Genomic DNA, 56,380 nt, shown 5'->3' with positions numbered 1-56,380 from the left:
CTCGGCGAGGCCGTCCTCGGCCGCGAGGAGGCCCACCGCCGCCTGGAGGGGACGCACCGGCTCCTCGCCCGCGACGACGTCGACTACGTCTCGATCAAGGTCTCCTCGAGCACCGCCCCGCACAACCCGTGGGCCTTCGACGCCGCGGTCGACGACATCGTCGAGGAGCTGGCGCCGCTGTTCGCCCGGGCCGCCGCCTCCTCGCCGCAGAAGTTCATCAACCTCGACATGGAGGAGTACAAGGACCTCGACCTCACCATCGCGGTCTTCACCCGCATCCTCGACCGGCCGGAGTTCCTCGGTCTCGAGGCCGGCATCGTGCTGCAGGCCTACCTGCCGGACGCGCTCTCGGCGATGATCCGCCTGCAGGAGTGGAGCGCCGCCCGCCGGGCCGGCGGCGGCGCCGGCATCAAGGTGCGCCTGGTCAAGGGCGCGAACCTGCCGATGGAGCAGGTCGAGGCCTCGGTCCACGGCTGGCCGCTGGCGACCTGGAGCAGCAAGCAGGACTCCGACACGAACTACAAGCGCGTCGTCGACTACGCGCTGCACCCGGAGCGGATCCGCAACGTGCGGGTCGGCGTCGCCGGGCACAACCTCTTCGACGTCGCGTACTCGTGGCTGCTCGCTGGCACCCGCGGCGTCCGCGAGGGGATCGAGTACGAGATGCTCCTCGGCATGGCCCAGGGCCAGGCGGAGGCGGTGCGCCGCACGGTCGGCTCGCTCCTGCTCTACACGCCGGTCGTCGCGCCGGCCGAGTTCGACGTGGCGATCGCCTACCTGATCCGCCGGCTGGAGGAGGGCGCGTCGAGCCAGAACTTCATGTCGGCCGTCTTCGAGCTCGAGGCCGACCCGGCGCTCTTCGCGCGGGAGGAGGAGCGGTTCCGCGCCTCCGTCGCCGCCCTCGACGGGGCCGTCCCCCCGGCGCACCGCGTGCCCGACCGGTTCGCCGCGAGCGGCCGTCCGGGACCGGGCGACTTCCGCAGCACCCCCGACACCGACCCGTCCGTCGCCGCGAACCGCGAGTGGGCGCAGGCGATCCTCGCGCGCGTCCCCTCCTCCCGGGCCGGCGCCGACGCGATCGAGGCCGCCACGATCGGCACCCTCGACGAGCTGGAGTCGGTGCTCTCCGGCGCCCGCGGCAGCGGCTGGAGCGACGTCCCGGCCGAGGAGCGCGCCCGCATCCTGCACCGCGCGGGCGACGAGCTGGAGGCGCGCCGCGCCGAGCTGCTCGAGGTCATGGCGGCCGAGGGCGGCAAGACCCTTGACCAGGGCGACCCCGAGGTCTCGGAGGCCGTGGACTTCGCCCACTACTACGCCGAGCGCGCCCTCGAGCTCGACGCGGTCGACGGCGCCCGCTTCCACCCGGCCGCGCTGACCCTGGTCGCTCCGCCGTGGAACTTCCCGGTCGCGATCCCGGCGGGCGGCGTCCTCGCGGCGCTCGCGGCCGGCTCCGCCGTGGTGCTCAAGCCCGCCGGACCGACCGCGCGCTGCGGCGCCGTGGTGGCCGAGGCGCTGTGGGCGGCGGGCGTGCCCCGCGAGGCCCTGCGCCTGCTCCGCCTGCCGGAGGAGGAGCTGGGGCGCGACCTGATCGCCTCCCCGCAGGTCGACCGCGTGATCCTCACCGGCGCCTACGAGACGGCGGAGCTGTTCCGCTCCTTCCGGAACGACCTCCCGCTGCTCGCCGAGACGAGCGGCAAGAACGCGATCGTGGTCACCCCCTCGGCCGACCTCGACCTGGCGGTGAAGGACGTGGTGGCGAGCGCCTTCGGGCACGCGGGCCAGAAGTGCTCCGCCGCCTCGCTCGTCGTGCTGGTCGGCTCCGTCGCTCGCTCGAAGCGGTTCCGCGCGCAGCTGCTCGACGCGGTCTCCTCCCTCACGGTCGGCTACCCGACCGACCCCGCGACGCGGATGGGGCCGGTGATCGAACCCGCCGAGGGCAAGCTGCTGCGCGGCCTGACCGCGCTCGGCGCCGGTGAGACCTGGCTGCTGCAGCCGCGGAGCCTCGACGACTCCGGACGCCTGTGGAGCCCCGGCGTCCGCGACGGCGTGCGCCGCGGGTCCGAGTTCCACCGCACCGAGTACTTCGGGCCGATCCTCGGGATCATGACGGCGGCGACCCTCGACGAGGCGATCGCGATCGTCAACGAGGTCGACTACGGGCTCACCTCGGGCCTGCACGCGCTCGACCCGGAGGAGATCGGCACCTGGCTCGACGGGATCGAGGCGGGCAACCTCTACGTGAACCGCGGGATCACCGGGGCGATCGTGCAGCGCCAGCCGTTCGGCGGCTGGAAGAAGTCGGCGGTCGGCCCGGGCACCAAGGCGGGCGGGCCGGACTACCTGCTCGGCCTGGGCTCCTGGACCGCGGCGCCGTCGGAGGCGACCGCTCCCGTCGTCGGACCGGCCGCCCGCCTGCTCGCCGCGTCGCGCGCGGAGCTCCCGGCGGAGGAGCACGCCGCGGTGGAGCGGACGGCGCGCAGCTGCGCGGCGGCGTGGACCGCGGGTGCTCCTCGCGACGTGACGGGGCTGGAGGCGGAGCGCAACGTCTTCCGCCGCCTGCCCTACGACTCCGCCGTGCTGGTGCGCCTGGCCGCCGGGGAGCCGCTGGGCTCGCTCGTGCGGGTGGCCGTCGCGGCGGCGACCGCGCAGGCACGGGTGGTCGTCTCGAGCGCCGTGGCGCTGCCTCCGCAGCTCGCCGCCGGTCTCGACGAGGCGGCAGGCGCCGTCGTGGTCGAGGACGACGCGGCGTGGGAGGCGCGGGTGCGCGCGCACGGCGCCGGACGGGTGCGTCTGCTGGGCGCGTCCGCCGCGACGGTGACGGCCGTGACGGGCGGGCGCCCCGACCTCGCGGTCTACGCGGGCGCGGCGACCGAGGCGGGCCGGCTGGAGCTGCTGCCGTTCCTCCGCGAGCAGGCCGTGTCGATCACGGCCCACCGCTTCGGCACGCCGGACCACCTCACGGACGGGCTGCTCTGACCGGCGCGGTCCGACCGGCGTGATCCGACCGCCCGCCGCGGGATCCCGCTCCGGTGCACCCGCTCCGGCGTGTCGACTACCGGAGCGGCGTCTCGCGGGAGAGGGCGACGGAGGGACGACGGGGCGGAGAGGGATCAGCCGCAGGCCGCACGTCAGTCCGCGTCAGCTCCGCGGCGGGTCCGCAGGGGTGGAGCGCGCGTCGTTGCTGGCGCGCGGGCCCTCCGGGAGGAGCGCGGCGCGTCCCACGCCCGATCGACGGCGGCGGCCGGGGTCAGCAGGATGTGCGCATGACCCGCCAGGAGAACGGCCGGCGCACCGCCGCGCCCGCCCGCGCGCCACGCACGCGCCCGCGCCCGACCGTCGGCTCCGCCTTCGACCCGCGGTCGAACAGCATCAACGCCCTGCGGCTCGGGCTGGCGGTCCTCGTCATCGTGTCGCACTCCTTCCCCCTCGGCGGCTACGGCGACGACCCCGGGTTCGGCGGCTCCACCCTCGGCGCCTGGGCGGTCGGCGGGTTCTTCGCCACCTCCGGCTTCCTGATCACCGCGAGCAGGCTGCGCTCGCGATCGCTGGTCGACTTCCTCTGGCGGCGCTTCCTCCGCATCTATCCCGCCTTCCTCGTCTCGCTCCTGGTCGTGGCCTTCGTCGCCGCACCGCTCGCGTCGCTCCTCCTCGGAGCCGGCGAGTACAGCGCGGCCGGGGCGGTGCGCTTCGTGGTCGCCAATGCGGCCCTCTACATCCGGGAGTACGGGATCGCGGGGATGCTCGGCTCCGTGCCCTACCCGGGCGCGTGGAACGGCTCGCTCTGGAGCCTGTTCTACGAGTTCGTCAGCTACGTCGTGATCGGCCTGCTCGTCTCCCTGGCGCCCGCGCGCTGGGTGCGGCCCCTCGTGGTCACGGGATTCGCGGGCCTCACCCTCGTCGCGGCGGTGCTCGCGACGGACCTCGTCCCGTTCCCGGCACCCCTCAACCAGACGGTGACGCTCGTCGGGTACTTCCTCGCCGGCGCGCTCGTGCACCTGTACCGCGACCGCCTCCCCCTGACGGGCGCACTCACCGCCGTCGCGGCCGTGCTGCTCGTCCTCGTGATCGCGACCGGCCTCTACCGCGTGCTCGCCGGCCTCCCCCTCGCCTATCTGATGGTCGCGCTCGGCGCCCGGCTCCCCCTGCGTCGAGTGGGCGCGACCCACGACGTCTCCTACGGGATGTACATCTACGCGTTCCCCGTGCAGCAGCTGCTCTCGCTGGCGATCGTCGGAGCCGGAGCCGCCGTGCCGCTCTGGGCGTACATCGCGCTCTCGGTCGCAGCGACGGTCCCCCTCGCGTGGGCGAGCTGGCTGCTGGTCGAGCGCCCCGCGATGCGGCTGAAGCGCCTCACCGCCCGGGCTCCCGTCGACGTCGAGGGCCACGTCCTGCGCTGAGGCCCGGAGCCGCGAGCCCGGAGCCGTCCTCGCACGTCCGCCTGCCCGCAGCCGTCCCTGCCCGGTCGCGCCCCCGGAGCCGCCCGCCCGCAGCCCCCGCCGGCGCCCGCGAGCCCCGCGCAGCCGCCCGCCTTGGACGCGCCGCGTCAGCCGTCCCAGCCGCCGGGGAGGTCGCGGACCACCCGCCAGCGCGGGTCGAGCTGCGTCGCCGCCCCTCCGTTCCACGCGCGGCTGTGGAACCACGGCGCGATCACGTCGGCGCCGCCGTGCACGTGGTCGCCGAGATGCGCGCCCCAGTACGAGAAGGTCGAGTTCGTCAGCACCAGGCGGCGGGACGCGGCCAGCAGGGCGAGCTGCTGCGGCACCGGCGTCCCCGCCCCCGGGAAGCGCACCTCGACGCCCTCGAGGACGCGGGCCAGCTTCACCCGGCACCAGTCGAGGTCGTCCGACACGATCAGGACGCTGCGCACGGGCTCCCGCTCGCGGGCCAGGGCGAGCGCCGCGTCGACGTACTCGACCACGTCGAAGGAGTAGCGGCCGCGGAAGGCCGGGACGCTGTAGTAGTCGCCGCGCCGGATGTTCACGGTGAGGTCCGCCTCCGATCGCGCCGCCGCCGCGAGAGCGGTGAACGGGCCGCCGGGCGGGAGCAGCATCGTCGCGACGAAGTCCGCCAGCTCATCCGTCGTGAACTCCACGCCGAGCTCCTGGTGGACGCTCCCGAGCTCGCGGGGGCTGAAGAACGACATCTCCGCCGGGGGCACCACGAGCTCCTCGAGGACCCGCGGGAAGACCTCCGCCCACTCCGCGGTCCTCCGCGTCGCGCGCACCGCGGTCGGCACCCCGCGGCTCCGACGGGCGTGGGCCTGCAGCCAGAAGTAGGCGAGGTTCCCGACCCCGAACGACTCGCCGGGCAGCAGCACCGTCGTGCCCCGTCGGCGGAGGGGCGCCAGCAGCGCGGAGCGGACGTCGCCGAGCGTCACCACCTCGGGCCTCCCCCGCTCACGAGAGCTCTCCGAGCGCCACGAGCTGGGCGAAGCCGGGGTGCGCGGCCCGCACCTCCTCGAAGGTGCCGGCCCCCTCGATCCGGCCGCCGTCGAGGAAGAGCAGCCGGTCGGCGCCGCGCACGGTCGAGAGCCGGTGGGCGACCACGAGGACGGTCATGCTGCCGTGCAGCTCGGCGACGGCCCGCGAGATCTCGTGCTCCGTGCGGTTGTCGAGCGCCGAGGTCGCCTCGTCGAGGACGAGGACCGAGGGGCGCCGGTACAGCGCCCGGGCGAGGCCGAGCCGCTGGCGCTGGCCGCCGGAGAGGCGGACGCCGCGCTCGCCCACGCGGGTGTCCAGACCCTGCGGCAGCCCGCCGACGAACTCCTCGAGCTGCGCCGTCCGCAGCACCTCGCGCACGCGCTCGTGGTCGACCTCGGCCGCCGGCACCCCGAAGGCGACGTTCGCGGCGACGGTCGCGTCCAGGAGGAACACGTCCTGCGGCACCACGCCGAGCCCCGCGTACCAGGCCGCCGGGTCCTCGTCGATCGGCCGCCCGCCGCAGAGGATCCGGCCGCTCGTGGGCGGGAGCAGGCCGAGGACCAGGTCGAGGAGGGTGCTCTTGCCGGCGCCGCTGGATCCGACGAAGGCGGTCGTGGCGTTCCGCTGGATCACCAGCGAGACGTCCCGCACCACGTCCACGTCGGAGTCGGCGTAGCGGTACGTGACGTGCTCGAGCGCGATGTCGCCGGAGTAGCGGCCGCCCGGCCCGGGCGTCTCGTCGTGCGCCCCCTCGGAGGCGAGCTCCTCGGCCGCCTCGGAGACGATCCGCAGCCCCGCCTGCCCGCTGCGCACGATCGCGAACGTGGCCGAGACGCGGTTGAGCGTCGGCAGGGCGCGGAGGGAGGCGGCCGCGAAGACGCCCAGGACGGAGAGCGCCTCGGCGCCGGAGCCGGTGGCGACGAGGATCCCCGAGACGCCCACGACGGCGACGACGAAGCCGATCTCGAGCAGGTACTTCGGCAGCTCCGAGACGAGCGAGAGGGAGCGCAGAGCCTGGGCGCTGCGGCGCTTGGCCCCGCTGAAGCCGGCGACCAGGCTCGCCGCGCTCGAGGTCAGGCGCGCCTCGCGGAACCCGTCGAGCGAGGGGAGCAGGAACTGCCACGACTCCAGCGCGGCCTCCGCCATCTCCTCGCCGATCCGGCCCTGCCGCCGCCGCAGGAGCGCCTGGACGCCGCCGAGCAGCACCGCGAAGAAGACGGCCGCGAACAGGGTCGCGACCGGCGAGGCGACCAGCAGGATCGCCACGATCGCGACGAGCACCAGCAGGTCGGAGGCGATGCCGATCACGCCGAGGAGCACGCCGGCCGCCTGCGCGCTGGCGTCGTTGATGGTCCGGTACACCTCGGCGAGGCGCCGGGAGCGGTGGACGGCGTAGGGCGCGAGGACGTACCGCCGGAGCAGCTCCGTCGCAGCGTCGGCCGATATCCGCGTGGTGCGGCCGAGCAGCCACCACCGGAAGACGATCGTCCCGGCGCTCTTGAGCACGAAGACGACCGCGACGAAGCCGGCGATGATCGGGAGGAGGGTCTGGACGTCCGTCGAGCCGAGGACGCCGGAGAGGACGCCGAGCGCGCCCGTGGTGGTGTCGGTCCCGGTGAGCAGCGCCATGAGCGGCACCATCGCGGCGACGCCCAGGGTGTCGAGGACCGCGAGCGCGAGGGAGCCCGCGACGGCGGCGGTGATCCAGCCCGGAGAGGCGGCACCGGCCAGCGAGAGGAGGGTGCGCAGTCCCGGTCGCAGGGACCCGCCGCTCACGCCGCCACCCCCTCGTACACGGCGGCGATCCCGCCGCACATGGCGGCGACGTCCCGCACGGCGCGAGGAGCCGCGGCCCTCGACGCCTGCCGCTCCAGCGCCGCGGCCACCGCCTCCGGGTCGTCGGCGTCGACCAGCGAGTCCCGCTCGACGATCTCGGGGTTCCCGCCCACCGCGGAGGCGACCACGCCGATCCCGCGGGCGGCCGCGTCGAGCAGCGTGTAGGAGCAGTTCTCCCAGACCGAGAGCTGGGCGACGACGTCCGCCGCGGCGAGCGCCGCCTCCGGATCGGTGAAGCCGGGGAAGGACACCGCGTCGCCGAGGCCGAGCCGCTCGGCCCGGGCGCGCAGGGCGCCGTCGAGCGGTCCCTCGCCGGCGACGGTCAGCGTGGCGCCGGGCACGCGCCGGTGCAGCACCGCGAAGGCCTCGAGCAGCGCGTCCAGGCGCTTCTCCGGCGCCAGGCGCGCGAGCGAGAGGACCCGGAGGGAGCCCGGCTCCCCCGGCTCGCGGTCGCGGGGCGCGGCGTCGACTCCGTTGAGCACGACCTGCACCGGCAGGCTCGGCCGCCACTTCTCGATCATGGTGCGGCGGGTGGCCTCCGAGACGGCGATCGCGCCGTCGAAGGACCGCAGCCGCGCGTGGTGCGCCGCCGCGGTCGTCCGCGCCCGCAGTGCGGTGCGGTGGTAGACGTCGGGCCCGGCGATGCCGTGCTCCGTCGTGACGCGGCGGACCCCGCGGGGCAGCGGGGTCGCCGCGGTCACGAGGTCGGCGTGGGCGAGGTGGGAGTGGACGACCGCCGGGCGGAGAGCCGCCGCGGTCGCGCGCAGGGTCGCCACGGAGGCGGCGGCACCGGCGGACACTCCGAAGCGCCCGGTCGTCACGGCCGAGCCCTGCTCCCGCAGCCGCTCGGCGAGCACTCCCTCCGGGCAGAGCACGACGAGCCGGTGGCCGGGGATCTCGTGCCGGGCAGCGTCGAGGACGTGGCGGGCCACCCCGCCGAACTCGCCGACCGGCACCGCCCAGAGCGCGAGCGGGGTCACAGCCACTCCTCCAGCCGCTCGAGCGCGGTCCAGAAGCCCTCGCCGCTGTTCACGTGCCCCTGCCAGATCTCGGGGATGAACGGCACCCCGGGCGCCAGCTCGTCGAGCGACGCCGCGAAGTCCGGCCAGTCGATCTCGCCCTCGCCGATCTGCACCCCCTCGCCGTCGACACCCGTCGCGTCGACGAGGTGCAGGTGCGCGCTGAGCGGAGCGAGCAGCGCCACCGCCTCCGAGAAGGCGAGCCCGAGGTGGTTCGCCGCGAGCTTGGTGTGCGAGGCGTCGAGGCAGAGCGGCGTGCCGGTCGCGGCCGCGAACTCCGCGGTGTCGCGCGGGTCCACGAAGAGGTTGTGGAACTGCTGCCCGCCCATGAGCCACGGGTAGGGCGGGAGGGTCTGCGCCAGCACGCGGACGCCGCTCGTGTCGATGCGCTCGAGGGCGTCGGCGACGCGCTCGTAGAGGGGAGCGCGCTGATCCGGAGCCACGTGCGCGTGGCGGGTGAAGCCGCCCATCGTGACGACCATCATCGGGTCCTCCTCCTGGCGGAACCAGCGCGCGAGGCTCCGGGTGGTCTCGACGGTGCGCTGCACCTCCGCGATCGAGCGCTCCCACACGTCGTCGTCGAAGGAGGCGAGGTCGACGAGGAAGTCGCCCGCGAACAGGTCCGGCAGGTGGGTGGTGAAGCCGGAGTCGAGGCGGCGGGTGAACACGTCGTCCGGCTCGATCTCCAGGTCGCGGTACGAGAAGTGGAACTCGAGGAAGTCGGCGTTCGACTCCGCGGCGAGCGCCGCGTGGTCGTGGTACCGCACCGGCAGGCCCCAGGGGCGGCGGAACCGGAACGGCCGGCCGGACGGCGTGCTCTCGCGCAGGTCGCCGGCGAAGAAGAACCCGCCCTCCTCGACGTCGCGGTGGAGCGCGCGGCCGAGCAGCTGCGGCAGCTCGTTGGGCTGGAGGCCCCGGCCGGGGCTGCGGACGACGACGTCGGCGGCGCGCACCACGTCCCCGATCGAGAGGTCGCGGGAGGCGACCAGCGACTTCGCGAGCGAGACGCGGTTCATCGACTCCCCCGTCGAGACCGATCGGGCGTCGCGCGTGCCGAGCGAGTCCTCGATGTCGCGGATCTCGCCGACCATGCGGCGGAACTCGTCCGGGAGCAGGGACACCGTGTGGTCGTTGCCCTCCATCCCCCGGTCGACCGTGAAGTGCTTCTCGACGATGCGGGCCCCGCGGGCGACGGCGGCGACGGGGACGTGCCAGCCCCGCTCGTGGCCGGAGTAGCCGACGACGCCGCCGCCGATCTCGGCGAGCCGGTCGAGGTAGGCGAGGTTCAGGTCGCGGTAGGGCGCCGGGTACGTCGACTGGGTGTGCAGCAGGGCGAAGGAGGTGCCGAGCGAGCGCAGCAGCGCGACCGACTCGAGGATCTCGGACTCGCGGGACATCCCGGTGCTGAGCAGCAGGGGCAGCCCCCGGGTGCCGGCGTCCTCGATCAGGCCGTGGTTGGTGAGGTCCGCCGAGGCGATCTTGAGACCCGGGATCCCGTAGTCGACGAGCGCCTGCACGCTCGGGGCGTCCCACGGGGTGCAGAGGACGTCGATCCCGGCCTCGGCCGCGTGGTCGAAGACCCGGAGGAGCGGCTCGGCGGGCAGCGAGAAGCGGCGCAGGAGGTCGATCGTGTACTGGGCGCCGAGGTCCTCCCCCGCGGTGGCCCCGCCGGCGCGCCGGTAGAGGGAGTCGAGGTCGCGCAGCTGGAACTTCACCGCGTCGGCTCCCGCCTCGACCGCGAGGTCGACCAGCCGCCGCGCCAGATCGACCGAGCCGTTGTGGTTGTTGCCGATCTCCGCGATCAGGAAGGCCGGGTGGCCGTCGCCCACCTCGTGGCGGCCGATCCGCAGCGCCCGATCGCCCTCGACCGCGATCGCGACGAGGTGCCCGCGGTCGTCGACGAGCGGGAGGTGGCTGATCCCGTCGCGGCCGAGCCGGGCGGCGATCGCGGTAGCCGGCTCGTCCGCTCCCGCCGTGCGGACGGCGGTGTTCGCGACGGCGAGGGCCGGGACGTCGAGGGAGGCCGTCGGGTTCGCGATGATCCAGCGGCGGAAGTCGCCGTCGGACACCGACCCGCGGAGGATCCCGTGCCCGTCGACGCAGAAGACGATCCGCTGCTTGTTCGCGTTGATCTTGGCCAGCGCGGTGAGCACCGGGTCCTCGGCGAAGACGATGAACGGGGCGAGGTGGCGGTCGATGATCATGCGCCGCCTCCCGCCGCGAGGCCGAGGAGGGTCTGCTCGACCGCCGCGAGGTCCGCCTCGGTGTCGATGTCCCCGCCCTCCGCCTCGTCCATGACGAACAGGCCGACCCGGCCGCCGATCCGGTTGCGCTCGCGCTCGTAGACCTCGGTGCGGGTGAGGTAGAGGGACCCGGTCTCGCGGTAGAAGAAGTCGGCCTCGGCGAGGTCCTGGCGCCGCGGCCGGGCCGTGACGTCGTACTGCGGCACGGCGGCCCCCTCCTGCAGCCGCCAGAGGAACGGCGTCTGCGGGACGACGCCCACCAGCGAGTCGACCCCCGTCGAGGCGAACTGCTCGAGCGCGCGGGCGAGGGTGCCCGGGAGCCGGATCGGCGAGGTCGCCTGGAGCAGCATCACCGCGTCCGGGCGGCGCCCCAGCGCGGCCCGGTGCTCGATCGCGTGGAGCACGACGGGCTCGGTCGCCGTCTCGTCGCGCGCCAGCTCGGCGGGCCGGAGGAACGGCACGTCCGCTCCCGCCCCCTCCGCGATCGCGGCCAGCTCGGGGTCGTCGGTCGACACGAGCACGTCGAGTCCGGCGGCGAGCGCCTGCTCGATGCTCCAGACCACCAGCGGGCGGCCCGCGACGGGGCGGGCGTTCTTGCGCGGGACGCCCTTCGAGCCCCCGCGCACGGGGATGACGCAGAGAACGGTCACGGGGTGCCTCCTTCGGCGATGGCGAGTGCCCGGCGGGCGACGGCGACGGCCGGCTCGACGGCCGGGACGGGCGGAGCCGCGGTCGGCGTCTGCCCGCCCCAGCGCGCGAGCCGGTACCGGCTCCAGAACTCGAGCACCCAGGCGGGCGGGTCCTCGCAGACGACCCACGCGGGGACCCCGGCGGCCGCGGCCTCCAGGACCCCGGTCGAGAAGATCGAGGCGACCGGCCGGGCCTGCGCGGCGAGGTCGCCGCCGCGGAGCACCCGGATGCCGCGGCGCTCCCACCGCGCGTGCTGCCAGCGCGAGCGGCGGTCGACCTCGGCGGGGTGGGGGCGGTAGTCGGCGCCCGCCTCGCGGCAGAAGCGGGAGGCGGTGGCCGCGGCCGTCCGCCGGGGCAGCTCCGCGCCGTGCAGCTGGCCGAGGAACAGGGGCCGCTCCTCGAGCCGCTCGGGGCGCGGGCGGCGCGACGCGGTCCAGAGCAGCTGGCTGCCGACGACCTCGGTCTCCACGTCGCTGCGGCCGGAGGTCCAGAAGGCCGCGTCCTCCTCCGAGAACGCCAGCAGCGTCGCTCCGGGCGGGAGCGGCGGGGCGGAGGGGGTGAGCAGGCCGTGTTGCACGACCAGGAAGCGGGCGCCGAGGATCGCGGACCAGCGGTGGGCGGCCGCTCCCGCCGCGAGGAAGTGGCCGGTGGCGATCACGGCGCGGAGGCTCCGCAGCTCGGCGGGCGGGTCCGCCTCCGGGTCGACCGGGTGCGCCCTCCAGCGGCCCGGCAGCAGCCCGGACAGCGCGTCGCCGGCTCCGGAGGGAGCGAGGACCGCCGCGGGAGCCCCGCCGAGAGGAGCGAGCGAGGCCGCGGTCGAGGCGAGGGCGCTCGCCGTCGACGCCTCCACCGCGAGCAGGACCGCAGGCCGGTCGCCGCGCACGTGCAGCACCAGGCGGGTCGGCTCGGAGCGCCGCAGCGCCGCCCGGGCGGTGCGCAGCGGGTCGCGGCCGCGCTGCCAGCGGCGCCAGGCCTCCAGGTCGGTCGGGTGCGTCAGCGCCACAGGGCCCTCACCTCCCGCATCCGGTGCACGAAGGTGTGCTCGGCGCCCGTGCGGCGCGCGCCCGCCTCGCGGATGCGCCGCGCCCACGAGGGGTCCGCGCCCGCCCGCCGCACGTGCTCGACGAGCTGGTCGCGCTCCTCGAAGACGAGCACCTCGCTGCCCACCTCGTAGAACTCCGCCACCTCGGGCCGGTCGATCAGGGTCAGCGCCCCGACGCCCGGCGCCTCGAAGGCGCGCATCGAGAGTCCGCCGTGGCCCGCGCCGTGCAGAGCCAGGGTCGCGGTCGAGCCGGCCATCACTCCGTAGTAGCCCGCCCGCGGGACGTCGCGGCGGGCGGGGACGCCGGCCGAGCGCCAGCGGCCGGTGCGCGCCACGTCCCAGGGGTGCCGCGACCACTGCCGCCCGTACGCCTCGACCGCGACCCCGCCGGCCGCGAGCTCCCGCAGCACGCGCTCGCGCTCGGGGTAGCGGGCGCCGACGAAGGTCACCGCGGCGGAGGGGCGGGGGCGGAAGGAGAGGAGGGAGTCGAAGGCGTCGGGCAGGTGCCCGGCCGGAACCCCCGCGCGGGCGAGCTCGGCGACGTCGGCGGCGGAGTAGCTGACGATCGACACCGCCTCCCCGGCGAGGGAGCGCAGGCGGTCCACGGGGTGTCCCATGTTGCGGAGCTCGTCGTAGAGCCAGAGCACCACGGGGACGCCGGCGCGGCCGACCTCCTCCCACCAGGCGTCGCCGAGGGAGTCGCCCTTCACCACGAGGACGGCCCGGGGCCGGACGGCGCGCAGCGCCGCGATCGCGCGGTCGGTCTCGGCGCGCATCGACGAGCGCCGGAGCCGGCCCCCGGGGAGCCGGTGGCCGAGGGCGTCGCGCACATGGGCCAGCCCGGTCGCGGCGTCGTAGCGGTGGACGACCACGTCGTCGCCCAGGTGGGCCAGCGCCGACTCGAGCGCCTCCCAGTAGCCGTGGAAGACCGGGCTCACCACGAGCACGGGCCCGCTCATCGGGATGCCGCCTCGGCGGCGGCGACGAGCCGGAGCTCGCGCCGGAGGACGGCCAGCGGGCGCACGTCGCTGCCGGCGGCGGCGCGCACCGCGTTGGCGGCGAGGTTCACGGCGGAGGCGGCGCGCAGGGCCGCGGCGAGGGCGGCGGGGCGCCCGCCCCACTTGCGGGCGTAGCGCAGGCGCGAGGCGACCAGCCAGACCAGTCGGCGCGCGGGGTCGGAGGAGCCGCCTCCCGTGTGCTCGGCGACGACGGAGCCGGCGAAGACCGAGGGCACGCCGCGCTCGCGCAGCCGGCGCTGGAGGTCGACCTCCTCGCAGTTCATGTGGAAGGCCTCGTCGAACCCGCCGACCGCGCGGAACTCGGCCACCGGCAGCAGCATCACGGCGCCCACCACCCAGTCCACCGGCACCGTCGCGCCCTGGGCGCACCGGGTGTCGTGGCCGACGGCGGCGTGCAGCCGCGGGCGCCAGCGCGCGAGCGGAGTGAGCCACTCCACGACGTAGTGGCGCAGCCGCGGGAAGCGCCGGCCGACCCACTGCCGCTCCCCGCCCGCGTCGACGAGGTCCGGAGCGACGACCGCGGGCAGCCACGGCCGTCCCGCCTCGAGCAGGTCGCGGAGGAAGGAGGGTCCGACGACGAGGTCGCTGTTGAGCACCAGGAGCAGCGGGTGGCGCGCCCGGGCGGCGCCCGTGTTCACCGCGGCGCCGAAGCCGCCGTTCCGCTCGCGCCGCACGACCTCCACTCCGTCGATCCCGGCCGGGAACGGGACCGGGGAGGCGTCGTCGACGACGACGATCTCGAGTGCGGGGGGCGACTCCTGGCTGCGGAGCCGCTCGACGAGGGCGAGCGCGGGCGCGGGGTCGCCGTAGTGCGGGATCACGACGCTCACCCCCTCGGCGGTCACCTCGCGACCGTCTCGGCGGCGCGGTCCCGGCGGAGCGAGCGGCGGGTGCTCCGGACGGTGGCGGCAGGGGGCTCCGCGCCGACGGGCAGAGCGCCGAGAGCGGGGAGGATCACCCGGAGCAGGGCGTCGATGTCCTCGACGGCCGCCGCGGCGACGTCCGGTCCGCGCCCGAACGGGTCGGCGAAGTCGTCCTCGGCTCCGTAGGGGGCGGTGTCGTCGGCGAGCAGCCGCAGGAGCGGGACGCCGGGGGCGGCTCCCGCCAGCCGCGCCGCCCGGCGGACCGTGGTGGTGCGGCGCGCGGCGGCCGGGAAGTGGCGGGTGACCCACTCCCGCTGGCCCGCCTCGAACACGAGCACGGGGTCGGTGCCGGCGAGCATCCGGCCGTCGGCCTGGCGCGCGCGGTGCCCGGCCGTGGAGAGCCCGCGGGCCCGCAGCGCATCGCTGAGCTCGGGGTCGAGCCCGCGGCCGGCCTCCGCGTGCGTTCCCGCGCTCTCGACCCGCCAGTCGGAGCCGGCGCCGAGCAGGCGCGCCGCGATCAGCTCGGCCGAGGGCGACCGGGCCACGTTCGCATGGCAGAGCAGGAGCAGGCGCCCGCTCATCGAGCCGCCCGGCGGGACGTCTGCGGAGGCAGGGCCCGCGACTCCACCGGGGCGAGCTCGGACCGGCGCGGTGCCGCCGCCGCGCGCTTGCGCCCCGTCCCCGGCTGCGGCTCGGCGTAGTACGCGTTCTTGCGGTCGTAGTAGTAGTACCCGGTGTCGCCGTCGCGGGCGGTGACCATGTTGAGCACGGTGCCGAGCACGCGGGCGCGGACCTGCTGGACGATCCGCCGGGCGGCGACCACCTCGGGCCGGCGCGTCTGGTTCGAGGCGACGACGAAGACGACGCCGTCGACGACGGTCGCGACGATGGAGGCGTCGGTGACGGGCAGCACGGGCGGCGCGTCGATGATGACGAAGTAGTCCTTCGACAGGCGCGCGACCAGGGCGCGCATCGCCTCGGAGCCGAGCATCTCGGACGGGTTCGGCGGGATGTGCCCGGCCGGGAGGGCGTAGAGGCCCGCGGTGCCGGTGGGGCGGATCGCGTCGTCCACGGGGATCTGGTGGCTGAGGACCTCGCTGAGGCCGATGGCGCCGTCGATGTCCAGCATCCGCGCCACGGAGGGCCGGCGGAGGTCCGCGTCGACCAGGAGGGTGCGCTGCCCGGACTCCGCGGTGACGCGGGCCAGTCCGGCGGCGATCGTGGACTTGCCCTCGGCCTGGTTGGCGCTGGTGATCACGACGCTGCGCGTCTCCTCGTCGACGCTGGAGAAGCGCAGGCCCGTCCGGAGCGAGCGGAACGCCTCCGCGGTGAGCGCGTCGGTGCCGCGGCGGCCGCCGGTCCGGCCCGGGCGTCCGGCCTTGGGGATGCGCCCGAGGACGCCGACGCCGAAGAGCTCGGTGAGGTCGTCGACGGTCCGCACGCGGATGTCGAGGGCCCGGCGGAGGAAGGCGAGACCGAAGCCGAGCACCAGGCCGCCCAGGGCGCCGAGCAGGATGTTCCGCACCCAGTCGGGGCTCGTCGGAGCGGCGGGCGGCTCCGCGTTCTCGAGCGGGACGACGGTGATCTGCGGTGTGCGGTCCGCGGTGGACTGCGTCTCGATGTCGGTGATGACGGCCGCCAGCGCCGCGAGCGCCCCGTTGGCCAGTGCTGCGGCGTTCTGCGCGGTCCCGGCCGCGGCGGTGACCTCGATCAGGGTGCTGCCCGGAGCGACCCTCGCGGTGAGGCGGCCGCTCAGGGCCTCCCCGCCGGGGTTCGCCTCCGGGTCGGCCTCGATCCGCTCGGAGACGGCGCTGCTCGAGATCAGCGGCAGGTAGGCGTTCGCCCGGGTCACCGCGGTCTGCGACCCGCTGATCGCATCGGCCGAGCTGCCGTCGCTCGCGGCGATCACGAATCCGGCCGAGCTCGACTCGTAGACCTTCGGAGTGAGGAACGAGAAGGCGGCCATCGCCAGAGCTCCGACGAGCACGGCGACCACGAGGGTCCGCCAGTTCCGCCGGATGAATGCGATGAGATCGACGACAGTCACTGCGCACCTTTCTGCGTGCCGCGCATGCGCCGCACGACGATGCTGAGGTGTCGGTCACGCTAGCAATGCGGAGCGCCTTTCCCTAGGCGGTCCCCGACCCCTCGGGAGGCCCTTTCTGCGAGGATGACGACATGTCCGCACCAGGGGGAGAGATCGTCGTCGAGAGGCGTTCCCCACTCGTTCACGAGGCCTTTCCGATAGCACATTCCGCTCGGATACTCGATGCCGTCCTGATGGGCCTCCTGGTCTACCGGCTCCCCACCCCCTTCCTCCCGGGGAGCGTCCCGCTGGCCCAGACGGCGCTGGCCGCCCTGGTCCTCGTCAGCCTCTTCCGGCGGCCCACCCGCCGTCTCGGACGGGCCGCCTGGTACCCGTGGCTGTGCCTCGCCCTGCTCGCCTTCGTCCTCGCCGGCTCGTCCTTCGACGGCCTCGACGCCCTGCGCCGGGCGGCGAACATCGCGCTCGTCATGCTCGCCGCGGGCTTCCTCGCGAGCGGGCGGATCGACGTGGTCTCGGGGCTCAAAGGACTCGCCGCGGCCCTGTCGCTGAACGCCGTGCTGTTCGTCGCGGGACTCGCCCCGGACAGCTACCAGGGCGCCCTGACCGGCTTCCTCCAGGACAAGAACGTGGCCGGTCTCGTCTACGGAGCGGCGGCACTGCTGGTCTCGGCGCTCAGCTCGCGGCTGTGGCTGCGGGCCGGCGTGCTCGCGCTCGGGGCCGCCGCGGTCGTCGCCACCGACTCCCGCACGTCCATGGCGGCCTACGCCTGCGCGCTCGTGTGGCTCGTCGCGGCGCCGCACCTGCGCCTGCTCTTCCGCGCGCTCCTCGGCGGCGGCCTCGTCCTGCTGTTCCTCTGGGCCGAGCGGAACCTGGCGACGGCCGGCGACTACGGGGTGGAGCGGGCCGGCTCCGACGCCCTGCGCGCCCGCATCCTCGACGCCTCGGTCGACAAGGCGGCGCTCTCGCCGTGGACCGGCTCCGGGCTCGGCCAGGCGACCGCGCGGGTCGACGGGATCGACTGGTTCTTCCACAACTCCTACCTGGCGCTGATGGCCGAGGGCGGCGTCGTGCTGCTCGTCGGCGTCATCGGCACCGTGCTCGTGGCCGGCTTCGCGACGACGGCCGCCGGGGCCGGGAGCCGCCCGGGGCACGCGGTCGGCGCGGCGAGCATCCTGGTGCTGCTGTGTGCGACGCAGCTGGGCGAGGTGTTCTTCGCCCCGATCTCGTTCGTCGTGATCGGCGCGGGTCTCGCTCTGCTCGCGGAGCAGTCCGCCCGCGCTCGCGCTCTGCCGCCGGAGTAGCGCCTCCCGCGTCCGCCCGATCCGGCGCGGATCCGCGGGTCCGGGGCGCGGAGGTCCCGGTCGGCGGGCCCTTCCCTGTGCGACGGAGCTCGCCCGGTGCGGCCCCGGCCGACCGCCGCTCAGGCGCGGCCGCGCTCGCGGACCGCGTCGCGGAGGACCTCGCGGACGCCCGCCCACATGTGCCGCGCGTTCAGCTCGGCCAGCACCCGCTCCCGGCCCGCGCGGGCGACTTCGGCCCTCTTCCCGTCGTCGCTCAGCACCGCCTCCAGCACCGCCGCGATCCCCGCTGGATCGTGCAGGGGCAGCGAGAAGGACGTCTCGCCGTCGCGGACGTAGCCGGTCATCGCGGCGCTCGCGGTGACCGCCGTGCAGGTCCCGCAGCCGGAGGCCTCCAGCAGGACGCTCTGGCCCGTCGGGTAGGCGAGGTCGTGGCTGGTGACGACGACGAGCTCGGCGTCGCGCAGGTTGTCGCGGTGCCGTCCGACCGAGACGGGATCGTGCAGGACGACGTTGGCCGGCAGCGCCCGGGACGGCCGCCGCGCAGGAGTGGTCACGATGTCGAACCGCCGGTGCGGCAGGCGCTCGGCGGCGGCGACCAGCGAGTCGAAGTCGCGCCCGCGGTCGACCCCGACGGCGAGCACCTCGAACCGCTTCGGACGCGGCGGAACGGGCCGGTAGTAGTCGGAGTCGACCCCGAAGAGCACCGGTGCGATCCGCCGCTCGTCGACGCCGTGACGGGCGAAGACCTCGCGCTGGTTCTCGCTGAGCACGACGAGCCGGTCGACCCCCTGAAGCAGCCGGACCACCTGTCGGCGCCGCTCCGGCGAGCCGGTGAGCAGCTCCTCCGCCCACCAGCAGGAGAGGACCACGAGCGGCGTGCGGCCGTACGGCCCGAGCCGCGCGCGCCGGAGCAGCGCGGGGAGGCCCGCCTCCGGCTCGAGCACGCAGAGCACCGCGTCGGCCGAGCGGACCGCCCGGAGTGCGCGCAGCTGCGTGTCCACGTTCAGCCCCGTGCGGTGCTCCACGACGTCGCGCAGCTTCACGTGCGCGGGCCGAGACGCGTGACCGGGGACGAGGAGCCGCGTCGAGTCGTCCCGGAGGAGGTCGGCCCGGTACGGCAGCCTCCCGCGGGCGAAGGGCTCGCCCGGAGCCAGGCGCAGTGTCGGGTGCTTGAGGAACAGTCCGAGCACTCTGAGGACTTCCGGTTCGGGGGTCATCGTCGTCCTTTCCGGAGGGAGGAGGAGAGGCTCGCCGCGGCATTCTCCGGAAAGCGGATCGGTCCCGTGGCGGGAGGATCAGGAATCACCGGAGAGGACCATTCGCGCCAGAAGTCCGTCGATAGCCGACTTCCCGGAGGACGGCGAGTAGGAATCGTTCCAGCGGGCACGATCACTCTCCCGCGACTCCGATAGTCCTCTCCTCTTCCGGGCTCTGATCAGCTCGGCCAGAGCCCGCGGATCGCCGGCTCGGAACGTGGCGCCGATCGACGGGCCGACGACCTCGGGGAGCGCACCGGCGTCGCTCACGACCACGGGGACGCCGGCCGACATCGCCTCGGTCACGACCAGGCCGAACGACTCCGGCTGCACCGACGGCACCACCAGGAGGTCGATCCGCGCGAAGAGGTCGCCGGGCTCGATCCACCCCGGCCGGTCCACCAGAGCGGCGACCGGGGCGAGGGCAGCCTCCACCTCGCGACGCTCCCGCTCCGCCACGAACCGGGGCTCGCCCGCCAGCACCAGGCGATACGCGCCCGGTTCCCCGGCCTCCAGCAGCGCCAGCGCCTCGGTGAGGACCCGCACCCCCTTCGCGAGCGAGGGACGCCCGAGGAAGCCGAGGACGGTCGTCCCGTCCTTCCGCGGCCGCGCCTCCGGCAGCTCGACGCGGCGGCTCCAGTTCGGCAGCACGGTCGACCCGGGGACGACCCCCGCGAGGTAGCGAGAGGGGACGAGGGTCGCCAGCGCGCCGCGGCGGGCCACGGGCGCGAGCAGCCGCTGCAGGCCGGACGGGCGCTGGTGCAGATGCACGATCCGCCGCGGACGCCCTGCGGTCGCGACGGCCGGCACCAGCCCGTTGCACCACAGCACGCCCTCGCGGGAGGAGGCGTCCCAGCGCCGCAGCGCGCGCATCCAGGCGGGTCTGCCCACGGCCTCGAGCTCGACGACCCGGTGGCCGGCGGCGAGGGCGGCGGCGACGAGCGCACGCGGCTCCGAGGGGCCGACGACCACGACCGGGACCTCGAGCGCCTCGAGCGCCTCCGCGATGCTCAGCAGCATCACCTCGCCGCCGCCGATGTCGCCGTTGTTGGTCGCGAGCGCCACCGGAGGCCGCCCGGCGCCGCCCGCTCCCCCGTGGATCATCCGCCGCCCCGCCCGCCTCCGTGCGGCGCCCCCGCGGCCCGCGGGCCCATCCTCACCGAGACGAGCGCTCCGCTCCACCGCCCCCGGCCGGGCTCCGCGGGCCGCGGGAGCGCTGGAATACTGACCGGATGGAGCTCGTGGGCGTTCTCTGGGCCGACGAGGCCGTGCCGCTCGTGTCGGCGTTCGTCCACCGGCGGGCCGACGCGGCGGGCCTGCGCGCACTCGTGCTCAAGGGACCGACCGCCGCCGCCGACCGGCTCCGGCCGCCCCGCGCCTCCGGCGACGTCGACCTTCTGGTCGCCCCCGACGACCTGCCCGGGATCCTGGCCCTCCTGGCCGCCGACGGCTGGACCGAGCGGCCCTGGCCGGACGGACCGACGCTCGCGGCCAAGCACTCGCGCTCCTACCGGCACGCCGCGTGGCCGGTCGACATCGACGTGCACTGGCGGTGGCCGGGCTTCCTCGTGCCGCCGCGCGACGCCTTCGAGGCGCTGTGGAGCCGGCACCGGATCGTGGAGCTGGCCGGCCGTCCGGTCGCGACCGCCAGCGTCGCAGACTCGGCGCTCGTGCTGGCGCTGCACGCGCTCCGCGACGCCTGGCAGATCACGGACCCGCGCCTCACGCGGCCCTCCGACTACGACCTGCTCGTGGAGGCGGTGGGCGCCCGCGCGGAGCTGCACGCTCCGCTCCGGGCGGCGGCGGAGGAGCTCGGCGCCGTCCAGACCGCGCAGCCCTTCCTCGATGCGCTCGGCATCCGCGCGCGCGCCGGGGAGGTGCCCGCGGCCGAGCTGCGGGCGTGGCGGATCAACGCGAGCTCGCCCCACGCCTCCGCGGGGTGGGTGCAGGCCGTGCGCGCGGCCGGCTGGCGGCAGCGGCCGCTGCTCCTCGCCCGCGCCGTCTTCCCCGCTCCCCACGCCCTGCGTGCCGCCGACCCCGCCATCGGCCCGCGCCGGATCGACGTGGCGGCCGGCTGGTGGCGGCGGCTGCGCCGCGGCGCCCGCACGGCTCCGCTCGCGTGGGACCACCTCCGACGGACGGACAGGACCTGACATGACCCGCCGGCTGATCCGCGCCCCCTTCGGGCTCGGCGTGCGCTTCACCTTCGACGACACCGTCCCCGACCGCTTCGTGGCGGAGGTGGAGGAGTCGTGGAACGACGTGGACGACGACGCCGATCGCCCGGGCTCCGAGTACCGGGTGTCGCTGACCGAGCCGGTCGGGGAGCCGGGAGTGATCGCGCAGCCGACCGAGGACGCCCTCGCCGAGCACATCGGCGCCGCGCTCACCCTCGCGGCGGCCGACGCCTGCGAGGGCCGGCTGCTCAGCGTGCACGCCTCCGCGGTCGCCCTGCCCGACGGCCGCGTCGTCGCGTTCGTCGGGCGGCCCGGTGCCGGCAAGTCGACCCTCGTGAGCCTCGCCGCTCGGCGGTACGGGTACGTGACCGACGAGACGCTCGCCGTCCGCCGCGACGGGCGGGTGCTGCCGTTCCGGAAGCCCGTCGCCCTCCTCGACGGCGGCGACTGGAAGCGGCACCGCTCCCCCACCGCGATGGGCCTGCAGCCGCTGCCGGACGCTCCGCTGCGCCTGGCCGCCCTGCTCCTGCTCGCCCGCGACCCGTCCGGCCCGGCGGAGCCCCGGCTCGAGCCGATCGCCTTCGACGAGGCGCTCTCGGTGCTGCTGCCCGAGCTGAGCCACTTCGCACGGCTGCCCGCGGCGCTGCACCACCTCGCCGGGCTGCTCGATTCCGTCGGCGGGGCGCAGGTGCTCCGCTACCGCGAGGCGGAGACGGTGCTGCCCCTCCTCGAGCGGATCGGGGAGCCGTCGTCGGTCGTCGCCGATGCACCAGAGGCCGATCCGGCGGCGCCCGGCCCGGGCCTGCTCGCGCGCGCCGCCGGCGTCGAGTGGGTCGAGCGCGACGGAGTGGTCAGCTGCCTCCTCGACGAGCGGGTCGAGACGCTGACCGGGATCGGCCCGGTGCTGTGGCGCGTTCTCGGGACGCCCGCGACGGTCGACGCGCTGACCGGGGCCGTCGTCGCCGAGCACGGCGCCCCGCCCGCGGGCGACCCCCGGGCGCACGTCGAGGCCGTGCTCGACGCGATGGTCGAGCACGGCCTCGTGGTCCACGGCGCCTGACGGCGCCGAGCGCGCGGCTAGCCCGTGCGGACGTTCGGCCCGACGGAGCCGCGGGCGATGAACAGGTCGAGCAGGTTCACGAGCCCCACCGCGCGGATGTAGAGCGCCGCGACGTCGTAGCGGCCGACGGGGAGCGCCTCGAGGGCGGCGGGCCCGGTCGGGTTGGTCGAGCGGTTCTGCGCGTTGACGTCGATCTGGATGACGTCCCGCAGCGCGGTGAAGACCGGGGTGATCGCGGTGGTGACGACGGCTCCGACGAGAGCCGGCAGGGCCGCGAGCAACGGGTTCAGCACGTTCAGGACCAGGGTCAAGACGCTAGCGGCCACGTCAGGGCTGTTCAGCGGGGTCCCGAAAATCCTGATGTTCTCGCGCAGCCTCTGCGTGAGAACAGTGACCAGAGTCGTCGTGAAAGCGGTCAGGGCAGCTGCCGGAACGCCGAGACCGCTGTCCACGAGGAGAGTCGAGTTCGGTGGCAGGTTGTTGAGGAAGGCGGAGTAGGAGCCGAACTGCGTGCTCCCGGGCTGCCCGGGAGCAGGACCGAGAAGCGAGGCGAGATCGATCGTCAGCGTCGCCGGAGTCGTCCCGAGGCTCGCCTGGATCGGCTGACCTCCGCCGGGCAGGTTTCCCGCCAGGATGGCGGCGACGTCGACCGTGACAACAGCGACCGTGGCAACACGAATGTCTTCGATCAGAGCAAGGGCGTTCCTCACCGCGGTGACGAGAGCTGTCAGCGCCGTCGACGTGAGCACCAGGTTCAGCCTGGTGATCTGGTAGTCGCGCTGCAGGTTGTCCGACCCGGGCACGCAGGCCGACTGAAGAGCAGCGCGTCCGGTGACGGCGCCGATCTGCAGGGTGAGCCCGGCAACGTTGGTCAGGAGGTCAGACAGATCCGGCCTGCCGACGGCGGCGAGGATCGCCTGCAGGTTGACGGTGCCGAAGTCGGGGTAGCTCCCCGAGGTCGGGGTCAGCGCCAGCTGGCCGGCATTGGTGATCGCACCGGAGGCTCCGCGGACGGTGCCGGTGGTGCTCGCCTCCGCGTACTGGTTGAGGGTGCCGACGCCGGCGGGAGCCGCCAGCGTGAGGAGGGAGGAGAGCGTGCCGGTCAGCCCGGTCGCGTTCACGGCGATGCCGTTCAGTACCGTGGCGTTGACGCCGCCCGTCACGACGACCGGGTCGGGCGGATTCGGTCCCGACGCCGGCGCAGTCGCCGTCACGCCCGAGACACCGGCGACATTGTCGAGGTTCACGCCGCCGAGGAAGCCGCTGAGGAGGCGTCCGCGGGCGACCGCCTGGAAGACCGTCCCCACCGGGAAGCAGCTGATCGAGACGGCGGAGGCGGACTGCGCCAGCATCACCGCGGGCACCGACCAGACCGCTCCGGCCACGACCGTCCGCCGTGCGAAGACGCCCGCGGAATTCGCGCTCTTCTTCTCGCTCTTATCGCTGATATCGCTGGATGCGAGCGGATTAGACTCCGACATTGGCGGCCCTCCGGTGCTGTCGCTCGACGTACACCCCTTGGCGCGTCGGCGGCAAACATAGCGAGAGAGGCGTCGCGATAAGAGGCGCTGGCGGATTTCTACTCGCAGTGGCGGCGATCAGCGGAGAGGACTCGGAGAAGATGGCAGAGGACCCCCGGCTCCTTCTCTGGCGGCGCCGCCCGGACACGGCCTCCGTCGATCTGAACGGGCGCGTCCTGGTGCTCCCGCTGGACGTCTCCCCGATGGGCAGCCCCTACGCGCTGCGCGAGAGCGTGGCCGCGACCTGGCGGGCGCTCGACGACGAGCCGCAGGACTTCTCCGGCCTGGCCGACCGGCTCGCCCGCCTCCACTCCACCGATCCCGGCGCCATCGCCGACGACCTGGCGCGCATGCTGAGCGGGCTGGAGGAGCTGCTCCTGGTCGAGAGCAGCCCGCGCGGCGAGGAGTCCCGATGAGCGTCGCGAGCGTCGTCGTCCCCAGTTACGCGGGGGCGGCCCGCCTGCCCCGCCTCCTCGCCGCCCTCGCGGCTCAGACCCACCGCGATCTCGACGTGGTCGTGGTCCTCGACGGCGTCGTCGACGCCAGCGAGCGCGCCCTCGACGCCTCCCCCGTGCCCGTGCGCCGCGTCGTGCTCCCCGAGAACCGGGGGCGCTCCGCCGCGCTCACCGCCGGCTTCGACGCCGCGCGGGGCGACGTGCTGATCCGCTGCGACGACGACCTCGAGCCCGGCCCGGGCTGGGCCGCCGCGCACGTCGGGGCCCATCGGGACGCGGTCGTCGGCGTCGTCGGCCTCTGCCCCGACGTCGACCCGGGTACCGCCTACTCCCGCGCCTACGGCCGGCCGGCCGGCGAGCGCTTCCGCCGCGGCGCCTACGCGGCGGGTTCCGACGCAGCCTGGCGCTACTGGGGCGGCAACGTCTCGGTGACGCGGACGACCTACGACCGGGTCGGCGGCTACAGCACCGACTACCGCGAGTACGGCTGGGAGGACGTCGACTGGGGCTACCGGCTGCACCGCCTGGGAGTGCCGGTGCGGATCGAGCCCGGCGCCGAGGCCCTGCACCACGGCGCCTCCGTCTCGGCGGCGGTCCGCAGCCGCCGCGCGTTCCTCTCGGGGGCGGCCCGCCGCACCTTCGAGCGGCTGCACCCCGAGCAGGTGCGGGAGGCGGTGCCCGCAGCCGGCGCGTGGGACGCGGTAGTGCGCCTCCTGGCCCGCGGCGGGAGCGAGCGGCGGACGGCACTGGTCGCGGGAGTCGCGGACGCCGCGCTCGGAGTGGTGCCCCGCCCGGTCGGCGAGAAGCTGGTCGCGCTCGCCGTCGAGTCCGCTGCGATCGCGGGCTACGACCGCGGCAGAGGGCGTCCCGCGCACGGGTGACGGCGGCGCGGATCGACGGATCCGCGGGCCCGGCAGCGGCGCCGACGCCGTGCGGGAGCCGATCTAGGCTCCCCCGCATGCGAGTCCTTCTGGTGGGCGGAGCGGGCTACATCGGGAGCCACACCGCCGTCGCGCTCCTCGAGAGCGGCCACGAGGTGCTGGTCGTGGACGACCTCTCGCACGCGAGCGAGCGGACCCTCGACGCGGTGGAGGAGCTGACCGGCTCGGTGGTCCCCCGCCTGATCGCCGACGCGCGCGACACGGCCGCGCTGACCCGCTTCCTCGCCGCCCACGGACCGGTCGACGCCCTGGTCCTGCTCGCCGGGCTCAAGTCGGTCGGCGACTCGGTGCGGCGGCCCCTCGAGTACTGGACGGTCAACGTCGGGCTCGCCACCGCGGCGTTCTCGGTCGCAGCGGAGGCGGGGATCCGCACCGTCGTGTTCTCGAGCTCGGCGGCCGTCTACAGCCCGGGCGGCGCGATGCCGGTCGGGGAGGACTCCCCCGCCGGGCTCAGCGCGGCGAGCCCCTACGGCGCGACCAAGCGCGTCATCGAGGAGATCCTCGGCGACGCTGCGCGCGCCGATCCCCTCCTGCGCGCGGTCAGCCTCCGCTACTTCAACCCCATCGGCGCGCACCCGTCGGGGCGGATCGGCGAGGATCCGGCCACGGCGCCGGGGAGCCTCCTGCCCGTGCTGACACGGGCCGCAGGCGACCCCTCCCGGTGCGTCGACGTCCTCGGCGACGACTACCCGACCCCCGACGGCACGGGGCTGCGCGACTACATCCACGTCTGCGACCTCGCGGCCGGGCACGTCGCGGCGCTCGAGCGCGCGCGGCCCGGGCACCGCGTCTACAACCTCGGCACGGGCTCACCGACGAGCGTCCTCGAGCTGATCGACGAGGTCGAGCGGGCGAGCGGGGAGACGGTCCGGTGGCGGGCCGTGGGGCGCCGGCCGGGCGACCTCGCCGCGAGCTGGGCCGACCCGGCGCGCGCCGACCGGGAGCTGGGCTGGCGGGCGGTGCGCACCGTGCGCGAGGGCGTCCGCGACCAGTGGCGGTGGCAGACCCTGCAGCGCATCGGCGTCTCCTGATCCTTCCGGCACGGCGTCACTGAAAGAGTGACTTCTTCCTCTCCGCGACTCTCCTCCATCGTTGTGATCTCCGAGGGAATAGCGCCTCCGCGACGCACTCCAGACGATCCTCGCCATTCCTCTCGCGGCTTATCCGGATCATCGATCTCTCCTTTCCCCGTCGTTCTGCGACGACTCGTACTCGCCTTTCGATTCCTTCTCCACGAGCCGGTTAGCTTCTACTGCACTGCTGATCGGTCACCGACGACGGATAAGCATTCGGAGCCGCTCCCGTCTCCGGATGGCCGCCCGATCCTCACCGCACGCCCGGGGGAAGGGGCCCATCATCACTGCCGTCATCGACGCGACCACCCGTTCCCGATCCGTCCCCCCGGTCGGTCCCGGCCTGATCGTGCACGAGTGGGTCGAGCGCCGCGGAGGCGCCGAGCGCGTGCTCGAGGCGATGACCGAGGCCTTCGCCGACGCCGACGTCCGCGTCCTCTGGAGCGACTGCGCCGAGGTCGTCGGCAGGCCCGTCTCGGAGTCCTGGCTGGCGCGCACGCCGCTGCGCCGCCACAAGGTCCTCGCCCTGCCGGCGATGCTGCCCACGTGGCGGCTCCCGGTCGGCGCCTCCCGCGAGTGGGTGCTGGTCAGCTCGCACCTCTTCGCCCACCACGTCCGCACCAGCGGACCGACCCGCAAGCTCGTCTACGCGCACACCCCGGCCCGCTACATCTGGGAGCCCGACCGCGACGGCCGCGGCAGCAGCCTCGCCGCCCGCACCGCGAGCCTGCTCCTCAAGCCGATCGACCGCCTCCGCGCCGCCGAGGCCTCCTCCATCGCGGTGAACAGCCTCTTCACCGGGCAGCGGGTGCGCGACGCGTGGCACCAGCCGTCGAGGGTCATCTACCCGCCGGTGAACACCGAGCTGCTCTCGACGATCACCGACTGGCGCTCCCCGCTCGACGACGACGAGCTGCGCCTCCTCGACTCGCTCGCGCGGCCGTTCATCCTGGGCGCCTCGCGGTTCGTCCCCTACAAGCGCCTCGAGAAGGTCATGGACGCCGGAGCCCGCACCGGGCTGCCGGTCGTCATCGCCGGGCACGGCCCCTGGGAGGCGCGGCTCCGCGCCTACGCCGAGGAGATCCGGGCCGACGTGACCTTCGTCATCTCGCCCTCCGACCAGCTGATCCGCGCGCTCTACGCGCAGGCGCTCGTGTACGTCTTCCCCGCCGTCGAGGACTTCGGGATCATGCCCGTCGAGGCGATGGCCTGCGGGACGCCGGTCATCGGGACCGACATCGGCGGAGTGCGCGAGAGCGTGTCCCTCGCCGGCGGGGGCGTCATCGCCGACCTCGAGGGCGATCCGGACTGGAGCGACCTGCTGCGCCGTGCGCTCGCGCTCGACGTCGACGCCTTCCGGGCCCGGAGCCGGGTCTTCTCGCGCCGGCGCTTCATCGCCGAGATCCAGGACTGGGTCGCCGAGCAGACCGCCTGACGACGGCGCTCCCCGCCGCGGGAGGCCGTCCGTGCGCGCGTCACCGTGCGTGCGGACGACCCTCCCGCGGCGGGATCAGAACAGGCCGCGCGGGGGCTCGATCGAGGCGAGGACGCCGGGGGCGGCGATCACGCTGAGGCGGCCGACCTCCTCCGGGGTCAGCTCGGTCAGGCGCTGCGCGAGGTCGAGGAAGCGCTCGATCTCGGACTCCTCGAGCACGTCGGCGGCGAGCGTGCGGAACTTCGACACGTACTGCTCTCGGCTGAACGGGTGCGCGCCCAGCGGGTGCGCGTCCGCCACCGCGATCTCGTCGACGATCGTCGTGCCGTCCGTCATCAGGATCTCGACGCGGGCGCCGAACGCCTTCTCGCCCGGATCGGTGGAGTGGTAGCGGCGCGTCCACTCCGCGTCCTCCTGCGTCGTGACCCGGTGCCAGAGCGCGATGGTGTCGGCGCGGGCGGCCCGCTCGGGGGCGTAGCTGTGCACGTGGTGCCAGGCGCCGTCCTGCAGCGCCACCGTGAAGATGTACGGCACGGAGTGGTCCAGCGTCTCGCGGGACGCGGCCGGGTCGTACTTCTGCGGGTCGTTCGCGCCGGAGCCGATCACGAAGTGCGTGTGGTGCGAGGTGTGCAGGACGATCCGCTCGACGCGCTCGGGGTCGGCGGCCTCGGGGTGCGTCCGGTGCAGGCGGCGGGCGAGGTCGATCAGCGCCTGCGCCTGGTACTCGGCCGAGTGCTCCTTCGTGTACGTGTCGAGGATCGCGCGCTTGGCCTCGCCGCGGTCGGGAAGCGGGACGTCGTAGCTCGCGTCGGCGCCGTCGAGCATCCAGGCGATGACGCCGTCCTCGCCCTCGTAGATCGGCGACGGGCTGGTCTCGCCGCGCATCGCCCGGTCGACCGCCTCGATCGCCATCTTCCCCGCGAAGGCCGGCGCGTACGCCTTCCAGCTCGAGATCTCGCCCTTGCGCGACTGCCGCGTGGCGGTCGTCGTGTGCAGGGCCTGCGCGACGGCCTGCTCGATCGTCGCGACGTCGAGGCCGAGCAGCGTGCCGATCCCGGCCGCGGCCGAGGGGCCGAGATGCGCGACGTGGTCGATCTTGTGCCGGTGCAGGCTGATCGCGCGCACCAGGTCGACCTGGACCTCGTAGCCGGTGACGATGCCGCGGACGAGCTGCGCCCCGCCGATGCCCGCGTGCTGGGCGATGGCGATCAGCGGAGGGATGTTGTCGCCCGGGTGCGAGTACTCGGCCGCCAGGAACGTGTCGTGGTAGTCGAGCTCGCGCACGGCGACTCCGTTGGCCCAGGCCGCCCACTCGGGCGAGACCCGGCGGGCCGGGTCGACGCCGAGGACGACCGAGCCCTGGCCGCCGATGGAGGCGGGGTGCGCGAGAGCCTGCGCGCGGGCGGCGACGACCGGGCGGCGCAGGAGCGACGCGGTGGCGACGGCGGCGTTGTCGATGACCCGGTTGACCACCATCTCGGCGACCTCGTCGTCGATCTCGACCGGATCGGCGGCGACCTCAGCGAGCGCGTGGGCGAGCTGCCCGTGTCGCGGGAGCTCCTCGTCGCTGCGGTGGACGCGGACGTGGTGTTCGTGCACGGGCGGCTCCTTCGTCTCTCCCCCCAGGCTATCGCCCGCCTCCGGCCCGGGCCGCGCGGGCAGAATGGGCGGATGTCCTCCCCCACGCGCGTCGCGGCGCTCGACTGCGGCACCAACTCCCTCCGCCTGCTGATCGCCGACGTGGAGGGCGGGCGCCTCCGGGACGTCCAGCGCCGCACCGAGCTCGTGCGGCTGGGCCGCGGGGTCGACCGCACCGGCCGCTTCGACCCGGCCGCGCTCGAGCGGACCCTCGCCGTCACCCGCGAGTACGCGGCCGCCGCGCAGGAGGCCGGCGCCGAGCACCTCCGCTTCGTCGCCACCTCGGCCACCCGCGACGCGGCCGACCGCGAGGACTTCCTCGCCGCCGTCGAGCGGATCCTCGGCGTCACCCCTGAGACGATCTCCGGCGAGGAGGAGGCACGGCTCTCCTTCCGCGGCGCGGTCTCGGCCGTCGACTCCGCCCGGCCCGTGCTGGTCGTCGACCTCGGCGGCGGCTCGACCGAGCTCGTGCTCGGCGGAGCGGAGCCGGAGCAGGCGCACTCGATGGACGTCGGCAGCGTCCGCCTGACCGAGCGCCACCGCCGGGCCGCCGAACCGACGGAGGGCGAGCGCGCGGCGATGCGGGCGGACGTGGGCGCCGCGCTGGCCGCCTCCTCCGTCGACCTCTCGCAGGCCCGGAGCGTCGTCGGCGTCGCCGCGACCGTGCTCACGATCACCGCGCACGTCCTCCGCACCACCGACCGCGCCGCGCTCGAGACGTCCCTCCCCCTCTCCGACGTCCTCGCCGCCTGCGACGAGCTCGCCGCGCTGTCTCCGGAGGGGACGGCGGCCCTCCCCTGGGTCCGCCCGGGGCGCGAGGACGTGCTGGCGGCCGGCGCGCTGGTCTGGGGCGAGGTCCTCCGCGCGGTCCACGAGGCGTCGCCGGGCGTCGACCGGGTCCACTCGACCGCGCACGACATCCTCGACGGCATCGCGCTCGGCCTCGCCTGACGCCCGCGCGGGTCAGGCGGTGAGGGCGCTCCCGGAGTCGCGCGGGAGCCGGGCGGCGGCGGCGAGCGGCACGAGGGTCAGCACCGCGAGGGCGAGGAAGGCGACGCGGTACGGGACGAGGCCGGGCCCGATCGCGGTGCCGACGGCGAGCGCCACCGCGCCCACCGCGACTCCGAGTCCGGCCGCGATCTGCTGCGTGGTGGCGTTGAGGGTGTTCGCGCCCGACATCCCCTCCTGCGGGACCTCGGCGAACGTGACGGTGTTGTAGGCCGTGAAGCCCGCCGAGCGGGCCACTCCGCTCAGCACCAGCAGCGCCACCACGAGCGCCACCGGAGTCGCCGGCTCGAGGAACGCCATCGCCGCCATGCACGCCGCCCCCACCGCGCTCGCCGCGACCAGCACCCCGCGGAAGCCGAGGCGCCGCAGCAGAGGAGTCGTGGCCGGCTTGATCGCCAGGTTGCCGACGAAGAGCGCCAGCACCACGGAGCCGGCCTGCACCGGGCTCCAGCCGAACGCGTCCTGGAACAGCAGCGGGAGCAGGAACGGCACCGCGTTCACGGTCGCCCGGTAGAGCGATCCGCTCGCGTTGGCGACCCGGAAGGTGCGGAAGCGGAAGGCGTCGAGCCGCACGAGCGGATGCTCGGCGCGGCGCAGGTGCCGCACGGCGAGCGCCGTCACGACCGCGCCGACGAGCAGCGGCGCCACCGCCCGCCCGTCGAGCTCGGAGCCGGTGAGGAGCCCCGCCGCTCCGACCAGCGCGCCGAGCCCGACCGCGACGAGCACCAGCCCCGTGACGTCGAGCGGGGGCGGCGCGCTCTCGGCGGTGCCGGGGACGATCCGGCGCGCGATCGCGAACGCGACGACCCCGAGGGGCAGGTTGATCAGGAAGATCCAGTGCCAGGAGGCGACGGTCGTGAGCAGCCCGCCGAGGAACGGCGCGATCACGGGGGCGACCAGACCCGGCCAGACCAGGATCGCGATGGCGTGGATGATCCCCTCCCGCGGAGTCGCCCGCAGCACCGCGAGCCGGCCGACCGGCACCATCAGCGCGCCGCCGACGCCCTGCAGGACTCGGGCGCCGACCAGAAGCGGCAGCGTGGGGCTGAGCGCGCAGAGCAGGGAGGCGAGGGTGAAGACGGCGATCGCGCTGGTGAAGACGCGGCGCACACCGAAGCGCTCGCTGAGCCAGCCCGAGGCCGGAATGAGGACGGCGACGGTGAGGAGGAACGCGGTGACGGTGATCGAGACCGCGGCGGAGTCGACGCCCAGGTCGGCGGCGATCGCGGGCGCGGCGGTCGTCACGATCGTGGCGTCGAGGTTCTCCATGAAGAAGCAGCCGGCGACGAGCAGCGCGAGGGAGCGGTGGCGGGGGTCCGTGCTGTCCTCCTCGGCGTGGGGCTGTCGGCGGCGAGCGTAGCGCGGCGACGGCGCGGCCGCCGGGCGGGTACCGTCGCAGCATGAGCGCTGCAGCCGAGACCAGGACGATCCAACTCCGACGCTACGAGCTGATGGACGGGGTGATGGACGACTTCCTCGCCTGGTTCCCCGAGCGGATCGTGCCGGCGCGCGAGGCCCACGGCTTCCGGATCGAGTTCGCCTACGCCGACCGCGAGGTGAACGAGTTCGTCTGGGCGGTCAGCACGGCCGGCGACGCCGACGCGTTCGCCGAGGTCGAGCGGGCGTACCTGGCCTCGCCCGAGCGCGACGCCGCCTTCGCGGGCGAGCCGAAGCGCGTCGCGGTGCAGCACGTGCGGCTGGTCGAGCGGATCGTCTGACCCGGGCGGCGTCCGAGCCGAGCGGCGTCCGACCCGGGCGCCGTCGTCTCCGGGGCGCCGCCGACTCCGGGCGCCGTCGGGTCCGGGCCCGTCAGCTCCGGGCGCGCCGCACGGCCGCGAGGACGCCGCGGACCACGAGCGTCCCGACCGCGATCGACCCGATCGCTCCGGTCAGGCGCGCCCAGACGTGCTTCGGCCGGTCGATCCCGGCACGGTCGGCGGGCGAGGGGAGCGAGGCGGGCGCGAGCGTGCGTCCCGCGGCTCCCGCCTCGGCCATGTGGGCGAGCCGGCGCACGGCCTCGCGGTTGCGGATCCAGAGGAACGAGTGCATCAGCGGCTTCGGGACGAGCGTGCCCGGGCCCTTCACGGGGGCCTCGTGCATCCGCACCTTCGCGCCGCGCGCGTGCGGCTCGACCTCGACGTGCACCCGGGCCTCGCCGAGCGGCCAGCCGGCGGCCTGGATGACCATCCGGCGAGGCGGGTCCCACTCGAGAACCGTGGTGCGGTCGTCGATCACGAGCGGCCACAGGCCGAAGGAGTGGTGCAGCTGCGAGCCCACGTGCGGGAAGTCGGCGTCGACCTTCCGCATCCGCGACGCGCCGACGACCCAGCTCGGGAACAGCCAGCCGGAGGCGAGCACCGCGAAGACGGACTCGGGCGGGCAGTGGACGACGCGGGTGGTGCGGGACATCGCGGACTCCTTCGAGTGGTGGTGGGGCGCGTGGGGGCGCCGTCCCTCAGCCTGGCAGGCCGGGGGCGGCGACGGGCGCAGCGCAACGGCGGCGGCTCAGGCCGGGCGCGCCTCCGGCGACAGGTCGGGCGACTCGCGCACCCCGAACTCGTGCCGCAGCGCGCTGCGGGCGGCGTGCCAGCCGGCCATGCCGTGCACGCCCGGCCCGGGCGGGGTGGACGAGGAGCAGAGGTAGAGCCCCTTCGCGGGCGTCCGCCACGGGTCGGTCGTGGGGACCGGGCGCGAGAGCAGCTGCGCGACGCTCGCGGCGCCGGCGGCGATGTCGCCGCCCAGATAGTTCGGGTTGTAGGCCTGCATGTCGCGGGCGGTCATCGAGGAGGCGCCGATCACGCGGTCGCGGAACCCGGGGGCGAAGCGCTCGATCTGGGCGGTGATCGCCTCCTGCTGGTCGGCGGGCGAGTACCGGGGGACGTGCGTGTACGCCCAGAGGACGTGCTTGCCCTCGGGCGCCCGGGTCGGATCGGCGATCGAGGGCTGCGCCACCAGCACGTAGGGGCTGCGGCTGTGCCGACCGCGCTTCACGTCGCGCTCGGCGGCCGCGATCTCGGCGCGGCTGCCGCCCACGTGCAACGTGCCTGCGCCGGCGAGCTCCGGGTTCGTCCACGGCACCGGCCCGTCGAGGGCGAAGTCGACCTTGGCCACGCCGTTGCCGTAGCGGAAGCGCTGGAGGGCCGCGGCGTACGCCGGGGGCAGCCGGTCCCCCGCCATCGCGAGCAGCGCCGTCGGCGTGCCGTCGACGAGCACGGCGCGGGCCGGGGGCAGCTCGGAGAGCGAGGTCACCTCGACGCCGGTCTCGATGGTGCCGCCGTGCGCCCGGAGGTCGTCAGCGAGCGCGTCGACGATCGACTGGCTGCCTCCGATCGGCACCGGCCAGCCGCGCGCGTGGGCGTAGGCGCCGAGCGCCAGGGCGGCCGCGGCCGTCGACGGGCTCGGCATCGGGCGGATCGAATGCGCGGCGACCCCGGAGAACATCGCCGGGGCGACGTCGTCGCGGAAGCGCAGGTTCCACACCGGGGTGCCCTGCTCGAGCACCCGCAGTCCGAAGCGGATCAGCACGCTCGGGTCCGTCGGGATCCGCAGCAGCGCGTCGTTCGTGAAGCCCGCGACGCGGTCGGCCCGCTCGGAGAGAGGTCCCATCAGGGCGCGCCACGCCGCTCCGTCGCGCCCCAGCGCCTCGGCCGTGCGGTCGAGGTCGCGGTAGGCGATGCCCGCGCGGCCGCCGTCGAGCGGATGCGCGTACGAGATCTCGGGGACGACCAGCTCGATGCGCCGGTCGAGCCCGAAGGCGCGGAAGAAGCCGGACGCGAGCGCCATCGGGTGCACCGCCGAGCAGACGTCGTGGTGGAACCCGGGCAGCGTCAGCTCCGCCGTGCGCGCGCCGCCGCCGATCGTCTCGTTGCGCTCGAGCACGGTGACCGAGAGCCCGGCCCGCGCGAGCGTGACCGCGGCGGCGAGGCCGTTGGGCCCCGCCCCGATGACGACGGCGTCGACCACGGTCACTTCCTCCGCAGGGCCGAGACGACGCCCGCGGCGCCGGCGGCGAGGGCCGCGGCGGCCCCCGCGTAGCTCAGGGCGCGGTGGCGGATCATCCAGATCTGGGGCGTCATGGTGTGCGCGCGGTCGCTGAAGAGGCCGCGCGCGCCGTGATCGCCGGGGACCGGCTCGTAGACGTTGTTCGGCAGCATCGGCTCCGTCTTGTCGGGGGCCTGCTGACCGTCGAAGGCGCTGCGGGCGAGGTACCAGTCCATGAAGCGCCCGGCGAAGCGGTCGCCGAGGATGGTGCCCGCGGTCGGCTCGCCGACCCACGTGCGGCGGCGCGGCTTGTCGGCCACGTCGGCGATCGCGATCGCCCCCACCTCGGGCTCGTAGATCGGCGGCACGGGCTGCGGGTGGTGCGGCAGCTGCGACTTCACCCAGTTGAACTGGATGGTGTTGAGCGCCGGCATGTCGACCTCGGACAGGCGCACGCGGCTCTTCGCGTGCAGCAGCTCCGCGGTGACGGCCTCGGTGAAGCCTCGGGCGCCGAACTTGGAGGCGCAGTACGCGGCCTGCAGCGGGATGCCCCGGTGCGCGAGGGCGGAGCCGACCTGGATGACGTGCCCGCGGTCGCGCGGGGTCATCCGGGAGAGGGCTGCGCGGGTGCCGTTGACGAAGCCGAAGAAGTTGACGCCCACGGCGCGCTCGAAGTCGGCGGGCTCGGTCGAGAGGAACTCGCCGAAGACGCCGACCATCGCGTCGTTGACCCACAGCTCGATCGGGCCGAGCTCGGCCTCGACCCGGTCGGCCGCCGACTCGACGGCCTCGCGGTCGGCCACGTCGGTCGGGATGCCCAGCCCGCGCCGGCCCTTCTGCTCGATCTCGGCGACCGTGGCCGCCAGTCCGTCCTCGCCGCGCGCCAGCACGGCGACGTCCCAGCCGCGGGAGGCGAGCTCGCGGACCGTGGCGCGTCCGAGCCCGGCCGTGCCGCCCGTGACGACGGCGACTCCGCGGCTCATGCGCGGGCCTCGCGGGAGGAGGTCTCGAGGCGGGGGTGCTGCGTCATGGTGCGGGCTCCTTCGTGAGGGCGCGGTGTGCGTCGGGAGTCCCACGCTAGGCGGGAGCGGCGGCGCGGCGCGCGGGGTTGCGCCCGATCGGTGGAGAGCTCGGTGGATCCGCGCCCGGGGAGGAGAATCGCTCCCGACAGCTCCCGGCTCTCCTCCAGAGACCGCCGCCAGACTGACGCCCGCCCGAGCACCCTCCGACCGGATCGACGCATGACCTCTCTCCTCGACCTGAGCCTCGTCTCCGGCCCCTTCGTCGTCGCCGTCTACGTGCTCGCGATCGGAGCGCTCCTCCTCCTGCTCGCCGCCCACGTCCGCGCTCCCCGCCGCGGGCGCTCCCGACGCGGCGGGATCGCCGTCGCGGTCCTCCTCCTGGGCCTGATCGGCGGCGCCGCCCTGGCCGCCCTCGTCGACGGGCCCGACGGCCCGTTCGGCGTCGACTTCACGCCGGTCACCCGGGTCGCGATCGGCCTCGGGATCGGCGGATTGGGCGTCGCCCTGGTCGTCCTCGGGCACGCGATCGCCCGCCGCCGCGCGCGGGGGGTTCTCGCATCGCTCGCGGCCGGAGTGCTCGTCGTCGCGGCGGCCGCGATGACCGTCAACATCGACTTCGGCCAGTACCCCACGGTACGCAGCGCGCTCGGGATCAGCGCGTACTCCGACTCCTCCGTGCCGGTCGCCGCCGCGGACGGACCGCACTCGGACCTCGCGACCTGGACGGCCCCGGCCGGGATGCCCGCCGTCGGCTCGGTCTCGACGGTCGCCATCCCCGCCACCGCGTCGGGCTTCCCGGCCCGCGACGCCGTGGTCTACCTCCCGCCCGCGGCCCTCACCGCGACCCCGCCGCTGCTGCCGGTGATGATCATGCTCTCGGGGCAGCCGGGGTCGCCCTCCGATCCGCTCTCGACCGAGAAGTTCCAGCAGACCCTCGACGCCTACGCCGCCGCGCACGCCGGCCTCGCGCCGATCGTCGTGTCGCCCGACCAGCTGGGCGATCCGGACAGGAACCCGATGTGCGTCGACTCGCCGCTCGGGAAGTCGGCCACCTACCTCACCGTCGACGTCCCGAACTGGATCCGCGCCAACCTGCCGGTGCTCGGCGACGCGCAGCACTGGGCGATCGGCGGCCTCTCGCAGGGCGGGACCTGCTCGATCCAGCTCGGCGCCGGCCACCCGTCGCTCTTCGGCAACATCGTCGACGCCTCGGGCGAGCTCGCGCCGACCCTCGGCAGCGAGGCGGCGACGGTCGCGCAGGGGTTCGGCGGCGACCAGGCCGCCTACGAGGCCGCGAAGCCGGTGAACGTCCTCGCGGAGAACGCCCCCTACACCGGCACCGTCGCGATCTTCGGAGTCGGCGCAGAGGACACCTCGTTCCTCCCCGGGGCGAAGGCCGTCTACGCCGCGGCCGTCGCCGCCGGCATGAGCGCCACCTACCTCGAGGTGCCGGACAGCGCCCACGACGTCACGGCGTGGTCGGCGACCTTCGACAAGGGCCTCGAGATCCTCGCCGACCGCTGGAAGCTCGTCCCCGCCTCCTGAGCGGCTCCGTGCCTCAGGCGCTCTCGACCAGCCGGACCGCCGCCTCGATCCCGCCGCTCCACGGCGCCCCGTGTCCCGGGACCACCCAGCGCGCCCCGGTGGGCAGGAGCGCCCGGAGCGACGCGAGCGCCTGCTCCGGCTCGTCGGTGAAGGGCGCGGGCTGCGGACCTGTGCGACCGGTGAGCACGTGGCGGGTGGTCAGCCCGTCGCCGACGAAGACCGCGTCGGCCAGCGGCACGTGCACGGCGATGCTCCCCGGGGAGTGGCCCGGGAGCGCGATCACGCGGGGAGCGCCCGGCAGGTCGAGCGTCTGCCCGTCGTGCACCTCGACGACCTCGGTGAGCGGCGGGACCGTCGCGATGCCCTTCCGCAGCGCGTAGGCCGCGAAGCCGAGGAGCGGCAGGACGCGCAGCCGCGGTGTCGCGGTCCTCGGCTTCGCCCCGCCCTTCGCCCGCTCGGCGTCGGCGGCGTGCACGTGGACCGGCACGCCGTGGTCGCGGCGCAGGCGCTCGGCGAAGCCCACGTGGTCGGAGTCGCCGTGGGTCAGCACTACGCCGCGCACGTCGTCGAGGGTGCGGCCCATCGCGCGCAGCTCGGCCAGGAGCTCCGGCCAGAGACCGGGCAGGCCGGCGTCGATGAGGGTGACGCCCTCGTCGGTGTGGACGAGGTGGACGGCGACGATGTCGGTGCCGATGCGGCGCAGGTGGGGTCCGAGTTCCATGATGGCTACGCTAGTTAGCCATCATGGCTACTGTCAATAGCTATACTCGGCGCATGCCCACTCCCGACCGCACCTCCCTCGAGGCGATCGTGCGCGCCGCCGGCGAGCTCCTCGAGCGCGACGGGCTCGCCGGGGTCACGATGCAGGCCGTCGCACAGAGCGTCGGAGTCCGCGCCCCCTCCCTCTACAAGCGCGTCGAGGGACGCGAGACGCTGATCCGCCTCGTCGCCGCGGACGCCCTGACCGTGCTCGCCGACCGCCTCGCCGACGCCCCGGACGCCGCCGCGCTCGCCGACCGCCTCCGCGCCTTCGGCCACGAGCGGCCGGCCGCGTTCCTCCTCGTGATGGCCCCCGCTCCCGGCACGCCCGTCACCGCCCAGGAGTACCGCGACGCGGCGAGCGCCCGCCTGCTGGACCTCACCGCGCAGCTGGCGGGCGAGGAGGACGCCCTCGAGGCGGCGCGCACGCTGACCGCCTGGGCGACGGGGTTCATCGGGATGGAGATCACCGGCGCCTTCACCCTCGGCGGCGACGTGGAGAGCGCCTGGCGCTTCGGGCTGGGGCGGATCGTCTCCGCGCTCGCTCCGGCCGCGTCGCGCTGAGCGCCGCCGCTCAGGCCCGGCGGAGCGCCGCCTCGTCCTCGAGGAACCGCGGACGGCACGCGACGATCCCGCTGACCAGCAGCACCGCCACTCCGGCGAACAGCAGCGCGTACGCGCCGCCCCAGTCCCCCTGCACCTCGTAGAGCACGCCGATCAGCAGCGGACCGAGGCAGGCGAGCCCGTAGCCGAGCCCCTGCGTGGCGCCGGAGAGGGTCGAGGAGCCGGTGGTCGTCCGCGTCCGCGCGTTCACGAGCGTCAGCGTCATCGGGAACGTGCTGACGCCGAGCCCGAGGCAGACCACCCACGCCACGGCACCCTCCAGCGGAGCGACGACGAGGCCCGCGTAGCCGACGGCGAGCAGCACGCAGCACACCACCACGACCACGACCGGGTTGCGCATCCCCAGAGTCAGCGGCGGCACCACGAAGGCGGCGGCGAGGCCGAACACCGAGAACAGCGCCAGCAGCGCCCCGCCCTGCGCCGGATCCGCGCCCGCGTCGACGAGGATCGTCGGCAGCCAGGTGATGATCCCGTAGGTGTGCAGACCGGTCATCCCGAGCATCAGCACCATCGCCCAGAGCAGCGGCGTGCGCCACGCCCCGTCCACGCGGCCGCCGGCGGCGGCCGGAGCCGCCCCGCCTCCTCCGCGGGCCGCGAGCGCCGCCCAGAGCAGGCAGGCCGCGGCCGTCATCACGGCCCAAATACCGATCGCCCAGCGCCACCCCGCTGTCGAGGCCAGCGGCACCGCGACCAGCGGAGCGACGAACTGGCCCACCTGCAGCAGCGCCAGGTAGAGCGAGCTGACCGTCTTGATCCGCTCGGCGAAGTACCGCTTCACGATCGGCACGATGAGCACGTTCGTGGTGCCCACGCCCGCGAAGGCGACGACGGTCGAGAGCACCAGAGCGACCGGGCTCGGGCTGAGCGCGCGGAGGGCGATGCCCAGTGTGGTCACCAGCGTCGCGATCGCGAGCGTGCGCTCCAGGCCGATCCGGCGCGAGACGGCCGCGGCGACGAAGCCGAAGACGGCGAAGGAGGCGGTGACGATCGTCCCCAGCGCCCCGTAGAGCGAGGGCCCGAAGCCGAGATCGGCGCCGATCGTGTCGAGCAGCGGGCTGAAGCCGGTGACGGCGGTGCGGAGGTTCAGCGCGGTGATCGCGATGGCGGCGAGGGCCAGGAGGGCGGTGGCGCGGAGCGTCGGTGCTGCGGTCATGGAGTCCCCGAGAGATAGGATGATGGGATGAATCCTGGCGAGTCTAGCCCCGCGGCGCCGTTCCAGCGCGAGAGCGTGATCGACCACGTCACGGCGCTGTTCCACGAGGAGATCCGCTCCGGCCGCTGGGCCGTCGGCGAGCGGATCCCGGTGGAGGCCGAGCTCGCCCGCTGGACCGGCGCCGGACGCAACTCCGTCCGCGAGGCCGTCCAGGCCCTCGTGCAGGCGGGCCTCGTGCGGCGGGAGCAGGGGCGCGGCACGTTCGTCACCGCGCGCTCACAGCTCGCCGAGTCGCTGCGCCGCCGCATCCCGAGCGCCGCCCGCCGGGAGGGCCTCGAGCTGCGGTTCGCGATCGACGGGGCGACGGCCGCGCTGGCGGCCGAGCGCCGCACCGGGGAGGACGTCGCCGCCCTCCGTGCCCTGCTGGCCCGCCGGGCCCGCTCGTGGGAGGCGCCGGAGCTCGCCGAGCGGATCGCCGCGGACACCGCGCTGCACCGGGCCGTCGTCGTCGCGACCCACAACGACCTGTTCGTCGAGCTCTACGACGGCCTCACCGGCATGTTCGAGTCGGTGCTGGAGGAGGACGTCGTCGGCGAGGAGGACGTGCACGCCCGCCAGCACGCCGAGCTGGTCGAGGCGATCGCCGCGGGCGACGCCGAGGGGGCGCGGCGCCGGATCGAGGAGCTGCTCGCGCCGCTGCTGGCCGAGGCGCAGCAGGGCGGCGGCTGAGGAGGATCCTCCGAGGCGGGCGGCACGCGCTCACGGCCGGCGTCGTGCCGCCTGGCGAGCGGTATCCGATGAGAGGGATCAGCCCCGCGGACGACGGGTCGACCAGAGCGCCCACGCCACCAGCAGCGGCTGGAACGCGAGGCGCACGGCGCGCTTGCGGTCGGTGTCGAGCCCGAAGGCGCTCGTCCGCGTCACCCACTGCGAGACGTTGCCCGGGAAGATCGCGGTGAAGAAGGCGGCGGCCGCGGCTCCGACCAGCGGCGCCCGGCGGCGCGCGAGCACCAGCGAGGCGCCCAGGCCGATCTCCACCACGCCCGAGGCGAGCACGACCGCGTCCTTGTCCAGCGGCACCCACTCGGGCACCTGCGCCTGGAACTCCTCCCGCTTGCGGGTGAGGTGGCTCACCCCCGCGAAGAGGAGGGCGGAGCCGAGGAGCACCTTGGCGCCGGTGCGGAGGAGGGAGGGGGAGGAGGATGTCATGGCTCCATCGTTCCCGATGCGGGCCGCCGCCGCCGACGTGGCGCGGCCACTGCGCACGAACGTGCCGGTGTCGGAGGCGGCGCCTAGTCTGATCGCGTGACTGACCGCATCCTCGTCCTCACCACCGGTGGCACCGTCGACAAGGAGTACTCGCTCGCGGGCGAGCTCGAGATCGGCGCCCCGATGGTGCCGCGCCTGCTCGCCCCGGTGCTCACCACGCTCGAGTTCCGCGTCGAGGAGGTCCTCGCCAAGGACAGCCTCGAGCTCGACGACGCCGATCGGGCCCTCATCCGCGAGCGGGTGCTCGCCGCCGAGGAGGACCGGATCGTCCTCACCCACGGCACCGACACGATGACCGCGACGGCCGAGGCCCTCGGCGTCGTCCGCGATCGGGTGGTCGTCCTCACCGGCGCGATGCAGCCCGCACGGATGCTCGACAGCGATGCCGCGTTCAACCTCGGCACCGCGGTGGCCGCCGTGCAGCTGCTGCCGCCGGGCGTCTACCTCGCGATGAGCGGGCGGGTGCTGCCCGCCGGCTCCGTGGTGAAGGACCGGTCGATCGGGGTGTTCCTCCCGGCCTGAGCCGGACCAGGATCGAGGGGCGCCCGCGGACGGGCTCCCGGCCGGACCGGCGTCAGGCCTCGGCGAGCTCCGCGGTGCAGGCCGCGCAGAGCCCGAAGACGTCCACGACGTGGTGCGCGTCCGTGAAGCCGTTCTGCGACGCGACCGAGCGCGCCCACTCCTCGACCTCGTCGGCCGCGATCTCGACCGTCAGCCCGCAGCGGCGGCAGATCAGGTGGTGGTGGTGCGTCCCCGGCGTGCAGGCGCGGTAGAGGCTCTCGCCCTCGGGCGACTGCAGCGAGTCGGCCTCGCCCTCCACGGCCAGGTCCGAGAGCGCGCGGTAGACCGTCGCGAGCCCGATCGGCGAGCCGGAGGCGTGCAGCGCACTGTGCAGGCCCTGGGCGCTGACGAAGTCCTCGCGACGCCCGAGGGCCTCGCGCACCGCCTCGCGCTGCCACGTGTTGCGCTTGACCACTGGACCACCTCCACTCCGCACGACCCGGGCCACGCTACCGCCCCCCGCCGACGGCGAGCCGGGAGCGCCGGACGCCCTTGCGGCCGATGATCCGGCAGACCGCGTAGATCGCGAACGAGATCGTCGTCACGTAGGGGCTGATCGGGATCGATCCGCCCAGCGCGAGCAGGATGCCGCCCACCAGCGCGCCGACGGCGAAGAGCACGCTCAGCAGCGGCACGACCACCGGCGAGGCGGACAGTCGCAGCGCCGCGGCCGCCGGCGTCACCAGGATCGCGAGCACGAGCAGCGAGCCGACGATCTGCACCGAGACGGCGACCGCGAGGCCGAGCAGGAGCATGAACGCGATCGAGAGCGCCCGGGTGGGGATGCCGCGCGCGGCCGCCACGTCGGCGTCGACGCTCGCGAAGGTGAGGGGGCGCCAGATCAGCGCGAGACCGACGAGGACGACCACCGAGATGCCGATCAGCCACCCGAGCTGCGGGTCGTCGACCGCGACGATCTGCCCGGTGAGCAGGCCGAACTTGTTCGCGCTGCGGCCCGGGTAGAGGGCCAGGCAGAGGATGCCGATGCCGAGTCCGAAGGGCATCAGCACCGCGATGATCGAGTTGCGGTCGCGGGCGCGCGAGCCGAGCACGCCGATCAGGACGGCCGCGATCAGCGAGCCGACGATCGATCCCTCGACGACGCCGACGCCCAGCAGCAGCCCCGCGGACGCCCCCGCGAACGAGAGCTCGCTGATGCCGTGGACCGCGAAGGCCATGTCGCGCGACATCACGAAGACGCCGATGAGCCCGCCGACCACTCCGAGGACCGCGCCGGCGATCACCGAGTTCATCAGCAGCGACAGCAGCGCTCTGTAGTCCGAGAAGTCGAAGATCTGCGACCAGACGTCCGTCACGACTGCCCCTCCTCGTGCTCGTGCACGTGCGAGTGGTCGGGGGCGCCGACCACGATGACCCGGCCCCGGGCGCGGATCACGTCGACGGGTGCGTCGTAGAGCTCGCTGAGCACCTCCGAGCGCAGGACCTCGTCGGGGGTGCCGATCCGGAACCGGCCGCCGGCGAGGTAGAGCACGCGGTCCACCATGCCGAGCACCGGATTCACGTCGTGCGTGACGAAGAGGACGCCGAGGTTCCGCTCGCGGCGGTGCCGGTCGATCAGCTCGCTGACCGCCCGCTGGTGGGCGAGGTCGAGCGCGATCAGCGGCTCGTCGCAGAGCAGGAGCGCCGGGTCGCCCGCGAGCGCCTGGCCGACGCGGACGCGCTGCTGCTCGCCGCCGGACAGGCTGCCGATGGGGGCGTCGGCGAAGGCGGTGGCGCCGACGGCCTCGAGCAGCGCGTCGACGGCCGCGCGCCGGGAGCGGGAGGGCAGGGGCAGGCCGAACCGGTGGCCGTCGATCCCGAGCCCGAGCAGATCGCGCGCGCGCAGCGGCGTGCCCTCGTCGGCGAGCTTCTGCTGCGGGATGTAGCCGATGCGCCGGTTGCCGCGGTGCACGGGCTCGCCGAGCACCTGCAGCTCCCCCGCGCTCAGCTGCTGCTGGCCGAGCACCGCGCGCAGGAGGCTCGTCTTGCCGGAGCCGTTCGCGCCGAGCACCGCGACGAACTCGCCGGCGCGCACGTCGAGGTCGACGCCGCTCCACAGCTCGCGGTCGCCGAAGCGGAGGCCGGCGCCGCGCAGCCGCAGCACGGACGCCGAAGGGCCCGCCTCCGGGGAGACGGGCCTGGTCGGGGAGTCGTGGCTCACTGGGAGAGGGCTCCCTCGATCGCGTCGAGGTTGGCGGTCATCCAGCCGGTGTAGTCGTCGCCCTCGGGCAGCGTCTCGGTGACGGGGACGGCCGGGATCCCGGCGGCCTTCGCGGCGTCGAGCACCGCGTCCGTCTGCGCGCCCTCGGTCTGCTCGTTGTAGATCAGCGCGTCGACGGCCTTGCCGGAGAACAGCGCCAGCGTCTCCTGGAGCGTGGTCGCGGGGACGTCGGTGCCCTCCTCGACCGCCTCGCTGAAGGCCTCGGGAGTCGCGTCGGTCAGGCCGAGCGCATCGGTCATGTACAGCGGGACGGGCTCGGTGATCGCGATGGAGCGGCCGGAGAGCGTGCCCTTCAGCTCGCCCTCGCGGGCGATCAGGGCGTCGAGCCCCTCGTCGAGGGTGGCGAGATTGGCGGAGTAGGCGGAGGCGTTGTCGGGGTCGAGCGCGGCGAGCTCGTCGCCGATCCGCCCCGCGACCTCCTTCATCACCGAGAGGTCGTACCAGACGTGCTCGTTGAACTCCGCGTGCTCGTGCCCGCCCTCCGACTCCTCCTCCTCCGCGTGGTCGTGGACGTCCTCCAGGCCGGCGATCACGGTCGCCGTGATGACGGGGGCCTCGGTGCCGGCCGCGCTGATCATGGTGTCGAGGAAGTGGTCGTAGCCGCCGCCGTTCTCGATCACGAGGGTCGCGCCGGACACGGCGAGCTGGTCGCGGGCGGTGGCCTCGTACTCGTGCGGGTCCTTGTCCGGGCTGTCGATGATGCTGGTCACCTCGACCAGGTCGCCGCCGATGCTCGAGACGAGGTCGCCGTAGACGTTCGTCGACGCGACGACCTTCACGGGCCCGCCCGCGGCGGCGGCGGCGGAGCTGTCGGAGGCGCTGCCCGCTCCGGAGCAGCCGCTCAGGGCGAGCGCGGTGCCGCCGAGGAGGGCGGTGAGGGCGAGGAGGCGGGTCTTCACGGTGAGCCGATCTGGGTCAGGGGCCGGGCGGGTGCCCCCACGCTAACGGCTATTGATAACGATTGTCAAAATCGTGCAGAGGCGCCCGCCGGTCATCCGCGGACACACGCGGACACGGGGCGACACGCGCCTCGCTCCGGACACCTCGCCCCTGGCACAGTCGCTGCACACCGCCCCCCGACGAGACGAGGACACCGTGACCACCACCGCACCCACGACCGCCGGCGCCGACGCCGCGACGACGATCGGCGCCGCCGCCGAGCACTGGTCGGCCGCACCCCGGCCCGACTCCCCTGACGCCTGGCTCGTCCGCGCCGAGGAGGTCGCCGTCGTGCTCGCGACCGACGCCCTCGAGCGCGACCGCGCCGGCGCCGCCCCCTTCGCCGAGGTCGCCCTGCTCAAGGCGGCCGGCCTCGTCACGCTGCTCGGGCCCGCCGAGCACGGCGGCGGCGCCCAGGAGTGGACCACCGCCCTCCGCGTCGTCCGCACCGTCGCGCGCGGCGACGGCTCGATCGGCCAGCTGCTCGGCTACCACTACCTCTGGGCCTGGGCGGCCCGCCTCGTGGGGACCCCTGAGCAGATCATCGCGGTGGAGCAGCTCGCGACCGAGGGGGACCTCCTCTACGGAGGCGCGGTGAACCCGCGCGACTCCGACCTCACCGTGCGGGAGGAGGGCGACGAGCTGGTCTTCACCGGCCGCAAGTCGTTCTCGACCGGCGGCGTGGTCAGCGACCTGACCGTGCTCGAGGGGGTGCTCGAGGGGACGGACACCCACCTCTTCGCGATCGTCCCCACCGATCAGGAGGGGATCGTCTTCGGCCGCGACTGGGACAGCCTCGGCCAGCGGCTCACCGAGTCCGGCTCCGTCGAGATCCGCGGCGTCCGCGTGCCGTGGGCGGCGGCGGCCGGCTTCGTCGACAAGGTCTACCGTCCGCTCGTCTACAACACCCTCAACGTGCCCGTCATCCAGCAGGTCTTCGCCGAGTTCTACCTCGGCATCGCGCAGGGAGCGCTCGAGCGCGCGGCGCAGTACACCCGCGAGCGCACCCGGGCCTGGCCGTACGGCGGCGACGACAAGGAGCGCGCCGGCGACGAGTGGTACGTGCTCGAGGGATACGGCGACCTGCAGTCCCGGCTCTGGGCCGACGAGGCGCTGATCGACGCGACGGGGGCCGCGCTCTCGGCCGCGCTGCACGCTCCGCGCGAGGAGCTGACGCCTCGGCGCCGCGGCGAGATCGCCGTGCGGATCGCCGCGGCCAAGGCGCGGATCGTGGAGGACGGCCTCGCGACGGCGACCCGCGTCTTCGAGCTGACCGGCGCCCGCGCCTCCGCCAGCTCGGTCGGACTCGACCTCTACTGGCGGAACCTCCGCACCCACTCCCTGCACGATCCGCTGCCCTACAAGCGCCGCGAGGTCGGCGTCTTCGCCCTGCTCGACACCGTCCCCGAGCCCAGCTGGTACACCTGATCGGCCGCGGGGCGCGTCCTGCTCCGGCGGCGCGCTCCGCCCGCACGCCGCCCCGGCGTCGATCCGCGACAGGCCGGAGCGGAGCCCCGGGGTAGCGTGAGGGCCGAGCGGAGGGAGGACCGTGGCCGTCACGCTGCACGACGTCGCCCGCGCCGCCGACGTCTCGATCAAGACCGTCTCGAACGTGATCAACGATTATCCGCACGTGCGCCCGGCCACCCGCTCCCGGGTGCAGGCGGCCATCGCGCAGCTGGGCTACCGCCCCAACCTCTCCGCGCGGAGCCTGCGCCGCGGCCGCACCGGCGTGATCGGCCTCGCCCTGCCGGAGCTGAGCCTCCCCTACTTCGCCGAGCTCGCCGACAGCGTGATGCGCGCCGCCGACGAGCGCGGCCTGACGGTGCTGATCGAGCAGACCGGCGGCGACCCCGAGCGCGAGCGGAGCGTCCTGGCGAGCGAGCGCCGGCAGCTCACCGACGGCCTGCTCTTCAGCCCGCTGGGCCTCGCCGACGAGGACGCACTCGCGGTCGGCTTCCCCCTGGTGCTGCTCGGCGAGCGGATCTTCACCGGGCTGGTCGACCACGTCACCATGCAGAACACTGCGGCGGCGCACGCGGCCACCGCGCACCTGCTCGCCTCCGGAAGGCGCCGGATCGTGGCGCTCGGGACGCACCCCGACGCCGCTGTCAGCTCGGCGTCGCTCCGCCTCGAGGGCTACCGCGCCGCGCTCGCCGAGGCCGGTATCGCCTACGACGAGCGGATGATCGGCGTCTCGGGCCCGTGGCGGCGCTCCGGCGGCGCCGAGGCGATGCGCCGCGTGCTCGCCTCCGGGCTCGACTTCGACGCCGTGTTCGCGCTCAACGACACCCTCGCGCTCGGCGCGGTCCGCGCGCTCCAGGAGGCGGGGGTCCGCGTCCCCGAGGAGGTGGCGGTGATCGGCTTCGACGACATCGACGAGGCGGGCTACTCCTCCCCCAGCCTCTCCAGCGTGGACTCGGGGCGCGACGAGATCGCGCGGACCGCGGTCGAGGTGCTGCAGGCCCGGATCGAGGGCACCCGCACCGGCCCGGGGACGCTCCACGAGGCGGCGTTCACCGTGGTCGCCCGGGAGTCGACCGCGGGCCGTCCGATCGCGGAGGACCCGCCGGTCGGCCGGGCGTCGGCCGGGGCCTAGGCGCAGGTCCCGCTGCCGCAGATCTCGCGGCGGATCCACGCGCCCGCGTCCGCGACGGCCAGCTCGCCGCGGCGGAGGAGCCGGCTCCACTCCACGGCCCGCGTCGTCAGCCGGTCGTCGGCCGAGCCGCGGACGTCGCCGCCGACGGTACGGAGGAACAGGTGCGCGAGCGGGCCGCCGAGGTACAGCGTGGCGCCCGCGACGCCGGCGAAGTGGCGGGCCTGGCCGCGGGTGCCGTCGTCGTAGGGGCGGCGGAAGCCCTTCCCCCGGACCCGGTTGCGGCCGCCGTGCGCCAGGTCGAGGGCGCCGAGCGGAGCGCTGCGGATGCCGGCGACGTCCTTCGCGACGGCCGCGAGGAACGCGCGCGGGCGGGGATGCGACGCCGCGAGGGCGTCGGCGCGGTCGGCGAGCTCGGAGCAGGCGTCGGTGACGGCATCGGAGGAGGGCACCCGCCCAGTCGAGCACAGGTGCGCTGAGCGGCGGCGGGGAGACGCGACGATCGAAAAGGTCTGCCGCCGTCGGCAGCGGCGAGCAGCGAGGCAGGAGGGGGCCGGTGCCGCTCTTGACAGCGGCCGAGCCGGGGCGGACCATCGTGTACAACGTTAGAAAGACCGCTCGCCGCCGAGCCCGCTGCGGGAGCCCGAAGCCCGAAAGGCCCTCATGACCGACGCCCCCGCCGCCACCGCGCGCATCAGCCTCGACCCCGCCGCGGTCGTCGCCCCCGTCACTCCGCGCCTCTTCGGCTCGTTCGTCGAGCACCTCGGCCGCTGCGTGTACGACGGCATCTACGAGCCCGGCCACCCCGCCTCGAACGAGGACGGCTTCCGCCTCGACGTGGTCGAGCTGGTCAAGGAGCTGGGCACCACGACGATCCGCTACCCCGGCGGCAACTTCGTCTCGGGCTACCGCTGGGAGGACGGCGTCGGCCCGCGCTCCGAGCGCCCCCGCCGCCGCGACCTGGCCTGGCACTCGCTCGAGACCAACGAGGTCGGGCTGGACGACTTCGCGAAGTGGGCGGAGCTGACCGGCAGCGAGATCATGTACGCCGTCAACCTCGGCACCCGCGGCGTCCTCGAGGCGCTCGACGTCCTCGAGTACGCCAACGGGCCGGCCGGCACCGCTCTCGCCGACCAGCGCATCGCCAACGGCGGGACCGAGCCCTACGACATCCGCATGTGGTGCCTCGGGAACGAGATGGACGGCCCCTGGCAGGTCGGCCACATGAGCGCCGACGACTACGGCAAGCTCGCCTCCCGCACCGCCAAGGCCCTCAAGATCGCCGACCCCTCGCTCGAGCTGGTCGTCTGCGGCTCGTCGAGCTCGTCGATGCCGACCTTCGGCGAGTGGGAGCGCGTGGTCCTCGAGTACGCGTACGACGACGTCGAGTACGTCTCGTGCCACGCCTACTACCAGGAGTACGACGGAGACCTCGGCTCCTTCCTCGCCTCCTCCCTCGACATGGAGTACTTCATCGCCACCGTCGCAGCGACGGTGGACCACGTGAAGTTCAAGCTCAAGAAGACGAAGGACATCAAGCTCTCCTTCGACGAGTGGAACGTCTGGTACCTCGAGGAGTGGCAGGCCAAGGAGAAGGCCGACGCCGAGGGCGACCAGAGCACCCGCGAGTGGGCCTACGCCCCGCGCCTGCTCGAGGACGTCTACTCCGTCGCCGACGCCGTCGTCCTCGGCAATTTGATGATCACGCTGCTGAAGAACTCCGACCGGGTCACCTCCGCCTCCCTCGCGCAGCTCGTCAACGTGATCGCGCCGATCATGACCGAGCCGGGCGGAGCCGCGTGGCGCCAGACCACGTTCTTCCCGTTCTCGACCACCGCGCGCCTGGCCTCCGGCTCGGTGCTGCGCCCCCGGATCGACGCGGGGACCTACTCGACCGCCCGCCACGGCGACGCTCCGCTCATCGACTCCGTCGCCACTGTCGACGAGGGCCGCGCGGCCGTCTTCCTGGTGAACCGGTCGCAGACGGAGCCGATCGAGGTCACCGTCGACGTCAGCGGCCTCGGAGTCTCGAGCATCGCGGAGGCGGTGGCCCTGTTCGACGAGGACCCCTACGCGAAGAACACGCGTGACGACCAGAACCGCGTTCGCCTGCGCGAGGCCCCGGCGACGCTCGAGGACGGCGTGCTGACGCTGACCCTCCCGCCCGTCTCGTGGACGGCGGTCGCGCTCACGGCGTAGCGGCGTCCGACCCGCGGGACCGCGTCCGGCCTCCCGGAGCCGCGCGGACCCGCGGGTCCCGTCGGGAACCGTCCCGGCTCAGGCCGCGGGCCGCAGCGGGGAGGAGGCGCTCGAGCTGGTCCGCGAGGTCGTCCGCCACCCCCACGAGTACGTGGCGGGGATCGGGCTCGACAACCTCGAGACGGCGGGTCCGCCCGAGCGCTTCGCCGACGCCTACCGCCTCGCCGGAGAGGCCGGCCTGGGCCGGACCGCCCACTCCTCCGAGCACGCCCCGACCGCGGCCAACACGACGACCTGCCTCGATCTGCTGGGCTGCGACCGGATCGACCACGGCTACTTCGTCCTCGAGGACCCCGCCGTCGTCGAGCGCGTCCGCGAGCAGGGCGTCGTGTTCACCGTCGCCTCGACGACCTCGCGCCGCTCCTGGCGGCCCTGGCGGCGCTCGTCCATCCGGGCGATGCTCGACGCGGGACTGCGGGTCGTGCCCTGCTCCGACGATCCCGGGGTGTTCCCGACCACGCTCGCCGACGAGTACCGCCTCGCCGCCGGCCCGATCGGCGCGACCGCCGGTCAGCTGCGCGAGATGGCGCTCACCGGAGCGGAGGCCTCCTGGCTGCCCGCCGACGAGAAGGAGAGTCTGCGCGCGTCGTTCGCCGCGGAGCTGGACGCGCTGGACGCGGAGTTCGGGCTCGTCTGAGGCCCGGGACGCGACGGGCTCCCCGCCCTGACAGAGTGGACGGATGAGCCCCCTCCCCGATCCCCTGGCCTTCGACCTCGAGGCGCTGCGCCGGGAGGTGCTGCCGGACGACGGGGGCGAGGTCGACGACAGCATCCCCGCGCTCGCGGACGCCGACCCGGGTCTGTGCGCGATCGCGCTCGTCCTGCCCGACGGGTCCGTCCGCGCGAGCGCCGACGCGGAGTCGCGGTTCAGCATCCAGTCGGCCGTGAAGCCGTTCCTGTTCGCGCTCGCGCTCCTCGACACCGGCGGTGACGCGCTCGACCGCGTCGGCATCGAGCCCACCGGCGAGGCCTTCGACGCCCTCACGCTCGAGAGCGGCACCGGGCGTCCGCCGAACCCGATGGTCAACGCGGGAGCGCTGCTGACCGCCGCCCTGGTCGACGGGGGCGACGCCGACGGCCGGAGCGAGCGGATCCTCCGCGGCCTCTCCGCCTTCGCCGGCCGCCCGCTCTCCGTCGACGAGAGCGTCGCCGCCGACGAGCACCTCCTCGGCGACCGGAACCACGCCCTCGCGCACCTGATGCGCGCGGAGGGCACCCTGCACCGCAGCGCCGACGACGCCGTCTCCGCGTACGCCCGGGCGTGCGCCGTGCTGGTCGACGTCCGCGACCTGGCCGCGATGGGCGCGACGCTCGCGTTCGGCGGCGTGCACCCGGGGACCGGCGAGCGGGTCGTGCCGGCCTCGGTCGCCCGCGACGTGGTCGCGGTCATGGCGACGTGCGGCGTCTACGACGGCTCGGGCCGCTGGATGCGCGCGGTCGGCGTCCCCGCCAAGTCGAGCGTCTCGGGCGCCCTCGTCCTCTCCGCTCCCGGTCGCCTCGGCGCCGCCGTCGTCAGCCCGCCGCTGGACCCCCAGGGCACCAGCGTCCGCGGCGCCCGCGTCGCCGCCCGCCTGAGCGACGCCCTCGCCCTGCACTCCTTCGCGGTCGCCCCCCGCTGACCGCTGCCGTTCCCCCGCTCTCCCCGCTCCACGAAACGCCCCACCTCGTACAGCCGACCGCGGAGCGGATGACGACGAAGGAGGAATCCGCCCGATCGAGCACCGCCCAGCTCACCGCCGAATCGCGTTCCAGCGATTCGCCGTAGCGGTACGCTCCCCGCTCCACGACACGCCCCCACCTCGTACAGCCGACCGCGGAGCGGATGACGACGAAGGAGGAATCCGCTCAGTCGAGCAGCAGCGCCGGTTCCTCCAGCACGCTGGCGACGTCGGCGACGAAGCGGCTGACCACGTCGCCGTCGACGACGCGGTGGTCGAAGGAGCCGCCGACCGTGGTGACGAAGCGGGGGCGGACCTCGCCGTCGACGACCCAGGGCTTCTGCTTGATCGTGCCGAGGGCGATGATCGCGACTTCGCCGGGGTTCAGGATCGGGGTGCCCGTGTCCATCCCGAAGACGCCGATGTTGGTGATGGTGATGGTGCCGTTCTGCATGTCGGCGGCGGTGGTCTTGCCGTCGCGGGCGTCGAGGGTGAGCTTCTCGAGGGCCTGGGCCAGTTCGAGGAGGCTCATCGACTGGGCGTCCTTGACGTTGGGGACGAGCAGTCCGCGCGGGGTGGCCGCGGCGATGCCGAGGTTGACGTAGTGGCGGACGACGATCTCGGTGTCGGTCCAGGCGGAGTTGACGGTGGGGTTGCGGCGGACGGCCCAGATGATGGCCTTGGCCATGATGAGCAGCGGCGAGACCTTGACGCCGGCGAAGTCGGGCGAGTTCTTGAGGCGCTTGACGAACTCCATGGTGCGGGTCGCGTCGACGTCGACGAAGACGCTGACGTGGGGCGCGGTGAACGCGCTCGTCGACATCGCGGCGGCGATCGCCTTGCGGACGCCGCGCACGGGGATCCGCTCCTCGCGGTCGTCGCCCCAGGCGGGGGTCTGGATGTTGCGGAAGACGCTGGCCTGGGAGGCGTGGCGGATGACGTCGTCGCGGGTGACCTCGCCGGCGAGGCCGGTGGCCTGCACCTCGAGGAGGTCGACGTCGAGGTCCTTCGCGAGCTTGCGGATCGGCGGCTTCGCGATGACGGGTAGCGCGGCGGCGGCCGGCACGGAGGCGGGCCGGGCCGGGGCCGTCGGGCGGGCGGCGGGCGCGGCGGCCGAGGCGGTGGCGCCCGGTCGGCGGCGGCGGGTCTGGACGTGTCCGCCGGCGGTGCCGTAGCCGACGAGCGCGGCTCCAGAGCCCTCGCCCGGCTCGGTGGTGGATGGGGCGGGCGGAGCGGCGGCCTGCGCGGGGTGGGCCGGGATCGCGGGCACCTCGGAGCCGATCGAGCCGGCTCCGGCCTGGACGGTGATGATCGCGGTGCCGACGTCGACCGTCTGGCCCTCGTCGACGAGCACGTCGACCACGGTGCCGCTGAACGGCGAGGGGAGCTCGACGAGCGACTTGGCGGTCTCGATCTCGACGAGGACCTGGTTGACGGCCACCTCGTCGCCGACCTTGACCTTCCAGGCCACGATCTCGGCCTCGGTGAGGCCCTCGCCGACGTCGGGGAGGAGGAACTGCTCTGTCATCGGGGGGACTCCTGTGGGCTCGTGCGGGCGGATGTCGCGCGCGTCAGTACGCGAGCGAGCGGTCGACGGCCTCGAGCACGCGGTCGACGTCGGGGAGGAAGAGCTTCTCGACCTTGGCGGGCGGGAAGGGGGTGTCGAAGCCGGCGACCCGGAGGACCGGCGCCTCCAGCGAGAAGAAGGCGCGCTCGGTGACGGTCGCCGCGATCTCGGAGCCGAGGCTCACGTTCGCGGACGCCTCCTGCGCGACGACGAGCCGACCGGTCCTGCGGACCGACGCGAGCAGCGGCTCCCAGTCGATCGGGGAGAGCGAGCGCAGGTCGACGACCTCGACGCTCGTGCCCTCCTCGCCCGCGAGCTCGGCGGCCTGGAGGAGGACGGCGACCATCGGGCCCCAGCCGACCAGCGTGACCTCGGTGCCCTGGCGGACGACGCGGCTGGCGTGCAGCGGCGCGGCGGACCCGCTGAGGTCGACGTCGCCCTTGGGCCAGTAGCGGCTCTTGGGCTCGAAGAACATGACGGGGTCGTCCGAGGCGATGGCCTCCTGGATCATCCAGTAGGCGTCGTTGGGAGTCGACGGGCTGACCGCGCGCAGGCCCGCGGTGTGCGCGAAGTACGCCTCGTTGCTCTCCTGGTGGTGCTCGACCGCTCCGATGTGCCCGCCGTAGGGCACGCGGATGACGACGGGCATGGTGATCGCGCCCTCGTGGCGATTGGTCATCTTGGCCAGCTGCGAGGTGATCTGGTCGAAGGCCGGGTAGATGAACCCGTCGAACTGGATCTCGCAGACCGGGCGGAAGCCGCGCATCGCGAGCCCGATCGCGGTGCCGACGATGCCGGACTCGGCGAGCGGCGTGTCGAGCACGCGCTTCGCCCCGAACTCGGCGTGCAGGCCCTCGGTGATGCGGAAGACGCCGCCCAGGGGGCCGATGTCCTCGCCCATCAGGAGGACGCGGTCGTCCTGCGTCATCGCGCGGCGGAGGCCGGCGTTGAGCGCCTTGGCCATGGACATGGACTCGAGCTGCGACCCGGTGAGGGGCGGCTGCGCGGCCGTCGTGCTGGTGTCGATCGTCATCACTCGCCTCCGAACGATTCTTCGTAGCGCTGCAGCCACGCCTTCTGCTCCTCGACGAGCACGTGCGGCTCCGAGTAGACGTGGTCGAACATGACGCCCGTGGGCGGGACCTCGAGGGCGAGGAGGCGGCGGCGGATGTCGGACGCGAAGTCCTTCGCCTCCTCGTCGACCTCGTCGAAGAAGGACTGCTCCACGCCCTCGCTCCGCAGGAACGCGGCGAAGCGGGTGATCGGGTCCTTCGCGACCCACGAGGCGAGCTCGTCGTCGGTGCGGTACTTCGTCGGGTCGTCGCTCGAGGTGTGCGCGCCGATCCGGTACGTCAGCGCCTCGATGAACTGGGGACCGCCGCCGGAGCGCGCGTCCTGCAGGTGCTTGGCGGTGACCGCGTAGCTCGCGAGCACGTCGTTGCCGTCGATCTGCACGCCGGGGATGCCGAAGCCGGAGGAGCGGAGGTAGAGGGGGCTGCGCGACTGCGTGGCCACGGGGACCGAGATCGCGTAGTGGTTGTTCTGGAGGAAGAAGACCTCGGGAGCCTGGTAGCTCGCGGCGAAGACCATCGCCTCGCTGACGTCGCCCTGGCTGGAGGCGCCGTCGCCGAAGTAGACGACGACGGCCGCGTCCTTCTCGGGGTCGCCCGTGCCCGTCGCTCCGTCGAGGGTGAGGCCCATCGCGTAGCCGGTCGCGTGCAGGGCCTGCGAGCCGAGCACCAGCGTGTAGAGGTGGAAGTTCCCGTTCGTCGGGTCGGTCGGGTCCCAGCCCCCGTGCGTCGTGCCGCGCAGGAGCGCGAGGACGCCGAGCAGGTCGATGCCGCGGATCTTGCCGACGACGTGCTCGCGGTAGGAGGGGAACACGTGGTCCTGCGGGCGCATCGCGAACGCGGAGCCGACCTGTGCCGCCTCCTGGCCGTGGCTCGGGACCCACAGTCCGAGCTGGCCCTGGCGCTGCAGGTTCGCGGCCTCGGTGTCGAAGCGGCGGACCACCGCCATCTCGCGGTAGAAGGAGCGGTGCTGCGCCTCGTCCACCCCGTCGAGGTAGGAGGCGTACTGCTCGGCAGCGGGGGTCGGCGAGAACCGCCCGTCCGCGGAGAGGAACTGGACAGTCGGCGACTCCGTGCTGGTGGCTACCACCCGACTAACCTATCCGTCTCGCGGGGTGGCCCTCGGGGAGGGAAGCCACAATCTCGGCCGCCGCGCTGAGGAGCTTGTCGACAGAGCGCGCCTCGCCGACGGAGACGCGGATCCCCTCCGGCGGGAACGCGCGGACCACGACTCCGGCGCGCTCGAAGACCTCGGCGGCCCGCGCCGTGTCCTCGCGGGTGTCGAACCAGAGGAAGTTCGCCTGCGACTCCGGGATCGTCCAGCCCTGGTCGAGCAGCGCCCGCCAGAGGTCGTCGCGGAGGCGGGTGATGCGGTGGACGCGCTCGAGGAGCTCCTCGCGGTGCTCGAGGGAGGCGACCGCCGCGGTCTCGGCGAACCGGGTGACCGAGAGCGGGATGGCGGTGGAGCGGGCGGCGTCGAGGATCCGCGCGTGGCCGATCGCGTAGCCGACGCGGAGGCCGGCGAGGCCGTACGCCTTGGAGAAGGTGCGGGCGATCACGAGGTTCGGGTAGCGGCCGAGCAGGCGGGTGCCGTCCACGGCCCGCTCGTCGTCGACGAACTCGGCGTACGCCTCGTCGAGGAGCACGAGGACGTCTCCCGGGACGCGCTCGAGGAGCGCCTCGACGTCGTCGGCGGTGGCGACGGTGCCGGTGGGGTTGTTGGGGCTGCAGACGATCAGCAGGCGGGTGCGCTCGGTGACGGCCTGAGCCATGGCGTCGAGGTCGTGGGTGTCGTCGGCGCGGAGCGGCACGCGCACGCTGGTGGCGCCCGCGGTCGTGACGAGCGAGGGGTACGCCTCGAACGAGCGCCAGGCGTAGACGACCTCGTCGCCCGGGCCCGCCGCCGCGGTGATGAGCTGGGCGATGACCGCGACGGAGCCGGCTCCGACGATCACCTCCTCGATCGGGACGCCGTACTCCGCGGCGAGCGCTGTGCGCAGGGCGGTCGCCGCCGCGTCCGGGTACCGGTTGAAGTCGTCCACCTCGCGGACCCGCGCGAGCACGGAGGGCAGCGGGTCGAACGGGTTCTCGTTGGAGGAGAGCTTGAAGGCGTCGGCGGCGGCCGCGCGGCCCTGCTTGTAGGCGGGGAGCGCCAGGATCTCGGGGCGGAGGCGGACGGGAGGCTCCTGCTGGTCGGTCACCCGCCCCATGCTAGGCGGCGCGGCGGCGGGCGCCCCGCCGTTCCGCGCGCGCCGTCCCCCGCCCTCGACGGGCGTGCGCCGGGCCCCCTTCCCACCGGTCGAGCGCCGCCGGTGCGGCCCGGAGGTGCGGCCGACCCGGGTCTCGGATGCGCGAACCGCCCCGCTGACCGGCGCCCACGGCGGCCGTCCCCCGATTAGGGTGCAGTGATGCGGAGTCGAGGGCGAGCCGAGCGGCGCGGGGGTGCGCGCCCGCTCCTCCGGGGCGCCACGGCCGCGATCGCCCTGCTCGTCGCCGCCGGCGCGCTCACCGGATGCACGCCCTCCGCGGAGGGCACGCAGGCGACCCCGACTCTCCGGGAGACGTCCATCGACGTCGCCGCTCCCCCGGCCTACACCGCCGCGCGCGAGGCCGGCCTCGCGCTGCGGAACGACTCGCTCGCGCTCCTCACCGCGACCGACGGCACCGTCGCGGGCGCGGCCCGCACCGATCTGCTGGTGGCGATCGGATCCCTGAACGCAGCGCTCGAGGGAGTCTCGGCCGACGCCATCACCACCGCGACGACCGCGGCCGGGGAGCAGCGGACGGCGCTGGCCGAGCGCGTGCTCGGCCTCGCCACGTCGACCCTCGCCTCCGGTCGCGGATCGACGTCCCGGCGGGCGGTGCTGACCGACGCGGTCGAGCAGCTCCGGAGCGCTCTCGCCTCGGGAGCCGCGGTCGCTCCGCTGGCCGTCGCCGTGATCGAGGCGCGCGAGCCGCTCGTCCCGGAGCCGGGCAGCGGATTCGCTCCTCCCCCGCGCCCCGCGCCTCCCGCAGCTCCCCGGCCGACCAGTGCGCCCGAGCCGACCCAGGAGCCGACGCCCGATCCCCCGGCTCCGGAGCCGGGGGATCGGGCGTCGGCTCCTGGGTCGGCT

General features: G+C 74.6%; 50 protein-coding genes and 1 pseudogene (1 of these 51 cut by a window edge). 21 read left to right on the top strand and 30 right to left on the bottom strand.

The window, feature by feature from the left end; genetic code table 11:
- Positions 1-2,976, top strand: the 3' portion of a protein-coding gene (locus C5C63_RS12955) for a bifunctional proline dehydrogenase/L-glutamate gamma-semialdehyde dehydrogenase (RefSeq protein ID WP_104326197.1). 486 nt of this gene lie to the left of the window's left edge; only the last 2,976 of its 3,462 coding nucleotides appear in the window; its start codon lies off the left edge, out of view; its stop codon occupies positions 2,974-2,976.
- Positions 2,977-3,263: 287 nt separating this feature from the next.
- Entirely contained in the window at positions 3,264-4,397 is a 1,134-nt protein-coding gene (locus tag C5C63_RS12950) for an acyltransferase (RefSeq protein ID WP_104326196.1), read from the top strand.
- A gap of 146 nt (positions 4,398-4,543) precedes the next feature.
- Here the strand turns inward: C5C63_RS12950 and C5C63_RS12945 are convergent, their stop codons facing one another.
- From C5C63_RS12945 to C5C63_RS12900, 10 genes are read right to left on the bottom strand one after another with little or no spacing between them, the layout of a single operon-like run.
- Complete coding sequence (locus C5C63_RS12945) at positions 4,544-5,380, bottom strand: alpha-1,2-fucosyltransferase (RefSeq protein ID WP_104258153.1); 837 nt, start codon at positions 5,378-5,380, stop codon at positions 4,544-4,546.
- A gap of 16 nt (positions 5,381-5,396) precedes the next feature.
- A complete protein-coding gene (locus tag C5C63_RS12940; RefSeq protein WP_104224510.1) occupies positions 5,397-7,196 on the bottom strand; it encodes an ABC transporter ATP-binding protein in 1,800 nt (599 codons plus the stop codon).
- Positions 7,193-8,236, bottom strand: coding sequence for a glycosyltransferase family 4 protein (locus tag C5C63_RS12935; RefSeq protein ID WP_104326195.1), 1,044 nt, complete (start codon positions 8,234-8,236; stop codon positions 7,193-7,195). Before C5C63_RS12935 ends, C5C63_RS12940 begins: the two co-directional genes overlap by 4 nt.
- Positions 8,233-10,479 carry an N-acetylneuraminate synthase family protein gene (locus C5C63_RS12930; protein ID WP_104292782.1) on the bottom strand — a complete coding sequence of 749 codons (2,247 nt, stop codon included), beginning with the start codon at positions 10,477-10,479 and terminating at the stop codon, positions 8,233-8,235. Before C5C63_RS12930 ends, C5C63_RS12935 begins: the two co-directional genes overlap by 4 nt.
- Positions 10,476-11,168, bottom strand: coding sequence for a cytidylyltransferase domain-containing protein (locus C5C63_RS12925; protein ID WP_104326194.1), 693 nt, complete (start codon positions 11,166-11,168; stop codon positions 10,476-10,478). The genes C5C63_RS12930 and C5C63_RS12925 overlap by 4 nt, the downstream gene beginning before the upstream one ends.
- Positions 11,165-12,211: a hypothetical protein gene (locus tag C5C63_RS12920; RefSeq protein ID WP_104326193.1), complete on the bottom strand. Its 1,047-nt coding sequence runs from the start codon at positions 12,209-12,211 to the stop codon at positions 11,165-11,167. The genes C5C63_RS12925 and C5C63_RS12920 overlap by 4 nt, the downstream gene beginning before the upstream one ends.
- Complete coding sequence (locus C5C63_RS12915; protein ID WP_104258156.1) at positions 12,202-13,209, bottom strand: glycosyltransferase; 1,008 nt, start codon at positions 13,207-13,209, stop codon at positions 12,202-12,204. The genes C5C63_RS12920 and C5C63_RS12915 overlap by 10 nt, the downstream gene beginning before the upstream one ends.
- The gene (locus C5C63_RS12910; RefSeq protein WP_104326192.1) at positions 13,206-14,114 is read right to left on the bottom strand and encodes a glycosyltransferase family 2 protein; all 909 of its coding nucleotides are present in this window, start codon (positions 14,112-14,114) and stop codon (positions 13,206-13,208) included. Before C5C63_RS12910 ends, C5C63_RS12915 begins: the two co-directional genes overlap by 4 nt.
- The gene (locus tag C5C63_RS12905; RefSeq protein ID WP_104227202.1) at positions 14,111-14,713 is read right to left on the bottom strand and encodes a hypothetical protein; all 603 of its coding nucleotides are present in this window, start codon (positions 14,711-14,713) and stop codon (positions 14,111-14,113) included. The genes C5C63_RS12910 and C5C63_RS12905 overlap by 4 nt, the downstream gene beginning before the upstream one ends.
- Complete coding sequence (locus tag C5C63_RS12900) at positions 14,710-16,179, bottom strand: polysaccharide biosynthesis tyrosine autokinase (RefSeq protein WP_104326191.1); 1,470 nt, start codon at positions 16,177-16,179, stop codon at positions 14,710-14,712. The genes C5C63_RS12905 and C5C63_RS12900 overlap by 4 nt, the downstream gene beginning before the upstream one ends.
- Positions 16,180-16,412: 233 nt before the next feature.
- Between C5C63_RS12900 and C5C63_RS12895 the strand changes: the two genes are divergently transcribed.
- Positions 16,413-17,480, top strand: a complete 1,068-nt coding sequence (locus C5C63_RS12895; RefSeq protein ID WP_104251027.1) for an O-antigen ligase family protein — start codon at positions 16,413-16,415, stop codon at positions 17,478-17,480.
- Positions 17,481-17,599: 119 nt separating this feature from the next.
- On the opposite strand, the gene C5C63_RS12890 is transcribed toward C5C63_RS12895, so the two are convergent.
- Together C5C63_RS12890 and C5C63_RS12885 are read right to left on the bottom strand one after the other, a co-directional pair.
- A complete protein-coding gene (locus C5C63_RS12890; RefSeq protein WP_146086392.1) occupies positions 17,600-18,697 on the bottom strand; it encodes a glycosyltransferase family 4 protein in 1,098 nt (365 codons plus the stop codon).
- A gap of 78 nt (positions 18,698-18,775) precedes the next feature.
- Complete coding sequence (locus C5C63_RS12885) at positions 18,776-19,840, bottom strand: glycosyltransferase family 4 protein (RefSeq protein ID WP_104326189.1); 1,065 nt, start codon at positions 19,838-19,840, stop codon at positions 18,776-18,778.
- Positions 19,841-19,968: 128 nt separating this feature from the next.
- On the opposite strand from C5C63_RS12885, the gene C5C63_RS12880 reads away from it, so the two are divergent.
- The gene (locus tag C5C63_RS12880; RefSeq protein WP_104326188.1) at positions 19,969-20,889 is read left to right on the top strand and encodes a nucleotidyltransferase family protein; all 921 of its coding nucleotides are present in this window, start codon (positions 19,969-19,971) and stop codon (positions 20,887-20,889) included.
- A 1-nt stretch (position 20,890) separates the two neighbouring features.
- Entirely contained in the window at positions 20,891-21,973 is a 1,083-nt protein-coding gene (locus C5C63_RS12875; RefSeq protein WP_104326187.1) for a PqqD family protein, read from the top strand.
- Between the two features lie 17 nt (positions 21,974-21,990).
- On the opposite strand, the gene C5C63_RS12870 is transcribed toward C5C63_RS12875, so the two are convergent.
- Positions 21,991-23,454 carry a choice-of-anchor G family protein gene (locus C5C63_RS12870; RefSeq protein ID WP_146085986.1) on the bottom strand — a complete coding sequence of 488 codons (1,464 nt, stop codon included), beginning with the start codon at positions 23,452-23,454 and terminating at the stop codon, positions 21,991-21,993.
- A 140-nt stretch (positions 23,455-23,594) separates the two neighbouring features.
- On the opposite strand from C5C63_RS12870, the gene C5C63_RS12865 reads away from it, so the two are divergent.
- From C5C63_RS12865 to C5C63_RS12850, 4 genes are all read left to right on the top strand, one after another.
- Positions 23,595-23,909, top strand: coding sequence for a hypothetical protein (locus tag C5C63_RS12865; protein WP_146086391.1), 315 nt, complete (start codon positions 23,595-23,597; stop codon positions 23,907-23,909).
- Complete coding sequence (locus C5C63_RS12860; RefSeq protein ID WP_104326184.1) at positions 23,906-24,829, top strand: glycosyltransferase family 2 protein; 924 nt, start codon at positions 23,906-23,908, stop codon at positions 24,827-24,829. The genes C5C63_RS12865 and C5C63_RS12860 overlap by 4 nt, the downstream gene beginning before the upstream one ends.
- Before the next feature lie 77 nt (positions 24,830-24,906).
- Positions 24,907-25,920, top strand: coding sequence for a UDP-glucose 4-epimerase GalE (galE, locus tag C5C63_RS12855; protein WP_104233571.1), 1,014 nt, complete (start codon positions 24,907-24,909; stop codon positions 25,918-25,920).
- Between the two features lie 280 nt (positions 25,921-26,200).
- On the top strand, positions 26,201-27,397 hold the full coding sequence (locus tag C5C63_RS12850; RefSeq protein WP_104227213.1) for a glycosyltransferase: 1,197 nt from the start codon (positions 26,201-26,203) through the stop codon (positions 27,395-27,397).
- A gap of 75 nt (positions 27,398-27,472) precedes the next feature.
- On the opposite strand, the gene C5C63_RS12845 is transcribed toward C5C63_RS12850, so the two are convergent.
- Entirely contained in the window at positions 27,473-28,996 is a 1,524-nt protein-coding gene (locus C5C63_RS12845; RefSeq protein WP_104326183.1) for an MmgE/PrpD family protein, read from the bottom strand.
- A gap of 72 nt (positions 28,997-29,068) precedes the next feature.
- Between C5C63_RS12845 and C5C63_RS12840 the strand changes: the two genes are divergently transcribed.
- Positions 29,069-29,986, top strand: coding sequence for an exopolyphosphatase (locus C5C63_RS12840; RefSeq protein ID WP_104326182.1), 918 nt, complete (start codon positions 29,069-29,071; stop codon positions 29,984-29,986).
- Between the two features lie 12 nt (positions 29,987-29,998).
- Here C5C63_RS12840 and C5C63_RS12835 read toward each other — a convergent pair whose 3' ends face one another.
- A complete protein-coding gene (locus C5C63_RS12835; protein WP_104267837.1) occupies positions 29,999-31,312 on the bottom strand; it encodes an MFS transporter in 1,314 nt (437 codons plus the stop codon).
- A gap of 131 nt (positions 31,313-31,443) precedes the next feature.
- Between C5C63_RS12835 and C5C63_RS12830 the strand changes: the two genes are divergently transcribed.
- Entirely contained in the window at positions 31,444-31,761 is a 318-nt protein-coding gene (locus C5C63_RS12830) for an NIPSNAP family protein (protein ID WP_104224531.1), read from the top strand.
- Between the two features lie 91 nt (positions 31,762-31,852).
- Here the strand turns inward: C5C63_RS12830 and C5C63_RS12825 are convergent, their stop codons facing one another.
- From C5C63_RS12825 to C5C63_RS12815, 3 genes are all read right to left on the bottom strand, one after another.
- Complete coding sequence (locus C5C63_RS12825; RefSeq protein ID WP_104267836.1) at positions 31,853-32,452, bottom strand: SRPBCC domain-containing protein; 600 nt, start codon at positions 32,450-32,452, stop codon at positions 31,853-31,855.
- A gap of 96 nt (positions 32,453-32,548) precedes the next feature.
- A complete protein-coding gene (locus C5C63_RS12820) occupies positions 32,549-34,006 on the bottom strand; it encodes a phytoene desaturase family protein (protein ID WP_374954100.1) in 1,458 nt (485 codons plus the stop codon).
- Between the two features lie 2 nt (positions 34,007-34,008).
- Positions 34,009-35,007 carry an SDR family oxidoreductase gene (locus C5C63_RS12815; RefSeq protein WP_104233564.1) on the bottom strand — a complete coding sequence of 333 codons (999 nt, stop codon included), beginning with the start codon at positions 35,005-35,007 and terminating at the stop codon, positions 34,009-34,011.
- Positions 35,008-35,265: 258 nt separating this feature from the next.
- Here C5C63_RS12815 and C5C63_RS12810 point away from each other — a divergent pair, with 258 nt between their 5' ends.
- Entirely contained in the window at positions 35,266-36,591 is a 1,326-nt protein-coding gene (locus tag C5C63_RS12810; RefSeq protein ID WP_104267834.1) for an esterase family protein, read from the top strand.
- Positions 36,592-36,604: 13 nt separating this feature from the next.
- Here C5C63_RS12810 and C5C63_RS12805 read toward each other — a convergent pair whose 3' ends face one another.
- The gene (locus C5C63_RS12805; RefSeq protein ID WP_104251043.1) at positions 36,605-37,312 is read right to left on the bottom strand and encodes an MBL fold metallo-hydrolase; all 708 of its coding nucleotides are present in this window, start codon (positions 37,310-37,312) and stop codon (positions 36,605-36,607) included.
- 53 nt (positions 37,313-37,365) lie between these two features.
- Here C5C63_RS12805 and C5C63_RS12800 point away from each other — a divergent pair, with 53 nt between their 5' ends.
- Entirely contained in the window at positions 37,366-37,914 is a 549-nt protein-coding gene (locus C5C63_RS12800; RefSeq protein WP_104267833.1) for a TetR/AcrR family transcriptional regulator, read from the top strand.
- Positions 37,915-37,924: 10 nt separating this feature from the next.
- Here the strand turns inward: C5C63_RS12800 and C5C63_RS12795 are convergent, their stop codons facing one another.
- Positions 37,925-39,127 carry an MFS transporter gene (locus C5C63_RS12795; protein WP_104267832.1) on the bottom strand — a complete coding sequence of 401 codons (1,203 nt, stop codon included), beginning with the start codon at positions 39,125-39,127 and terminating at the stop codon, positions 37,925-37,927.
- Positions 39,128-39,154: 27 nt separating this feature from the next.
- Between C5C63_RS12795 and C5C63_RS12790 the strand changes: the two genes are divergently transcribed.
- On the top strand, positions 39,155-39,856 hold the full coding sequence (locus C5C63_RS12790) for a FadR/GntR family transcriptional regulator (protein WP_104292768.1): 702 nt from the start codon (positions 39,155-39,157) through the stop codon (positions 39,854-39,856).
- Between the two features lie 78 nt (positions 39,857-39,934).
- Here the strand turns inward: C5C63_RS12790 and C5C63_RS12785 are convergent, their stop codons facing one another.
- On the bottom strand, positions 39,935-40,336 hold the full coding sequence (locus C5C63_RS12785; protein ID WP_104224540.1) for a hypothetical protein: 402 nt from the start codon (positions 40,334-40,336) through the stop codon (positions 39,935-39,937).
- A 96-nt stretch (positions 40,337-40,432) separates the two neighbouring features.
- On the opposite strand from C5C63_RS12785, the gene C5C63_RS12780 reads away from it, so the two are divergent.
- On the top strand, positions 40,433-40,918 hold the full coding sequence (locus C5C63_RS12780) for an asparaginase domain-containing protein (protein WP_104224541.1): 486 nt from the start codon (positions 40,433-40,435) through the stop codon (positions 40,916-40,918).
- 52 nt (positions 40,919-40,970) lie between these two features.
- Here C5C63_RS12780 and C5C63_RS12775 read toward each other — a convergent pair whose 3' ends face one another.
- Genes C5C63_RS12775 through C5C63_RS12760 form a run of 4 tightly spaced genes read right to left on the bottom strand, consistent with a single transcriptional unit; the run spans position 40,971 to position 44,077 of the window.
- Positions 40,971-41,372, bottom strand: a complete 402-nt coding sequence (locus C5C63_RS12775) for a Fur family transcriptional regulator (protein ID WP_104238381.1) — start codon at positions 41,370-41,372, stop codon at positions 40,971-40,973.
- Between the two features lie 34 nt (positions 41,373-41,406).
- Positions 41,407-42,210, bottom strand: a complete 804-nt coding sequence (locus C5C63_RS12770) for a metal ABC transporter permease (RefSeq protein ID WP_104224551.1) — start codon at positions 42,208-42,210, stop codon at positions 41,407-41,409.
- A gap of 59 nt (positions 42,211-42,269) precedes the next feature.
- The gene (locus C5C63_RS12765) at positions 42,270-43,118 is read right to left on the bottom strand and encodes a metal ABC transporter ATP-binding protein (RefSeq protein ID WP_104227225.1); all 849 of its coding nucleotides are present in this window, start codon (positions 43,116-43,118) and stop codon (positions 42,270-42,272) included.
- On the bottom strand, positions 43,115-44,077 hold the full coding sequence (locus tag C5C63_RS12760; protein ID WP_104317335.1) for a metal ABC transporter solute-binding protein, Zn/Mn family: 963 nt from the start codon (positions 44,075-44,077) through the stop codon (positions 43,115-43,117). Before C5C63_RS12760 ends, C5C63_RS12765 begins: the two co-directional genes overlap by 4 nt.
- 196 nt (positions 44,078-44,273) lie before the next feature.
- On the opposite strand from C5C63_RS12760, the gene C5C63_RS12755 reads away from it, so the two are divergent.
- The gene (locus tag C5C63_RS12755) at positions 44,274-45,545 is read left to right on the top strand and encodes an acyl-CoA dehydrogenase family protein (RefSeq protein ID WP_258065460.1); all 1,272 of its coding nucleotides are present in this window, start codon (positions 44,274-44,276) and stop codon (positions 45,543-45,545) included.
- Positions 45,546-45,666: 121 nt separating this feature from the next.
- Positions 45,667-46,716, top strand: a complete 1,050-nt coding sequence (locus tag C5C63_RS12750) for a LacI family DNA-binding transcriptional regulator (protein ID WP_104224545.1) — start codon at positions 45,667-45,669, stop codon at positions 46,714-46,716.
- On the opposite strand, the gene C5C63_RS12745 is transcribed toward C5C63_RS12750, so the two are convergent.
- A complete protein-coding gene (locus tag C5C63_RS12745; protein ID WP_104224546.1) occupies positions 46,713-47,165 on the bottom strand; it encodes a hypothetical protein in 453 nt (150 codons plus the stop codon). The two genes, C5C63_RS12750 and C5C63_RS12745, sit on opposite strands and share 4 nt — an antisense overlap.
- A 211-nt stretch (positions 47,166-47,376) precedes the next feature.
- Here C5C63_RS12745 and C5C63_RS12740 point away from each other — a divergent pair, with 211 nt between their 5' ends.
- From C5C63_RS12740 to glsA, 3 genes are all read left to right on the top strand, one after another.
- Entirely contained in the window at positions 47,377-48,912 is a 1,536-nt protein-coding gene (locus C5C63_RS12740; protein WP_104326181.1) for an alpha-N-arabinofuranosidase, read from the top strand.
- A gap of 115 nt (positions 48,913-49,027) precedes the next feature.
- Entirely contained in the window at positions 49,028-49,609 is a 582-nt protein-coding gene (locus tag C5C63_RS12735; protein ID WP_104326180.1) for a hypothetical protein, read from the top strand.
- A 43-nt stretch (positions 49,610-49,652) separates the two neighbouring features.
- Positions 49,653-50,591 (top strand): glutaminase A, encoded by a 939-nt coding sequence (gene glsA / locus C5C63_RS12730; protein WP_104326179.1) that lies wholly within the window; start codon positions 49,653-49,655, stop codon positions 50,589-50,591.
- A 226-nt stretch (positions 50,592-50,817) separates the two neighbouring features.
- Here glsA and C5C63_RS12725 read toward each other — a convergent pair whose 3' ends face one another.
- From C5C63_RS12725 to hisC, 4 genes are all read right to left on the bottom strand, one after another.
- Entirely contained in the window at positions 50,818-52,158 is a 1,341-nt protein-coding gene (locus C5C63_RS12725) for a dihydrolipoamide acetyltransferase family protein (protein ID WP_104292763.1), read from the bottom strand.
- Between the two features lie 43 nt (positions 52,159-52,201).
- Positions 52,202-53,167, bottom strand: coding sequence for an alpha-ketoacid dehydrogenase subunit beta (locus C5C63_RS12720; RefSeq protein ID WP_181027250.1), 966 nt, complete (start codon positions 53,165-53,167; stop codon positions 52,202-52,204).
- A gap of 62 nt (positions 53,168-53,229) precedes the next feature.
- Positions 53,230-54,357, bottom strand: coding sequence for a thiamine pyrophosphate-dependent dehydrogenase E1 component subunit alpha (locus C5C63_RS12715; RefSeq protein WP_104226633.1), 1,128 nt, complete (start codon positions 54,355-54,357; stop codon positions 53,230-53,232).
- Between the two features lie 4 nt (positions 54,358-54,361).
- Positions 54,362-55,477 (bottom strand): histidinol-phosphate transaminase, encoded by a 1,116-nt coding sequence (gene hisC, locus C5C63_RS12710; RefSeq protein ID WP_104226632.1) that lies wholly within the window; start codon positions 55,475-55,477, stop codon positions 54,362-54,364.
- Positions 55,478-55,675: 198 nt separating this feature from the next.
- Here hisC and C5C63_RS17290 point away from each other — a divergent pair.
- Positions 55,676-56,380, top strand: a pseudogene (locus C5C63_RS17290) (hypothetical protein); the annotation flags it as partial.

This window comes from Rathayibacter sp. AY1B8 (genome assembly GCF_002932775.1).
In the GTDB taxonomy this organism is placed as follows: Bacteria; Actinomycetota; Actinomycetes; order Actinomycetales; family Microbacteriaceae; genus Rathayibacter.
The sequence above is the reverse complement of the archived record's forward strand: the minus strand, read 5'-3'. Positions and strand labels throughout refer to the sequence as shown.

Coding starts and splice junctions, on each gene's coding strand:
- C5C63_RS12825 (WP_104267836.1), bottom strand. CDS start 32,452: ATGTCCCGCACCACCCGCGTCGTCCACTGCCCGCCCGAGTCCGTCTTC.
- C5C63_RS12850 (WP_104227213.1), top strand. CDS start 26,201: ATGGCCGCCCGATCCTCACCGCACGCCCGGGGGAAGGGGCCCATCATC.
- C5C63_RS12810 (WP_104267834.1), top strand. CDS start 35,266: ATGACCTCTCTCCTCGACCTGAGCCTCGTCTCCGGCCCCTTCGTCGTC.
- C5C63_RS12795 (WP_104267832.1), bottom strand. CDS start 39,127: ATGACCGCAGCACCGACGCTCCGCGCCACCGCCCTCCTGGCCCTCGCC.
- C5C63_RS12740 (WP_104326181.1), top strand. CDS start 47,377: ATGACCGACGCCCCCGCCGCCACCGCGCGCATCAGCCTCGACCCCGCC.
- C5C63_RS12885 (WP_104326189.1), bottom strand. CDS start 19,840: ATGATCCACGGGGGAGCGGGCGGCGCCGGGCGGCCTCCGGTGGCGCTC.
- glsA (WP_104326179.1), top strand. CDS start 49,653: ATGAGCCCCCTCCCCGATCCCCTGGCCTTCGACCTCGAGGCGCTGCGC.
- C5C63_RS12830 (WP_104224531.1), top strand. CDS start 31,444: ATGAGCGCTGCAGCCGAGACCAGGACGATCCAACTCCGACGCTACGAG.
- C5C63_RS12815 (WP_104233564.1), bottom strand. CDS start 35,007: ATGAGCCGCGGAGTCGCCGTCGTCACGGGCGGCACGGCCGGGCTCGGA.
- C5C63_RS12790 (WP_104292768.1), top strand. CDS start 39,155: ATGAATCCTGGCGAGTCTAGCCCCGCGGCGCCGTTCCAGCGCGAGAGC.
- C5C63_RS12860 (WP_104326184.1), top strand. CDS start 23,906: ATGAGCGTCGCGAGCGTCGTCGTCCCCAGTTACGCGGGGGCGGCCCGC.
- C5C63_RS12840 (WP_104326182.1), top strand. CDS start 29,069: ATGTCCTCCCCCACGCGCGTCGCGGCGCTCGACTGCGGCACCAACTCC.
- C5C63_RS12770 (WP_104224551.1), bottom strand. CDS start 42,210: ATGAACTCGGTGATCGCCGGCGCGGTCCTCGGAGTGGTCGGCGGGCTC.
- hisC (WP_104226632.1), bottom strand. CDS start 55,477: ATGGGGCGGGTGACCGACCAGCAGGAGCCTCCCGTCCGCCTCCGCCCC.
- C5C63_RS12875 (WP_104326187.1), top strand. CDS start 20,891: ATGACCCGCCGGCTGATCCGCGCCCCCTTCGGGCTCGGCGTGCGCTTC.
- C5C63_RS12725 (WP_104292763.1), bottom strand. CDS start 52,158: ATGACAGAGCAGTTCCTCCTCCCCGACGTCGGCGAGGGCCTCACCGAG.
- C5C63_RS12865 (WP_146086391.1), top strand. CDS start 23,595: ATGGCAGAGGACCCCCGGCTCCTTCTCTGGCGGCGCCGCCCGGACACG.
- C5C63_RS12905 (WP_104227202.1), bottom strand. CDS start 14,713: ATGAGCGGGCGCCTGCTCCTGCTCTGCCATGCGAACGTGGCCCGGTCG.
- C5C63_RS12835 (WP_104267837.1), bottom strand. CDS start 31,312: ATGGAGAACCTCGACGCCACGATCGTGACGACCGCCGCGCCCGCGATC.
- C5C63_RS12930 (WP_104292782.1), bottom strand. CDS start 10,479: ATGATCATCGACCGCCACCTCGCCCCGTTCATCGTCTTCGCCGAGGAC.
- C5C63_RS12880 (WP_104326188.1), top strand. CDS start 19,969: ATGGAGCTCGTGGGCGTTCTCTGGGCCGACGAGGCCGTGCCGCTCGTG.
- C5C63_RS12785 (WP_104224540.1), bottom strand. CDS start 40,336: ATGACATCCTCCTCCCCCTCCCTCCTCCGCACCGGCGCCAAGGTGCTC.
- C5C63_RS12720 (WP_181027250.1), bottom strand. CDS start 53,167: ATGTCCATGGCCAAGGCGCTCAACGCCGGCCTCCGCCGCGCGATGACG.
- C5C63_RS12895 (WP_104251027.1), top strand. CDS start 16,413: ATGGGCCTCCTGGTCTACCGGCTCCCCACCCCCTTCCTCCCGGGGAGC.
- C5C63_RS12805 (WP_104251043.1), bottom strand. CDS start 37,312: ATGGAACTCGGACCCCACCTGCGCCGCATCGGCACCGACATCGTCGCC.
- galE (WP_104233571.1), top strand. CDS start 24,907: ATGCGAGTCCTTCTGGTGGGCGGAGCGGGCTACATCGGGAGCCACACC.
- C5C63_RS12915 (WP_104258156.1), bottom strand. CDS start 13,209: ATGAGCGGGCCCGTGCTCGTGGTGAGCCCGGTCTTCCACGGCTACTGG.
- C5C63_RS12890 (WP_146086392.1), bottom strand. CDS start 18,697: ATGACCCCCGAACCGGAAGTCCTCAGAGTGCTCGGACTGTTCCTCAAG.
- C5C63_RS12800 (WP_104267833.1), top strand. CDS start 37,366: ATGCCCACTCCCGACCGCACCTCCCTCGAGGCGATCGTGCGCGCCGCC.
- C5C63_RS12870 (WP_146085986.1), bottom strand. CDS start 23,454: ATGTCGGAGTCTAATCCGCTCGCATCCAGCGATATCAGCGATAAGAGC.
- C5C63_RS12950 (WP_104326196.1), top strand. CDS start 3,264: ATGACCCGCCAGGAGAACGGCCGGCGCACCGCCGCGCCCGCCCGCGCG.